We start from the raw sequence: 55,848 nt of genomic DNA on the forward strand, positions 1-55,848 counted from the left end.
CCACCGCTTGACCCACCCCCGCGCCGCGGGACACTATATCCACCCGGGTCACTTCTCGATGAAAATCCCGGGTCAACTCTCAGCGGAAATCAACATTACGTCGTCAATCAGTTGCTCGAGCAGGGACTGATCTTCGACATTTGCTGCCAGTCTGTTGGTCGAGATACGATGCTGCGCCTCAACGAGGCGCCACACTTTTGCAGCATAGGGTCGTAAGTCGGCCGGGGTCGGGTCCATCTCAGACCTGAGCGCGGAAATCATCGACATAGTTCGCAACCGCGCCAAGCCCGCGGATCGAGCGGATCAGATCGAGTGGGCGACCATCGAGATCGAGGTTGCTGGTGCGGAGCCAGGACATAGATGCTTCGTCGTCGCTGCCCATCAGCGCATCAAGGCCACGAAACAGGCGCACCAGATGCTGCCCGAGCTCGAACGCCTTGCTCGATCGGTCGAGTTCGAATCCGCCCGTGCGCAATCGAGAGGCCGTGGCAGGGGAAAGGCCTAGCACCGCGCCAAGCTGCTCGTTTGTCAGCTTCCAACAGGTCGCGACTCTCACGACGGCGGTCGTTAGCACTCGGCTTTCATCCGCCTTCGGCCGTATCAGCGTCGTTGCCATGACCGTTCCCTAGAATGAAATCGCTATGAAGCAATTATAAGAACGAATTGCTTGAGCGGCAATAGCCTGCGATTCCTATCTGAACCAGTGTAGCTAGCGGACCCTAGCGCTTTATCACCCAACAGGACCCTTCGATTCCAAGGGCCTCTGCGCGAGTCTCCCTTAGCCGGCGCAAGCGACGCGTCCGGCGGGGAAACCGCAACATGACGCCTACCAAATTGCTGATCGGTCAGATCCTTATCGTCTTCGCGATCGTGTTCACGGGCGTGTGGGGTGGGACGCAGTGGGCGGCGGCGATGCTCGCCTATCAACCCGAACTAGGCCGCCCTTGGGCAATTGCAGGCGGCGTGCCGCTCTATCGGCCGTGGGCGCTGTTCGCATGGTGGTATCATTTCGGAGCCTATGCCGAGCCGGTCTTTGACAAAGCAGGCATGCTGGCCGGTGCCAGTGGGTTTGTCGGATGTGGTGCCGCGATCTTCGGATCGTTGTGGCGTGCGCGGCAGGCGAACAATGTAACGACTTATGGATCAGCCCGATGGGCGACGCATCGTGAAATCGACCAGGCGGGGCTTCACGGCGACGCCGGTGTCCTGCTCGGTCGCATCGGCGATCGCTATCTCCGGCATTCAGGGCCTGAACACGTCATGGCGTTCGCGCCGACCCGGTCGGGTAAAGGTGTCGGGCTCGTCGTACCGACGCTGCTATCTTGGACCGGCTCGACCGTTGTTCACGACATCAAGGGTGAGAACTGGACGCTGACAGCGGGATGGCGCGCGCGCTTCTCGCATTGCCTGCTGTTCAATCCGACCGACCCGCGCTCGGCGAAATATAATCCGCTGCTCGAAGTGCGGCGCGGTGCGAACGAAGTACGCGACGTCCAGAACATCGCCGACATTTTGGTCGACCCGGAAGGCGCGCTCGAGCGGCGCAATCATTGGGAAAAGACCAGTCATTCGTTGCTCGTCGGCGCGATCCTTCACGTTCTTTACGCGGAGGAGGAGAAGACGCTCTCACGCGTCGCCACCTTCCTGTCCGACCCGCAACGCAGCTTCGTTTCGACGCTCGGTAACATGATGTCGACCAACCATCTCGGCGACACCGAACATCCTCGTGTTCATCCCGTTGTCGCGTCCGCTGCGCGCGAGCTGCTCAACAAAAGCGAGAACGAGCGCTCCGGCGTGTTGTCGACCGCGATGTCATTCTTGGGACTATACCGCGATCCGACTGTGGCTGAGGTAACGTCGCGCTGCGACTGGCGCATCGCCGACCTGATCGAGGGCGATCGCCCGCTATCGCTCTACCTCGTCATTCCGCCATCGGACATCAGCCGTACCAAGCCGCTGATTCGCCTCGTGCTCAACCAGATTGGCCGCCGCCTGACCGAGCGTCTCGATCAGCCCAGCGATGGTCCACGTCGCCACCAACTGCTGATGATGCTCGACGAGTTCCCGGCGCTCGGACGGCTCGATTTCTTCGAGACTAGTCTCGCCTTCATGGCCGGGTACGGGATTCGCGCCTTTCTGATCGCGCAAAGCCTCAACCAGATCGAGAAGGCGTACGGCGACCACAATTCGATCCTCGACAATTGCCACGTCCGCGTCGCGTTTGCGACGAACGACGAGCGGACTGCCAAGCGCATTTCCGATGCGCTCGGCACCGCGACCGAGCAGCGTGCGATGCGCAACTATGCCGGACATCGGCTCGCACCGTGGCTCGCCCATGTCATGGTCAGCCGCCAGGAGACTGCCCGCGCGTTGCTCACGCCAGGCGAGGTGATGCAGCTGCCGGCGACCGACGAGCTGGTGTTGATCTCGGGCCTCGCACCGATCCGCGCGACCAAGCTACGCTATTTCCAGGACCGGAATTTTGCGAGCCGCGTCGCACCAGCGCCGACGCTTGGCGAGGGACGCTACGTCGATCGGCCCAAGCAACGTTCGAACGACTGGGGCTGCCTTGCCCGCCTTACAGACGAGCGCCTCCGTCGCCGTAAGGATGCGGCTGCTGCCGGCGAGGATGGCGGCATGCAGCAGGAGCGGCGTCCGGGATTGTCGGAGGAGCGGCCCACCAAGCAGGTCGAGGTGGAACACGCCCCGCTGACTACCGCCGGTGACGACGATGGCGATTTCGCCGCCGAACAGCGCGCGATGGACCAGGCGCGCGGCATCAATCCGATCACGCGCGGCTACGGCCTCAATCAAAGCAGTGGGCGCGACCTGCTGCCGGGGATTTGACGCGATGAAGGTCCGGCAGAGCCTCTATATCGATCGGGCGATCAGCGATGTGCTGGAAGCGCTCGCGTCGCGTCCCGGTGGCAATAAGAGCCACCTCGTCAACGATGCGCTGGCCGACTGGCTCGAACGGCGCGGCTCGAAGAAGCTTGACGATCTGTTCAAGGTCCGGCTCGACCGGATGTCGCGCGAGCAGGAGCGAATCCGCCGCGACATCGAGGTCGTGCTCGAAAGCCTGTCGCTATTCGTCCGCTACCAACTGACCGTCACCGCACCGCTGCCCGATGCCGACACCGCCGCGCGCGCCATCGGACGCGAACGTTTCGAAGCTTTCGTATCGCAGGTCGGGCGGCAGCTCGCCTCTGGCGATCGCACCCTCGGGCCGCCGCGCGACACCGGAGAAAAATCATGACCGCAACCGATCAGATCTCGGTCGATCGCAAGCGTGCAATGCTGCGCACCGCAATGGGGCCGACGATTGCTGCCGCGCTCGCCGATCCGCTCGTCGTCGAAGTGATGGTCAATCCTGATGGTGCGCTCCGGCTCGATCGTTTGGGTGAAGGGCGCACTGATACGCTGGTGCGGTTCGATCCGGCGCAGGTCGAACGTATCATTCGACTGGTCGCGAGCCACGCCCGCACAGAGGTCCATGCTGGCTCACCGATCGTCTCGGCCGAATTGCCGCCGCACGGCGAGGGGGCAGGGGAGCGCTTCGAAGGCGTCCTGCCACCAGTATCGCTCGCGCCCTGCTTCTCGATCCGCAAGCCCGCGACGCGGATCTACACGCTGATGGATTACGTCGGGGACGGCATCATGACCGCCGACATGGCGCGACTCCTGTCGCTCGCCGTCGTCGAACGGCGCAACATCCTCGTCGCTGGCGGGACCAGTTCGGGCAAGACGACGCTCGCCAATGCGCTGCTTGCCGAGATGGCGCATCTCGACGAGCGCGTGATCCTGATCGAGGATACGCGCGAGTTGCAATCGCCCGCTGCCGACACGGTCGCGCTGCGCACGCGCACCGACGCCGTCACCATGGCTGACCTCGTGCGCTCGACCCTGCGGCTGCGACCCGACCGGATCATCGTCGGCGAGGTTCGCGGCGGCGAAGCGCTCGATATGCTGAAAGCCTGGAACACCGGCCATCCCGGCGGGATTGCGACGGTCCATGCCAATGGCGCCGTCGCAGCGCTCCACCGCATCGAGCAGCTTGTCCAGGAGGCGGTCGTCACCGTGCCGCGTCGGCTGATCGCGGATGCGATCGACATGATCGTGTTCATCTCCGGTCGCGGCATTGCTCGCCGTGTCGACACTTTGGCGCGGGTCGCCGGTCTCGATCCGGACGGCGTTTACGCGGTCATCGACCTCACCCCCGACCAACACTTCCCCCCCCAAGGAGACTGACCCCATGCGCCTGCATCACATTTCTCGTTCCACTTCGCCCGCCTTCGTTGCGCTCGTGCTGGGACTTTCTGCAACCATCTCGGCGCAGGCTTGGGCTGCCGGGTCGGGAATGCCGTGGGAGCAGCCGCTCCAGCAAGTGCTCGAATCCGTTCAGGGCCCTGTCGCCAAGATCGTAGCGGTGATCATCATCATCACCACCGGCCTCACGCTGGCGTTCGGGGAGACCGCCGGCGGTTTTCGCAAGCTCATCCAGATCATCTTCGGCTTGTCGATCGCGTTCGCCGCTTCCTCCTTTTTCCTCTCCTTCTTCAGCTTTGGCGGCGGGGCACTGATCGCATGACGCCGGCCCATTCCGGTTCCGGCCAGCACATCGACGGATTCGAGGCGACGATCCATGGCAGCCTCGGATCCCCGATCCTGCTCGGCGGCGCTCCGCGCATCATCGCAATCGTCAACGGGACGATCGCGGCAGCGATCGGTGTCGGGCTCCAACAGTGGCTGATCGGGCTCATTGTCTGGGCCGTCGGTCACAGCATCGCGGTGTTCGCCGCGCGCTGCGATCCAGACTTCGCCAGCGTCCTCGTCCGACACCTGCGGCAAAAAGGATATCTGGCATGCTGAACCTCGCGGAATACCGACACCGCGCGGACCGCCTCGCCGATCATCTGCCGTGGGCGGCACTCGTCGCGCCCGGGGTCGTGCTCAACAAGGATGGCAGCTTCCAGCGGACGCTGCGGTTTCGCGGTCCCGATCTCGAGAGCGCGACGGAAGCCGAGCTCGTTTCCACCTGCGCGCGCGCCAATAACGTGCTGCGCCGCTTCGGTAGCGGCTGGGCTCTATTCTTCGACGCCGAGCGCCGCGAGGCGCTTGGCTATCCCGTCAGCGCGTTTCCCGACGCAGCGTCCTGGCTGGTCGACGAGGAACGTCGCGCAGGCTTCGAAGCCGAAGGCCAGCATTTCGAGAGCCGTTTCCATCTCACGCTGACATGGTTGCCGCCGGCCGACAGTAGCGATGCGGCCGGACGTTCATTGGTCGATCGGCCTGACGACGCCAAGGGGCGCGACTGGCGCACAGCGTTGGCGGGCTTCATTGCAGAAACCAACCGGGTGCTCGATCTCTTCGCCGGGTTCATGCCCGAGGTCCGTGCGCTCGACGATGCCGAGACGCTTACCTATTTGCACGGCACCGTTTCGAGCCGCCGTCATCCGGTCACCGTGCCCGAAACGCCGATGTACCTCGATGGCGTACTCGCCGACACGCCGCTGATCGGCGGGCTCGAGCCCCGGCTCGGCGAGCAGCATCTTCGGACGCTGACCGTGCTCGGCTTCCCCAACATGAGCCGCCCGGGGCTGCTCGACGCGCTCAACCATCAGGATTTCGGGTATCGCTGGGTGACGCGTTTCATCGCGCTCGACAAGACCGACGCGACCAAAGTGTTGACTAGCTTACGGCGGCAATGGTTTAACAAGCGCAAGTCGGTCGCAGCCCTTCTTCGCGAGGTGATCTACAACCAGCCCACGCAACTGCTCGATAGCGATGCTGACAATAAGGTCGTGGACGCCGATCTCGCGCTGCAAGCGCTCGGCGGCGATCATGTCGCATTCGGCTATCTGACGACGACGATCACGGTAGCGGACGCGGATCGCAACCGCGCCGAAGTAAAAGTTCGAGCCATCGAGCGGATCGTCAACGGCCTCGGGTTCACGGTGAAGCGCGAAGGCGTGAATGCGGTTGAGGCCTGGCTTTCGTCGCTGCCTGGCCAAGCCTATGCCAATGTGCGCCAGCCTCTAGTCCACACGCTGAACCTTGCACATCTGATGCCGCTGCCATCGGTGTGGGCAGGGCCGATCGCCAACCAGCATCTCGGCGGTCCGCCTTTATTCTATGCTCAGACCGCCGGATCGACGCCGTTCCGATTGTCGACCCATGTTGGCGATGTCGGCCACATGTTGGTGGTCGGCCCAACCGGCGCCGGTAAATCGGTGCTGCTCGCGCTGATCGCGTTGCAATTCCGACGCTACCCGAACTCTCAACTCTATATCTTCGACAAGGGTTTTTCCGCGCGCGCGGCAGTGCTCGCAATGGGCGGCGCACATAACGCACTGGGTATCGCCGTCGATACAGTCTCGAGCGGGAGCCAAGCGCTGGCCTTCCAGCCGCTGCGCGACATCGACATTCCCGCCGAACGCGCCTGGGCGCTCGACTGGATCGCCGCTTTGCTCGTGCATGAAAAGGTCGTCGTCACGCCGGAGATCAAGGAATCGGTGTGGTCGGCACTTGGCAGCCTCGCATCGGCGCCAACCGAAGAACGCACGCTCACCGGTTTGGCGCTGTTGCTTCAGTCAAACGCACTGCGCACTGCGCTCACCGCTTATACGCTCGAAGGCCCGTATGGCCGGCTGCTCGATGCAGCCGAACAAAGCTTCGCACTCGCCGACGTCCAATGCTTCGAAACTGAGGCGTTGATGGGGCAGGCGGGGGTGGTTGCGCCAGTGCTCACCTATCTCTTTCACCGATTGGATGATCGGTTCGACGGTCGACCGACGCTGCTCATTCTCGACGAAGCCTGGATCTTCCTCGATCATCCGCTGTTCGCGGCGCGCATCCGCGAGTGGCTCAAGACGCTCCGGAAGAAGAACGTTGCGGTGCTGTTCGCGACGCAGAGTCTGGCGGACATCGCTGATAGCAGCATTGCACCCGCCATCATCGAGAGCTGCCCGCAGCGTATTTTGTTACCCAACGATCGCGCGATCGAGCCGCAATCTCGCGCCGCCTATGAACGCTTCGGCCTCAACGACCGACAGGTCGAACTGATCAGCCGCGCCACGCCGAAACGCCATTACTACCTCCAGTCGACCCGAGGAAATCGGCTGTTCGAACTCGGGCTGGGACCGATCGCACTCGCGCTGTGCGGCACGTCCGATCCGGCGTCGCAGGCGGCGATCGACCGGTTGTTGCACGAGCACGGCGAACCCGAGTTCGCCAAGCGCTTCCTTGACTACGCCGGCCTCGACTGGGCTGCGGCGCTGCTCGCCGATTTCATACCACCCGAAACGCCATCCCCCGAACAAGGAGTACTGCCATGATTGCACCATCCCGCGCCGCCCGGTCCGCGATCGGACGCAAATTTACGTCAATGGCGCTCGCAGTTGCGGCCACCGGTGCGCTCGGATCTGTGCTGGCAACCTCACCGGCACAGGCCCAATTCACGGTCTTCGATCCGACGAATTATTCGCAGAATCTGCTGACTGCAGCGCGGTCGCTGCAGCAGATCAACAATCAGATTCAGTCGCTTCAGCACGAAGCCTCGATGCTGCTCAACCAGGCCAAGAACCTTACGACGATCAATTTTCCTGAAGTCCAGGCGATCACACAGCGCCTGCAGCAGATTGATCAATTGATGAGCCAGGCACGCGGCATTCAGTTCCACGTGACCACGACCGCCCAGCAATACAGCCAAATGTTCCCGTCAACCTTCAATCCGGCATTGACCGGGAACGCGCTGGTCGCGGCGGCGCGTGCGCGACTGGATGCGTCGCTCGCCGCATTCGGCCAGACCATGTCAGTCCAGTCGCAAATCGCCGAGAATGTCTCGACCGACGCGGCCACGCTCAACGACATCGTGTCGCGCAGTCAGAGTTCCGAGGGAGCGCTGGCGGTTGGGCAGGCGACCAACCAGCTACTCGCGCTGGCCGCAAAACAGCAATTTCAAACGCAGAGCATGATGGCGGCGCAATACCGCGCCGAAGCGATCGAGCAGGCGCGGCGGGTTCAAATGGAATCCGATGCGCGCGCCGCAACGCAAAAGTTTCTTGGTTCCGGTTCGGCTTACACGCCAGCGCCCCCTGGCAAATAGGCACGAACCGGTGCGCGGGCGGCGGTGACTTCCCCCAAGCTCACCGCTGCCGTCGCGGGGTCCGGTCCCGCTCCCCAGACCGGGCCCCGCGACATTCTCATATTTTGGACATCTGACGCATCATGAACGATCTCAATGTCATCGACCGGTTTCTTGCCGATTTCATTCGGTACATCGATAGCGGCTTTGGCTTGCTTGGCGGCGATGTCGGCTTTTTGACCGCGACGTTGATTGGCATCGACATCACGCTGGCCGGCCTGTTCTGGGCACTCGGCGGCGAACAGGATGTCATCGGTCGCTTCATCAAGAAGATCCTCTACGTCGGCGCATTCGCGTTCATCATCAATCGATTCTCGACACTCGCCGACATCGTATTCCGCTCGTTCGCCAGTGCCGGGATCACGGCGGGAGGCGGGGGGATCTCCGCCGACGATCTTCTAAAGCCCGGCCGGCTTGCCGGCACCGGCTTTACGGCCGCATGGCCGTTGCTTCAGCAGATTTCCGATCTCAGCGGCCCGGTCGGATTCTTCACCAACTTCGTGACGATTGCTGTGCTGCTGATCGCATGGGCGCTGACCATCATTACCTTCTTCATTCTCGCGGTGCAGGTGTTCGTCACCATCCTCGAATTCAAATTGACCGCGCTCGCGGGCTTCGTGCTCGTGCCGTTCGCGCTGTGGAACCGGACCAGCTTCCTCGCCGAGCGCGTGCTCGGGAACGTCGTCAGCTCCGGGATCAAGGTCATGGTGCTCGCCGTCATCATCGGCATCAGCTCCAATTTCTTCACCGAATTCGCAACCGCTGCCCAAGGTGAACCGGACATCGCGCGGGCGCTCAGTCTGGTGCTCGCGTCGCTCACCTTGTTTGGCCTCGGCATCTTCGGCCCGAGCATCGCATCGGGGCTTTTGTCCGGCGCGCCCCAACTCGGCGCAGGCGCGGCGCTGGGGACGACCGTCGGTGCCGCAGGTATTGCAGCCTTGGCTGGCGGCGGAGCGGTCGCCGGTGCGCGCGCTCTCGGCGGCGCTGCGCTCGGCGCGGTTCGTGCCGGCACTGCGATGGGATCAGCAGCGCAGGCCTCCTATCAGCTTGGCCAGGAAGCATCGGGCTCGAAGAGCGTTGGCGCAGGCCTCGGCGGTGTCGCGCAGGCAGCCGGGGGCGCGATGCGCCAAAAAGCGTCGAGTGCGCTCGGCCTATCGCAAGCGGCGCAATCCGGCCGTGATGCGGCTTGGGCTGGCATGAACGGCGGGCAGCAGGGCAGCGGCTCTGCCTCCGCCGGCGAGAATGCCGGCGCGCCGGGTTGGGCGCAGTCGCTGCAACGTCGCCAGGATTCTCGTCACCACCGCCAGGTCGCGATGCACGCCATCCGCGAAGGCGATCGCGGCGGTGCGTCCGCCACTCCCGACATCAAAGAAAAGGATGATTGAGCCATGATCTTCAAACGCGGCGTCCAGCGCTACGGACGCACTCCAGAGCCAGAAACGCCGTATCAGCGCGCTGGGCAATTGTGGGACGACCGCATCGGCTCTGCACGGGTGCAAGCCCGCAATTGGCGGATGATCGCGTTCGGCATGCTCGTCGTATCGGGCGGCATGTCCGGGGCGCTGATCTGGCAGTCACTCCAGAGCCGCGTCGTCCCGTATATCGTCGCGGTCGATCGGCTCGGTGAGGCCCGCGCGGTGAGCGAGGCGGAGGCGACCTATCGCCCAACCGATCCGCAGATCGCATGGCATCTCGCGAAGTTCGTCGAGAACGTCCGCTCGGTCTCGCTCGATCCCGTACTGATGCGCAAAGACTGGTTGTCCGCCTATAATTTCGCGACCCAGCGCGGCGCGGCGTTTCTGGGAGATTATGCCCGCAGCGCGCACCCGTTCGCCGGCATCGGCGAGCGATCGGTCGCTGTGCAGGTCACGAGTGTCGTGCGGGCGTCGGACAAGTCCTTCCAGGTCAAGTGGACCGAGACCGCGTACGAACGCGGCAACCAGGTCGGGCTGGCGCATTGGACCGGTATCCTCACGGTCGTCACGAAGTCCCCGACTTCTGCCGACACGCTGCGTAGGAACCCGCTCGGTGTGTACGTCGATGCCATCGACTGGAGCCGCGAGCTTGAGCCCGCGCTCCCGCCCGCACCGACGACCGCGATGGTCGCGGCGCCCTTAATTCCAACGAACGTGCCGGTCGGCTCGCCGCTCGATCCGTCGCTCGGCGCGCCGATCCCGGCAAAACCTCAAACGGAGATCCAGCCATGAACCACGTCGTTATTCCTCTCATTGCCGCGCTCGCGGTGATTGCAATGCCCGCCGATGCCGCCCCGCGAAAGCGAGCGGTGCCACTGACGGCGACCCGGAACGAGGCTGCGCGACAAGTTGCTGCTGCCAATTCCGGTGCGACGATCGAGCCATCAGCTGCGGCGTTCGTCAATGCTACGCAATTCTATCCGTTCAACGACGGGACGATCTACCGGGTCTATACAGCACCCGGGCGAGTGACCGACATCGCCCTCCAGCCCGGTGAGCAACTCGGTGCCGTCGCCAGCGGTGATACCGTCCGCTGGGTGATCGGCGATACGACCAGTGGCTCCGGCACGGACAAACGCACGCACGTTCTGGTGAAGCCGTTCACGGCTGGCCTCACGACCAACCTCATCATCACCACCGATCGCCGGACGTACCATTTAACACTATCGAGCGCGACCGGTCCCGCGATGTCGGCGATTTCGTGGACGTACCCGCAGGACGCGTTGATCGCGCTGCAACGACAGCAACAACAGGCTGCCGCAGCGGCACCGGTTGCCAGCGGCATCGAGGTCGACAATCTCCGCTTTGATTACGCCATCACAGGCGACCGTCCGGCGTGGCGTCCGGTGCGGGCATTCGACGATGGACGGCAGACCTTCATCGAATTCTCGGCGACTCTTGCCACCGGGGAGGCGCCGCCGCTTTTCCTCGTCGATGCAAAGCGCGAAGCGCAGTTGGTCAATTACCGCGTACGCGGCCGCTTCTACATCGTCGATCGGCTGTTCGATGCTGCCGAGTTGCGGCTCGGCACGAAACGGCAGGACATCGTTCGCATCAGCCGTGTCGTCGCCCGTGGCAACTCCAACCGCAAAGGGAGGTGAGCGCCGTGGATCTCGAAGACAATGCGCAAAATGGACCGCCAGCAGCGGCGAAGGTCGATCCCGAGACGCTGACGTTGCGAGCGCGGCCCGCAAAGGCCATTCGCTTCAAGCGCGGCGCGATCGTCGGCCTCGTGGCTACCGCGTCCGTCGCCTTGGCGGCCACAGCCTGGGTCGCTCTCAAGCCAACGACATTTCACATCGTGAGCCAAACGGACGATCAGCCGACCGCGACGAAAGTGCCGGGAGACGCATTGAGTGCGCTCCCCACGAGTTACGGTGACGCACCGAAACTCGGGGCACCGCTTCCCGGCGATCTTGGTCGACCGATCCTAGATCGCCAGCGTGTGATGGCTACCGAAGCCGGACCGCCGCGTGTCGCTCCGCAATCCACAATCAATTCCGAGCGTGAACAGGCGGCAGCGCAGGCGAAGGCCGCTCGAGAGTCGGGGCTGCTGGCCACATCCGCTGGCCGGACCACAGTGGCCGGGGAACCAGCGGGCCCGCCGGCTGCTAACCCCATTGCGACGAACGACCCAGCTCGGACCTCCCTCGATCCCGAGCGCGACCCAAACAGTCAGTTGCGCAAGACCGACTTCGCGTCGGGTGTGGACAAAAATGGACCGGTCGATTCGCACGTTCTTACGCCGTTGCGTTCGCCTTACACGCTGTCCGCCGGCAGCGTGATTTCGGCGAGCCTCATCACGGGGCTGCGCTCGGATTTGCCGGGATTGGTGACTGCACAAGTCACCGAACGAGTTTTCGACTCCGCGACCGGGCAGATTGAGCTGATTCCGCAAGGTGCGCGGCTTATCGGGACGTACGATAGTGTCGTCGCTTTCGGGCAGAGCCGCGCACTCGTCGTCTGGCAGCGGATCATCCTGCCGAACGGCAGTTCCCTGCAGATCGACAATGTCCCCGCGACCGATCCTGCCGGATATGCTGGTCTTGCCGACAAGGTCGATTTCCATACGTGGGCGCTGCTCAAGGGCGTAGCCCTATCGACGCTGCTCGGCGTTGGATCGAGCCTGACTTTCACGGGGGAGAGCGATCTCGTCCAGGCGATCAGAGAATCCACACAGCAGAACGTCTCCCGCGCTGGCGATCAGCTGACGTCGAAAAACCTCCAGGTTCAGCCGACCATTACGATCCGGCCCGGTGCATCGGTGCGGCTGGTCGTTCACCGCGATCTTATCCTCGCACCCTGGCACTCGTAGGAAATCTTTATGCCCGACCTCAAACTAGCAAAACTTCTCGACCGGACTCCCGTCAAGCTGACAATCGCGGTCTTTCCCGACCTGTATGCCCGCCTCGATGCCTATAGTCGGGCCTATGCCACTGCCTATGGCAGCGCCGAACCGATCGCGGAACTGATTCCCGCGATGCTCGGCGCATTCCTAGACAGCGACCGTGGGTTTGCAAAATCGCTTCGATCGCCTTCAACCGACCGAAGTTGACCAAGCTGTGGCACTGCTCACGCTCGCCGAAGCCGCCGCAGTTCTGAAAGTGCATCCCAACACATTGCGCAAGCTGGTGAAAGAAGGCCGAATCCCCGGAGCACGAATCGGACGCGGTTGGCGTTTTATCGAGACCGATCTTGTCGCCGCGACCCGCGATGGCTATGCTGCGGCCGCACGAATGCAGCCGAGTGCCTTTCAAGAGGAGGCAATATGGCACTCTGGAAACGTGCAAGTACATACTACATCAAGCTCACAGCACCTGACGGAACGCTCATTAGACGCTCTACTGGGACCACCGACAGGACAAAGGCCGAAGAATATCACGACAAGCTAAAGGCCGAGCTGTGGGATCTTGCCAGGTTGAAGCGCAAGCCGAAGCGGACATGGGACGAAGCGGCTTTGCGGTGGCTTCAGGAGAAGCGTCACAAGAAGTCCTACAGGGACGATGTGTCGCGGATCCGGTGGTTCACCACGTATCTTCGTGGCAAGACATTGGACCAGGTGAGCAGGGATATGATCGACGGGATTATCTCTCGACATCATTCCCGTTCGAGTAGTCGTACGAAGGATCTCTATGTGGCGCTGATCCGCGCCATTTTCCGGATGGCGCAACGCGAATGGGAATGGATCGAGCACATTCCGGCGTTCAGGACCTACACAAGGAACGCGACACCGCGGGTGCGTTGGCTAACCCACGCGCAGGCCGATCGCCTTTTGGAGGAACTACCCCCTCACCAGCAGGACCTGATGCTGTTCGCGCTCGCTACGGGGCTGCGGCAGGGGAACATAAAAAGGCTGACTTGGGAGCAGGTCGATCTTCCCCGCCGTATCATCACGATCGAGCACGGCGACACCAAGAATAACGAGGCGCTGGGCGTTCCGCTTAACGATCTCGCTATCTCGGTTCTGAAACGGCAGATGGGCAAGCAGTGCGAGTATGTGTTCACTTATGCCGGTCGTCCGATTGGTCAGGTGAACACGAAACATTGGCGAGATGCGCTCAAGCGAGCGGGAATTGCCGATTTTCGCTGGCACGACTTGCGGCATACCTGGGCGAGTTGGCTCCGGCAGAATGACGTGCCCACTTGGGTGCTGCAGGAGCTCGGTGGCTGGAAATCAGAGACGATGGTGCGTCGGTATGCGCACATGTCGGTGAAGCATTTGCAGCCTTTCGCAGACCAGCTGATTTTTGAGGCTAAAACTGGTCACACCTCGCCCGAGGGAGAAAAACCCTGTCAAGGTCACAATATTGGTCACAGTGGGTCGCCGTTTCGGCTCAAACTCGTCGCCGGAACGGACACAAGTAACTGATATAACAGAAGAAGTATGGTGGACGCACTTGGGCTCGAACCAAGGACCCGCTGATTAAGAGTCAGCTGCTCTACCAACTGAGCTATGCGTCCATATCGCGGCGATCTGCGAGGCGCTTGGTGGCGCGACCGCTGCGGGAGGCGGTCGATTAGCAGCGTCGCCGCGCGATGCAAACCCTTTTTGTGCAGAGCGGCAAAAAAACTACCAGCGCACCGGCGAACGGCGATTGGTCCGGTCGATCGACATCAGAATCCCGAGGCACAGCATGAAGGTCATCTGGCTCGATCCGCCGTTGCTGATCAGCGGCAGCGGCACGCCGACCACCGGCGCCATCCCCATCACCATCGCCATGTTGATCGAAACATAATAGAAGATCGTCGCGGCAAGCCCGGCCGCGGTCAGCTTGGCGAAGCGCGATTGCGCCTGCATCGCAGTCGACAGCCCCCATTGCACGATCACGAGGAACGCGATGATCAGCAGCACGCCGCCGACCAGCCCCCATTCCTCCATCATCGTCGCGAGCGCGAAATCGGTATGCCCCTCGGGCAGGTAATCGAGATGGCTTTGCGTACCGTTGAGAAAGCCCTTGCCGAAGATCCCGCCCGATCCGATCGCGATCTTCGACTGGCTGATATGGTAGCCGATCCCGAGCGGATCGCTTTCGGGGTCGAGAAACACCAGGATGCGGTTGCGCTGATAGCCGTGCAGCACGAAATTGACCGCGAGCGGAACCGCCGCGCCGAGCGCAAGCGCGCCGCCGATGAACAAGCGGAGCGGCACGCCGGCGAGGAACATCACGGTGATGCCGCCGATCATGATCATCAATGCGGTGCCGAGGTCGGGTTGCTTCATCACCAGCGCCGCAGGAACCAGGATCAGCAGCGCCGCCGGCCAGATCGCGCCGAAGCGCCGCGTCTCGTTGGGCGGCAGCAGATCGTAGAATTTGGCGCAGGTCAGCACGATGCACGGCTTCATCAGCTCGGACGGCTGGAGCCGGAAGCCGATCCCGAGATCGAGCCAGCGCTGTCCGCCGCCGCGGATCGCACCGACGAGTTCGACGAGCACGAGCATCACGCACAGCGCGCCATAAGCAGGGAGCGCGGCATTGCTCCACACCCGCTCAGGGATCCGCGACAGCACGATCGCGCCGCTGAGGAAGACGAAGAAGCGGATGCCTTGCGACAGCGCCCAGGGGCGAATGCTGCCGCCCGCCGCCGAATAGAGCACGAGCGAATCGAAACAGCCGATCGCGAGGACGAGCAGCAGAATCTTCCACGGCAATTGCGCGAGCGGGGCAGGGACGAAACTCAGACCGCTCATGGGACATCCCGCTCGGTGGTGCCGTCCTCGGCGACGGTGTTGCCGTGCGCGGCGGTGTTGGCGAGCTCTTCTGCGGTCGCGACGTCGGCCGCCGCGGCGGCTTGCACCGCGGGCGCGTCGGTCGGGGCGCTCGCACCGAATTCGGTCTGCGCGCCGACCGCGAGCGGCGGCGCGTTGGCGGCGGCGCGGTAGGCCGCGGTCTCGGCCGCCATGCGCGTGCGGATGTCGCCACCCCAGGTCGCCTCGCCCTCGATCAGCGACGCCATCGCACGGTCGCGATCGAACAGATAGGTCATGATGTCGCGTGCGATCGCAGGCGTATCGAGATTGCGCACGGTATGGCCGCCATGTTCGAGCACGACGGCGATCGCGTAGCGCGGCTTGTCGTGCGGCGCGAAGCCCTGGAACAGCGCGTGATCGCGCATCTTGAAGGGAAGTTGGCCATTCTTGAGCACGCCGCCCGCGCGCTCGGCCATGGTGATCCGGCGGACCTGCGCGGTCCCTGTCTTACCCGCGAGCGCGACGCCCGGGATGAGCATCCGCGCCGCGCCGCCGGTCCCGCCGCCATTGACCACGCCCCACATCGCCTGGTGGATCGTATCGAGATGCTCGGGCGCGAACGGCAGGGCAGGGGCGCCGTGGCGGACATCCGCCGCGAGGATGCTCGGCTGGAGCGCGCGACCCGAGGCGAGCCGCGACGCCATCACCGCGAGCTGAAGCGGGTTGGAGAGCACATAGCCCTGGCCGATCGACGCATTGAGCGAATCGGCGACGGTCCATTGCTGCTTGTAGCGGCGCAGCTTCCACGCCGTATCGGGGACGGTGCCATAGCGCTGGCTGTTGAACGGCAGCTCGAACTTCTGCCCGAGCCCGAGCGACCGCGCGACCGGGGCGACATGATCGTAGCCGAGCCGGCGGATCATCTCGTAGAAATAGATGTCGCAGCTCTGCATGATCGCATTCTTGAGATCGAGCGCGCCGTGCCCGCTCTTCTTGTGGCAATGGAACACGCCCGTGCCGACGCGCAGCGCGCCCGAGCAGACGACGCGGTCCGACGCCGGCACGCCCGCACCGAGCAGCGCGAGCCCGTTCATCGGCTTGACGGTCGAGCCCGGCGGGTAGAGCCCCTGCAACACCTTGTTCATCAAGGGCACGTGGTCGTTTTCCGACAGCATCTTCCATTCGAGATGGCTGATCCCGTCGGAGAAATTGTTGGGATCATAGGCTGGCATCGACACCATCGCGAGCATCTCGCCCGTGAGGCAGTCGATCACCACCACCGAGCCCGACTGCGTGCCGAGCCGGCGTGCGGCATAGTCCTGCAGCCCGGCATCGATCGTCAGGCGCGCGTTGGCGCCAGGCTGATCGGGCCTGGTGGCGAGCTCTGCAACGAGCTTGCCGCGCGCGGTGACCTCGACACGCTTCTGCCCGGCGACGCCGCGCAGCTGCTTCTCGAGCGTCTTTTCGAGGCCGTCCTTGCCCAGCTTGAAGCCCGGCGTGACCATCAGTTGGTCGTGCGTCTGCTTATATTGTTCGGCCGAAGCCGCGCCGACATAGCCCGTCAGATGCGCGACCGCCGCGCCTGCGGGATAGCTGCGCGAGAAGCCGCGCGTCGGGGCGACGCCGGGCAGCTCGGGCAACCGCACGCTGACCGCGGCAAAGCGCTCCCAATCGAGATTTTCCGCGACCTGAACGGGCTGGAACCCGGCGGCATGTTCGAGATCGGCGACGAGCCGGTCCATTTCCTCGGGCGGCAGCTTGAGCAGGTCGCGCAGCAGCGCGAGGACATGGTCCTTGTTCTCGAGCCGGTCGGGGATGATGTCGACGCGGAAATCGGTGCGGTTGTTGGCGATCGGCGCGCCGTGGCGATCGACGATCCAGCCGCGGCGCGGCGGCACCAGCGTCATGTTGACGCGGTTGCTCTCCGACTTGAGCGTATATTGCTCGTTCTCGACCACCGCGAGCCACGTCATCCGCCCGGCGAGCGCAAGGCCGAACACGCCCTGCGCCGCGCCGAGCATCACGGTGCGCCGCGAGAAGCTGTAGCTTTGCGCCGCCTCGGTCGCGACGCGGCCGCTCGGGCGAAAGGCGCCGCCGCTCACATCTCCTCCTCGTCGTCGCCGAGCAGCGTGCACAGCCGGACCACCAGCGGGAACAACAGGATCGACACCGCGATCTGCAGCATCAGCCCGGTATCGACATGCGCGCCGATCGGCGATGCGACCAGACGCCCGAGGAGTAGGCAGAAGGCGATCGCGCCCGCCGCGATCAGCCAGTCCTGCCAAAAATCGCGATAGACGATGCGCTGGTCGATCAGGTCGATCATGAACAGGCACAACGTCCAGAACAGCATCGCGTTGCCGAGCGGTTGCCCGCTGAGCAGATCATCGAAGAAACCGAGCGGCAGCGGCGCCCAGATGCGCAGGCTCTCGGGTTTCGTGAGCCGCCAACCGAGCAGCATCAACAAGCCGAACGGCGGCAGCACCGGGAAACTTGCGACCATCGGCCACAGGGTCATGGCCGATCCGATCGCGACGGTGATCGCGGGCACGAACCGGCGGAAGCTCTGGTCGGGGACCTCGTCGAATGGGCCGCGGGCTTGCCTCATCGCGCGCTCACGGCTTCTTCTTGGGCGGACGCGGCGTGGCCGTCGCCTTGGGCTGCGGCGCGGGGACTGGGATCGGCGGCGCGGGCGGCATGAAAGCACGTTGAACCAGCGCATAATCGACCGTATCGGCCTGCGTGAACGCGCGCGCAATCGAGGCATCGCGTCCACGTCGCAGGACGCGGGCGACGGGGACGTCGGGCGGATAGATGCCGCCCGTCCCCGACGTCACGAACACATCGCCTGGGGCGAAATCGGTCGTCGCCGAGGCGACCGACTTGACGTCGATCAGCCCGTCGCCGCGTCCGGTCGCGAGCGCGGGGACGCCGTCGCGCGTGCGGCGCACCGGCACGACGCTTTCCGGGTCGCTCAGCAACAGCACGCGCGCGCTGTTTGGCCCCGCCTCGAGCACACGGCCGATCAGCCCCTCGGGCCCGCGCACCGGCTGGCCGCTTGCGACGCCCTGCCATGATCCAGCGTTGAGCACGGCGACGCGGCGCGTGCTCGACGCCGACGAGCTGACGAGCCGCGCGGTAACGACGGGCTCCGATATCCGTTCGCGGACCTGGAGCAAGGCGAGCAGGCGGCGGTTCTCATAGGAGAGCGAGCGCGCGCGCAGGAACAGCGCATGCTGCGCGGCAAGCTGCTTGCGCAGCGCGGCGTTCTGGTCGTGCACCGCGAAATAGCTGCCGATCCCGCCGGGAATCGCGCCGATCCCGCGGCCGACGCCCGCCAGCCCCGAGGACAGCGGGGTGCTCACTTCGGCAACGCTCGCGCGCAGTGCTGCAAAGGCGACGGGGTCCAAAGTCGACAAGGCAAGCAGCACCGCCCCGACGAGCGACCCCGCTACGGCGACGACATATCCTGCAAAAAGGCTGTATTGCGCCCGCCGCGAAAACCCCGGACGCCGATTGCGAGGCGGCGCCATCATACCCCCATCAAAAAGCCCGAGGGCCAGTAAAAACCTTGTTTCGCCTTACGCGATGTGCCGCGCCCTGAGTAGGGTCAATCCCTCGGCCCAGACCGCGCAACAGCTCACTTCACCGCGTCACGCGCTGTGGAGGACACCGCGATAGACCGGATCCTCAAGCGCCCGCCCGGTGCCGAGCGCGACGCAGGTGAGGGGGTCGTCGGCGATCGTGACGGGCAGGCCGGTCTCGTCGCGCAGCACTTCGTCGATGCCCTTGAGCAGCGCGCCGCCGCCGGTGAGCACGATGCCCTGGTCGACGATGTCGGCGGCGAGTTCGGGCGCAGTGTTCTCGAGTGCGATGCGGACGCCCTCGACGATCTGGCCGACGGGCTCGGAGAGCGCTTCGGCGATCTGGCCCTGGTTGATCTGGATTTCCTTGGGGACGCCGTTGACGAGATCGCGGCCCTTGACGTGGATCGTCAGACCGATGCCGTCCGCCGGCGGCTTGGCGACGCCGACTTCCTGCTTGATCCGCTCGGCGGTCGCATCGCCGATCAGGAGGTTGTGGTTGCGGCGGACGTAGGAGACGATCGCCTCGTCCATCTTGTCGCCGCCGACGCGCACCGACGTCGTGTAGGCGAGGCCGCGCAGCGAGAGCACGGCAACTTCGGTCGTGCCACCACCGATGTCGACCACCATCGAGCCGATCGGCTCGGTGACGGGCATGTCGGCGCCGATCGCGGCGGCCATCGGCTCCTCGATCAGCCAGACCTGGCTGGCACCGGCGTTCGACGCGGCATCGCGGATCGCGCGGCGCTCGACCGAGGTCGACCCCGACGGCACGCAGATCACGATCTGCGGCCAGCGCATGAAGCGGCGTTGCCCGCCATGCACCTTGTGGATGAAGTGCTTGATCATCTGCTCGGCGACGTCGATGTCGGCGATGACGCCGTCGCGTAAGGGGCGGATCGCCTGGATGCTGTCGGGGGTCTTGCCCATCATCAGCTTGGCGTCGTCGCCAACCGCCTTGACGCGCTTGACGCCGTTCAAGGTCTCGACCGCGACGACCGACGGTTCGTTGAGCACGATGCCCTTGCCGCGCAGATAGACCACCGTGTTGGCGGTCCCCAGATCGATCGCCATGTCATGGGAGGAAAAGCGGAAGAGATTCGAGAAAAAGCCCATGGATCGTTCCGTTTCACGCCGGACTTAGTGAACTGCCGACAGGTCGCACAATATCGTGACGTCGCTTACAACCAAGGCGTTCAGCGCGGCGGTGAAACCGCTCTGATACGTGGTGGAATGCGGGTCGCGGGAGGCCTGCGATTGGGCTAGAGCCTGCACCATGTCAATACGCCGCCTGCCCGAACATCTCGTCAATCGTATCGCTGCCGGTGAAGTGGTCGAAAGGCCCGCCAGCGCGTTGAAGGAGCTGGTCGAAAATGCGGTCGACGCCGGTGCGACGCGCATCGCTGTGCGCCTGGCGGGCGGGGGAACCGACCTTGTCGAGGTAACCGACGACGGCTGCGGCATGACGCCCGAAGACATGGCGCTCGCGCTCGAGCGGCACGCCACTTCGAAGCTTCCCGACGAGGCAATCGAAAACGTCAGCACGCTCGGTTTTCGCGGCGAGGCGTTGCCCTCGATCGCGAGCGTCGCGCGGATGACGCTTGAGAGCCGCGTGCGCGCGAACGAGGGCTGGGCGCGGGTGGTCGACAATGGCGTGGTCGTATCGGAAGGACCGGCGGCGATTCCTCCCGGAACGCGCGTGCGGGTCGAGGGCCTCTTCGAGCGCGTACCCGCGCGGCGCAAGTTCCTGCGCTCGCCGCGCAGCGAATTCGCCGCGTGCCTCGACGTGGTCAAGCGGCTGGCGATGGCGCGGCCCGATATCGGCTTCTCGGTCGAGCATGACGGGCGGCGCTCGCTCGGGGTGACCGGCGGCGAGACGCTCCCCGACCGCGTCGCCGCGCTGACCGATCGCGGGCTGGTCGACAATGGCGTCGGGATCGATTTCGTCCGCGAGGGGATCGGGCTGGGCGGGATCGCCGGCCTGCCGACCTTCAACCGCGGCGTGGCGGACCATCAATATCTGTTCGTCAACGGGCGGCCGGTGAAGGATCGGCTGCTGATCGGCGCGATTCGCGGGGCGTATGCCGAGATGATGCCGCGCGACCGGCATGCCGTGGTGGCGCTGTTTCTCGACGTTCCGCCCGACGCGGTCGATGTCAACGTCCATCCCGCGAAGACAGAGGTGCGGTTTCGTGATCCGGCGATGGTGCGCGGACTGATCGTCAGTGGCTTGCGGCGGGCCTTGGACGAGGCGGGACATCGCAGCCAGTCGGCCCCCGAAAGCGCGCTAGCTGCCTGGACGCAAGAGCAAAGCCCCTCTCCTTCAGGGGAGGGGTTGGGGTGGGGCCGTGTGCCACAAGACGAGGCGCCTGCTTTTTGGTCAGCCGTCCCCACCCCCAACCCCTCCCCTGAAGGGGAGGGGCTTTCACTGGATCAGCGTTCGTACGCGCTCAACGAGCGCCGCAGCGTCTTCACCCCGCCGCCGCAGGCCCGCGCCGAACCCGCTTATGCCCGCCCGCCCGAAACGATCGACTTCCCGCTCGGCGTCGCCCGCGGCCAAGTCGCGAAAACCTATATCGTCGCCGAGAGCCCCGATGGGCTTATCCTCGTCGATCAGCACGCCGCGCACGAACGGCTCGTGCTCGAACGCATGCGCAAGGCGATGGCGAGCGGCGGCGTCGCCAGCCAAGCGCTGCTCCTCCCCGAAGTGATCGAACTCGACGAACCCGCGTGCGATCGGCTCGAAGCGCGCGCGGCCGAGCTCAGCGAATTCGGCCTCGATCTCGACCGCTTCGGCCCGCATGCGATGCTGGTGCGCGGCGTGCCCGCGATGCTCGGGCAGAGCGACGTGACCGGGCTCGTCACCGATCTCGCCGACGAACTCGCCGCGTTCGACGAGGCGCTCAGCTTGAAGGAACGGCTCGACCATGTCGCGGCGACGATGGCGTGCCACGGCTCGGTCCGCGCCGGGCGGATCCTGTCGGTTGCCGAGATGAACGCGCTCCTCCGCGAAATGGAAGTCACCCCCCATTCTGGGCAGTGCAACCACGGCCGGCCGACGTGGGTGAAGCTCGCGCATGGCGATATCGAAAAGCTGTTCGGCCGCAAATAGCGGCTCGGCCCGCCGCGCATCAACCGCTTCTCAACGCTTGGTCTGCTACCGCTCGCCCCGGAGGCGAGGATGTACAAGATCACGGTCGATCGCGGTCATGCGCTGGTCAAGATCGAGATGCGCGCGATGCTCGATGTTGCCGATAGTGCGCGGCTCGTGTCCGAGCTGATCGCGCAGATCACGGAGGCGCGCCTCGCAAGCTATGCGCTGATCCTCGATATCGCGCAGTGTCCGATCCAGTCGAAGGAGATGATCGCCGCGATGGGCGAACATCTGACGAAGATGCAGCGCGTCCGCGCGATCGCGATCGTCACCGGCGCGACGCTCGCGCGGCTGCAGGTCCGCCGGATCTTCTCGCAGCCCTTCACCCGCTTCACTTCGACCTATGACGAGGCGTTGCGCTGGGTGCTGTCGGGTGTCGAGCCCGGCGGCGCCTCGACACCAGGGTGAAAGCAAGAAAGCTTTCCAAAAGCTGAACCTTTGCCGGGGTCGCGCATTCTAGAGGCAACCCCTGCAAAACAGTTCAGCAAAGCGATTCGCCCAATGGCCAAAGTTCTCCCGGTTGTCCTCGCCCTAATCCCGTTCGCAGCGCTCGTCGGCGCGTGCGCGGTGACAGGCTAAACCCCGCTCCGCTCCAGCCCCCTCTCCCCGGGGCGGAGACCAAGAAAAGGGCCGCCCGGATTGCTCCGGACGGCCCTTTTTTTGTCGACAGACGCTGCAAAGGCTTAGGCCTCTGCGGTCGCCTCGTCCGAAGTGTTCGACACTTCGGCGGTCGCGCCAGGCTCGGCGTTGGGATCGTAATCCTCGACGAAACCGGCCTCGTCCTTTTCGAACATGGCTTCCATGACGTTGACGCCATCGGCCTGCATCTTCGCCTCTTCGGGCGAACGGGCGATATTGACCTTGATCGTCACGGCCACTTCCGGGTGGAGCGAAACCTTGACCTCATAGAGGCCGATCGCCTTGATCGGCTTGTTGAGCACGATCGCCGACTTCGGCACCTTGTGGCCTTCGGCCTCGAGCCCGTCGATCAAATCGCGAACCGCGACCGAACCGTAGAGCTGACCGGTGTTCGACGACTGACGGATCAGCGTCAGCGTGATGCCGTCGATCGTCTTGGCTTCGACCTCGGCCTCGGTGCGCTTCACAGCGTTGTCGGCCACGATCTTCTCGCGGTTCTTCTCGAAGACCTTGCGGTTGGCTTCGTTCGAACGCAGCGCCTTCTTGTTCGGCAGGAGGAAGTTGCGGGCGAACCCGTCCTTCACCTTGACGACGTCGCCGATGTTGCCGAGCTTCTCGACGCGTTCCAGCAGGATGATATCCATCTGTTGGGCCCCTTACTTAACGATGTAGGGCAGCAGGCCCAGATGGCGCGAACGCTTGATCGCCTGGGCGAGCTCACGCTGCTTCTTGCCGCTCACCGAGGTGATGCGGCTAGGAACGATCTTGCCACGCTCGGAGACGAAGCCCTGAAGCAACCGGACGTCCTTATAGTCGATCCGGGGGGCATCCTTGGCCGAGAACGGGCAGGACTTGCGGCGGCGGAAAAATGGGCGTGCCATTGTCTATAACTCCCTTATTCGCCGTCGAAGCTGCGGCGGGGGCGATCTTCACGATCACCACGGTCGGGACGATCGCCACGGCCTTCACGGCCGCCCTCGCGGTCGCCACGACGCTCACGGTCGCGGTCCGACTTGCGCATCATGACGCTCGGGCCTTCTTCCGAGGCATCGATCTTGACGGTCATGTAGCGGATGATGTCTTCGTTGATCTGCGTCTGGCGCTCCAGCTCGGCGATCACGTTGCCCGGGGCATCGATCTCGAGCATGACGTAATGCGCTTTGCGGTTCTTCGCGATCTTGTACGCGAGGCTACGCAGACCCCAATTCTCGGTCTTGACGACCCGACCTTCGTTGTCGTTGACAATCTTGGTGGCGATTTCCGCCAGAGCGTCCACCTGCGCCTGTGCCAGATCCTGGCGCGCAAGGAACACGTGCTCGTATAGAGCCATGTGTCTCGTCTTTCATTCTTGGCCGATCGCTGACGCCCGCACCATGCGAGACGCCCCTCCGGCTATCTTCAGTAAATTGGCGTCTTCAATAGCAACCGGGGCGGAAAGCGTGCGCTCTCCACCCCGATCGATGTGCCATAGCGAAATCGGCGCGGAAGGCAAGCCTCCCGCGCCGGTTCGCGGGTCTTAGTTGAACGCGCCGCCAAGCACAGCGCCGATCAGGCCGCCGCTCAGCGCGACGAGGACGGCGTCGTTCCCCGAGCGCACCCAGTGATAGCCGCGCGGCGGGGCGTAAAGGCGACGGCCGCGATACTGGCGCCAATCGCGGATCTCCTGATAGTTGTTGGCATAGCGGCGATCGAAGCGCTGGCCGCGCGCCCAGCGACGAGCTTGCTGCGGCCGGACGACGCGACGCTCTGTAACGACCGTGCGGCCATTGGGCTGCTGACGGATCACCGTGGTGCGGCGCTCGTCGCGCTGCTGGGCCGATACGCCGGTTGCGGCAAGCGGGCTCAGAATCGACGATGCAGCGAGGGCTGCGAGAATGAACTTGTTCATGATGAACTCCTTGTTTCGGACGGCGCCTTAACTCCCGGCGTCGAACCCAATCTAGGAAGCGTTTGTCGCGCATCCGTGACGACCAGAACCCGAAATGGTCGCAAAGTGTCCCGGCCGGAACGGTCCCGTTCAGCTTGGTCGCTGCCGTGGATGTTGCCCGCCCGGTTCTTGACGCGGGTTTGGCCGAGCGCCTAACCGCCGGGGCAAAGGAGTATCATGATGCGTGCGTTTATCTTCCCGGGGCAAGGCAGTCAGTCGGTCGGCATGGGCAAGGCTCTCGCCGAAGCCAGTGCGGTTGCGCGTGCGGTGTTCCAGGAAGTCGACGATGCGCTCGGGCAGCATCTCTTCCGGTTGATGTGCGATGGTCCCGAGGACCAGCTGCAGCTGACCGAGAATGCCCAGCCCGCGATCATGGCCAACGCCATCGCGACGCTGCGCGTGCTGGAAGAGGAGGGCGGCGTGCGGCTTGCCGACAAGGCCGATTATGTCGCAGGCCATTCGCTCGGCGAATATAGCGCATTGTGCGCAGCGGGCGCGATCGACCTCGCGACGACTGCCAAGCTGCTCAAGCTGCGCGGCCAGGCGATGCAGGCAGCGGTGCCCGTTGGCGTCGGCGCGATGGCGGCGCTGCTCGGCGCCGACGTCGACAAGGCGCGCGCCATTGCCGAGGCGGCAGCCGAAGGCGAGGTGTGCACCGTAGCCAATGACAATGATCCGTCGCAGGTGGTGATCTCAGGGCATCGCGGCGCGATCGAGCGTGCGATCGCGCTTGCCAAGGAAATGGGCGCAAAGCGCGCGGTGTTGCTGCCGGTGTCGGCGCCGTTCCACTGCCCGCTGATGCAGCCTGCCGCCGATGCGATGGAGAAGGCGCTCGTCGAAGCGCGGATCGATGCGCCGCTGGTGCCGCTGTTCGCCAATGTCACGGCGGCGGCGGTCGGCGACCCCGACACCATCCGCCGGCTGTTGGTCGAGCAGGTGACCGGCATGGTGCGCTGGCGCGAATCGGTGCTGGCGCTGCAGGCGGCAGGCGTCGAGCGCTTCGTCGAATTCGGCGGCAAGGTGCTGACGCCGATGGTCAAGCGGATCGCGGGCGATGTCGAGGCGGTCAGCGTGGTGACGATGGACGATGTCGAGGCTTTGGTTAAGGTGCTTTAAGAAGGGGTTGTTCACGCGGAGACGCGGAGACGCGGAGAAGAAGTGAGGGATATAGACGAGATCAGCGGAAATGTGCTCGACGTAGCGTTGCGCTTGCACCGCGATCTGGGGCCCGGCTTGCTGGAGAGCGTCTATGAGATGGTGTTGGCCGGGAAGCTATCCGCGCTCGGCTATGAGGTGGCGCGTCAGCGCTCGGTTGATATCGAATTTGAGGGCATGCGGTTCGACGCTGCGTTTCGGATCGACCTGCTCGTCGATCACCGTCTCCTCGTCGAAATAAAATCGGTCCAGCGGCTCAATGTCGCACATGCCAAACAACTTTTAACCTACCTGCGACTGACACGGCAGCCCGTCGGGCTGTTGATCAATTTCGGAGGCGCGACGCTCAAGGAAGGAGTGCGACGGATCGTGAATAATCACCACTCCTCCGCGTCTCCGCGTCTCCGCGTGAATCAAATCTGATGGAGAGTAGAATGTTCGACCTAACAGGCATGACCGCGCTCGTGACCGGGGCCTCCGGCGGGATCGGCTCGGCGATCGCTCAGGCGCTTGCCGCGCAGGGCGCGCGGCTGGCGGTTTCGGGCTCCAACGTCGCCAAGCTCGAGGCGTTTCGTGACAGCCTCGGCGGCGAGCATGTCGCGCTGCCGTGCGATCTGTCCGACGGCGCGGCGGTCGATGCGCTCGTGCCTGCGGCGGTCGAGGCGCTTGGCGGCAAGCTCGACATCCTCGTCAACAATGGCGGCATCACGCGCGACAATCTCGTGATGCGGATGAAGGACGACGAGTGGGATCAAGTGATCCGCGTCAATCTCGAAGCCGCCTTCCGCCTCGCGCGCGCGGCGGCGCGGCCGATGATGAAGGCGCGCTTCGGGCGAATCGTGTCGATCACTTCGGTCGTCGGGACGACCGGAAATCCGGGCCAGGCGAACTATGCCGCGTCGAAGGGCGCGCTCACCGCAATGTCGAAGGCGCTCGCGCAGGAGCTCGCCAGCCGCGGCATCACCGTCAACTGCGTCGCGCCCGGTTTCATCGCCTCGCCGATGACCGAAACGCTGCCCGATGCTCAGAAACAAGCGCTCAACGCCCGCATTCCCATGGGAAAAATGGGCGCGGGGGCAGACATCGGCGCGGCAGTGGTCTATCTCTCGAGCCGCGAGGCGGGCTATGTCACCGGACAGACGCTGCACGTCAACGGCGGCATGGCCATGATCTAAAGGGGATCTGAGTGTCCCTACTTGCAAGCCTCGGACGCGCGTTCTACGTGCGTTCAGGAATTCCAACACCCCCATCGATAGAGGGACGATACACATGAGCGAGACCGCAGACCGCGTTAAGAAAATCGTCGTCGAGCATCTCGGCGTTGAAGCCGACAAAGTGACCGAAGACGCGAGCTTCATCGACGATCTGGGCGCGGACAGCCTCGACATCGTCGAGCTCGTCATGGCCTTCGAAGAAGAATTCGAAGTCGAGATCCCCGACGATGCCGCCGAGAAGATCACGACCGTCAAGGACGCGATCACCTTCATCGACGAGCACAAGAGCTGAGCCTAGCGCTTTTAGCGCGGCCGCACGGCTGATGTACAGGAACGGCTCCCCGTCCCAGGGCAATGACCGGGGGTGGGGGGCCGTTCCCATTTACGAAGATCAAGAATTTACACGGAGATGGCCATGCGGCGTGTTGTCGTAACCGGACTGGGGCTCGTGACGCCGCTCGGCGCCGATGTCGAAACCGCCTGGGCGAATATTCTCGCGGCGAAATCGGGCGCGGGGACGATCACGCGCTTCGACGCGACCGATTATGCCTGCACGATCGCGTGCGAGGTCAAGCCCGCCGACCATCCCTATGGCTTCGACCCCAACAAGCGCGTCGACCACAAGGTCCAGCGCCAGGTCGATCCGTTCATCATCTACGGCATCGATGCCGCCGGCCAGGCGCTCGAGGATGCCGGACTACTCGACATGACGCTCGAGCAGAAATATCGCGCCGGCTGCTCGATCGGCGCCGGCATCGGCGGCCTGCCGGGAATCGCCAGCGAATCGATCGTGTTGCACGAAAAGGGCCCGCGCCGCGTCAGCCCGCACTTCGTCCATGGTCGCCTCATCAACCTCATCACCGGCCAGGTGCAGATCAAATACGGCCTGATGGGCCCCAACCACGCCGTCGTCACCGCTTGCTCGACCGGCGCGCATTCGATCGGCGACGCCGCGCGGATGATCGCGATGGACGATGCCGACGTGATGCTCGCGGGCGGCGCCGAGGGTGCGATCTGCCCCTTGGGCATCGCCGGCTTCTCGCAGGCGCGCGCGCTCTCGACCAATTTCAACGCGACGCCCGAAAAGGGCAGCCGCCCGTACGACAAGGACCGCGACGGCTTCGTGATGGGCGAGGGCGCAGGCGTCGTCTGCCTCGAGGAATATGAGCATGCCAAGGCACGCGGCGCGAAGATCTATGCCGAGGTGATCGGCTATGGCCTGTCGGGCGACGCCTATCACGTCACCGCGCCGCATCCCGAGGGCTCGGGCGCGTTCCGGTCGATGGAAATGGCGATGCGCAAGTCGGGTCTCGAGCTCTCGGACATCGATTACATCAACGCGCACGGCACCTCGACCCCGCTCGGCGACGAGCTCGAGCTGAACGCGGTGCGCCGGCTGTTCGGCGACAATATCAAGACGATGTCGATGAGCTCGACCAAGTCGGCGATCGGGCATCTGCTCGGCGGCGCGGGCGCAGTCGAGAGCATCTTCTGCATCCTCGCGATGCGCGACCAGATCGTGCCGCCGACGCTCAACCTCGACAATCCGAGCGACAATTGCGTGGGCGTCGACCTTGTCCCGCACGTCGCCAAGAAGCGGTCGGTCAAGGCGGTGCTCAACAATTCGTTCGGCTTCGGCGGGACGAATGCGAGCCTCGTCCTGCGCGCGATGTGAGGGCGCGCCGTGCGTCCGCCCAAACGCGGCGCGCGGCGGCCAGCGCGCGGTTCAACCCGAAGCAAGGATAGCGCCATGCGCAAGGTCGGGTGCCTGGGACTGCTGATTGGCCTCGCGGTGATCGCCGCGTTGCTGATCGTCGTGCAGATGTGGGGCGGCCGCGGGCCGCTCGCGCGTCCGATCAGCGTACAGATCGCGCCGGGCAGCAGTCTGGCAGCGGCCTCGGTCGAGCTTGAGAAATCGGGCGCGATCGCGTCGGCGAGCCGTTTCCGCATGTTCGCCAAGGTGTTCGGGGCGGACTCGCCGATCAAGGCGGGCGAATATCGCATTCCGGCGCATCTCAGCCAGGCCGATATCCTCAAGGTGTTGCAGGGCACCAAGACGATCCAGCGTTTCGTGACGATCCCGGAGGGGTGGCCCGCGGTGATGGTCAAGGACGCCCTCGACCGCGCGACCGAGCTAAAAGGCAGCGTCGAGGTGCCGCCCGAGGGCAGCGTGCTGCCCGACAGCTATGCCTTCCAGCGCGGCGACGAGCGCAGCTTCATCCTCAAGCGGATGCAGAACGTGCGCAAACGCTACCTCGCCGCCGCCTGGGCGAAGCGCGCGCCGGGGCTCGCCGTGACGACGCCCGAGCAAGCGTTGATCCTCGCCTCGATCGTCGAGAAGGAAACCGGCAAGCCAAGCGAGCGTGCGATGGTTGCGGCGGTTTATTCGAACCGGTTGAAGCGCGGGATGATGCTGCAGGCCGACCCGACGATCATCTATCCGATCACCAAGGGGCGTCCGCTCGGGCGCAAGATCCTGCTGTCCGAAGTGCATGCGGTCAACGCGTACAACACCTATGCGATGGTCGGGCTGCCGGTCGGGCCGATCTGCAACCCCGGGCGCGCGTCGATCGACGCCGTGCTCAACCCCGCCAAGTCGAACGCGCTGTATTTCGTGGCGGACGGGTCAGGCGGGCATGTGTTTGCCGACACGCTCGAACAGCATAACGCCAATGTCGTGAAGTGGCGCGCGTATCGCGCGGCGCACGGGATCTAGCGGGGGGCGGCGCGAGCCTGTCGACGATCGCCCTGTGACCACTCAAGACGTCACCCCGGCCTTGTGCCGAGGTCTACCGGGCCGCACATCCTGCACGTGTAGATCGCGCATCGCGGTGGACCCCGGCACGAGGCCGGGGTGACGGGGAGGTCTTACCCGCGCAACCCGCTCGCAGCCCGCGCGATCGCCTCGACTTCTTCCATCGTCGCGCCCTTGGGCGTGACCCAACTCCCGCCGACGCACAGCACAGGCTTGAAGCTCAGCCACTCGGGCGCGCTTGCTTCGGTGATGCCGCCGGTCGGGCAGAAGCTGCACTGGTAGAAGGGCGCCGCCAACGCCTTGAGCGCCTTCAACCCGCCATTCGCCTCAGCCGGGAAGAACTTGAAGTTGGTGAGGCCGAGGTCGAGCCCGGTCATGATGTCGGCGGCATTGGCGATTCCCGGCAGGAACGGCACGCCGCTCGCGATGATCGGCTTGGCGAGGCGCTCGGTCAGGCCGGGCGAGACGATGAACTCGGCGCCGGCATCGACCGCCTGCTTGAACTGATCGGGATTGACGACGGTGCCCGCACCGACGATCGCGCCCGGCACCTTCTTCATCTCGGCGATCGCCTCGAGCGCGGCGGGGGTGCGCAGCGTGACTTCGAGCACCTTCAGACCGCCAGCGACGAGCGCTTCGGCAAGCGGGCGCGCGGTCGCGGCATCGTCGATCACCAGCACGGGGATGACGGCGCTGGTGCGCATGATGTCGGTGATGGTCGTCATAGCGTATGCTCCTGGGCAAAGGCGGCAGCCGCGCCGAACAGGCCGGGCTGCGGATAGGTGATGAGCTTGACCGGGATTGCCGCCATCCGGCCCTGGAAGCGGCCCTTGGCGGTGAAGCGCTCGGCAAAGCCCGATTTGCGGATATGGTCCTTCAGCCGCAGTCCGAGCCCGCCCGCGATGACGACGGCGTTCGAGCCATGTGCTAGCGCGAGATCGCCCGCGACTGCGCCGAGCGCCATGCAGAAGCGATCGAGCGCGGCGACCGCGAGGCTGTCGCCTTCGTCGAGCGCCGAACTCCAGATCGCCTTGTCGTCGAGCCGCGTGATCGAGCGATGTTCGATATGCGCGAGCGTCTCGTAGATCGCGACGATGCCGGGGCCCGAGACGACGCGCTCAGCCGACACACGCGTATAGGCGGTGCGCAGCCGCTTCACCATCGCATCCTCGATCGCATCGAGCGGAGCGAAGTCGATATGCCCGCCTTCGGTTTCGAGCACGTGATAGCGCTCGGACGTGCGCAGCACTTGTGCGACGCCGAGCCCGGTGCCGGGTCCGCAGACGGTGATCACGCCGTGCTCGGGGAAGGGTATGTCGGGACCGCACAGATGCAGGAAATCGCCGTGATCGACCTGCGCGACAGCCTGGCCGACCGCGCCGAAATCGTTGATCAGCACGAAGTCGTCGACGTGGAGCCGTTCCTTGATCAGCGGCGGGCGGATCACCCAGGGGTTGTTGGTCAGCTTGATCACGTCGCCGCTGATCGGCGAGGCGACCGCGATCGCGGCGGCACGCGGCAGCGGGCGGCCGATCTGCTGGCCGAACGCCTCCCAGGCGGTCTGGAAACCGGCATATTCGGCGGTCTTGAGCGTGACCGGCTCGCCGAGCGTGACGACGCGGCCCGTATCGACCTCCGCAATCGCGAAGCGCGCATGCGTGCCGCCGATATCGACCGAAACGACTTCCATTCTAATCCCCTCCAATATCTCGCATCGTGCGCGCTGCTGCGTTGGCAGCAGCGCGGCGTGGGGCAATTACCAGCCCATACCCGTTAGCAGCGGCGATGCCCCGCGCTCGGCCTCGTTCGCATTGGCGCGGAACAGGCCGAACAACTCGCGGCCCATGCCGTCGGCCTCGGGCGGCGCGGTCGCGGGCACGCGCGCGGCCCACTCCACCGGATCGACCAAAGCCTCGAGCACACCCGCTTCGGCATCGAGCCGGATGATGTCGCCGTCGCGCACGCGCGAAAGCGGACCGTCGCCGAGTGCCTCGGGCGAGCAATGGATCGCGGCCGGAACCTTGCCGCTCGCGCCCGACATGCGGCCGTCGGTGACGAGCGCGACGCGGTAACCCCGGTTCTGCAGCACGCCGAGCGCGGGCGTGAGCTTGTGCAGCTCGGGCATCCCGTTGGCGCGCGGCCCCTGGAAGCGCATCACGACGACGACGTCGCGCGTCAGCTCGCCGGCCTGGAAGGCGGCGAGCACCGCCGCCTGATCATGGAACACCGCTGCCGGCGCCTCGATCGTCCAGCGATCGCGCTCGACCGCCGAGACCTTGATGCACGCGCGACCGAGATTGCCGGTGAGGATGCGGAAGCCACCTTCGGGGGCGAACGGCGCGGCGGGGGTGCGCACGATCGTCTCGTCGCCGCTCGGGCCGGGATCGACCCAACTGAGCGCGCCAGCGTCGTCGAGCCGCGGCTTGCGACCGTAATCGGTCATGTCCGCGCCCGCGACGGTCATCAGGTCGCGGTGGAGCAGCCCGGCATCGGCGAGTTCGCGGATAACGTACGGCATGCCGCCGGCATCCTCGAAGCCGTTCACGTCGGCCGCGCCATTGGGATAGACGCGCGCGACGAGCGGGACGGCCTTCGACAGGCGATCGAAATCCTCCCAGTCGATCACGATCCCGGCGCACGCCGCGATCGCGGGCAGATGCAGCAGATGGTTGGTCGAGCCGCCGGTCGCGAGCAGGCCGATCGCCGCGTTGACGATCGCCTTTTCGTCGACGCACAGGCCGATCGGACGATAGCTGTCGCCGTGCCAGCCGATCTCGGTCACGCGGTGGACTGCGGCGCGCGTCAGTTCCTGGCGGAGCTTGGTGCCGGGGTTGATGAAGGCGGCGCCGGGCATGTGCAGGCCCATCATCTCCATCATCATCTGGTTCGAATTGGCGGTGCCGAAGAAGGTGCAGGTGCCCTTCGAATGGTAAGCGCCGATCTCGGCCTCGAGCAACGCCTCGCGGCCGACCTTGCCCTCGGCATAGGCTTCGCGCACCTCGACCTTGGCCTTGTTGGGAAGGCCCGACGGCATCGGCCCGGCGGGGATCAGCACCATCGGCAGATGCCCGAAGCGCAAAGCCCCCATCAGCAGGCCCGGCACGATCTTGTCGCAGATGCCGAGCAACGCCGCGCCCTCGAACATGCCGTGGCTGAGCGCGATCGCGGTCGACAGCGCGATCGTGTCGCGGCTGAACAGCGACAGCTCCATACCCGCATAGCCCTGCGTCACGCCATCACACATCGCGGGCACGCCGCCGGCGACCTGCGCGGTCGCGCCGGCCTCGCGCGCCCAGACCTTCATCTGCTCGGGGTAGCGATAATACGGCGCGTGCGCCGAGAGCATGTCGTTGTACGAAGTGACTATGCCGATGTTCATCGCCTTGCCGGCGGTGAGCGCGGGGCGATCCTCTTCGGTGCCGGCATAGGCATGCGCGGCGTTGGCGCAGCCCATTGCGGGCCGCTCGATATGCGTGTCGCGCGCCCGGCCGATCAGCGCGAGATAGGCATCGCGCGTCGGCTTGGAGCGGGTAATGATGCGGTCTGTGACGGCCGCGATTTCGGAATGGAGGGTCACGACAATCTTCCCGGGGAGGGGTTGGAGATCATTCGGCGGCCCAGTGAATATCCACCGGCAGCTCGGCATCGGCAAGCACGCGCCCGATCGGATATTTCGACGACGGACCCTGCTTGATCGCGGCTTCGATCACCGACTTCTTGGCGTCGCCCGTTACCGCGATGATCAGCGCGCGCGCCGAGACGATCGCGGCGCGGCTGAGCGTGACGCGCGGGACGGGGGCTTCCTTGGGGAGCGGATCGGGCATCACGCCCAATGCGCGGCGCTCGTTCGGGCCCGACAGCGCTTCGTCATAATCCGGGCCGGGGAAAATCGACGCGGTATGGCCGTCGGCGCCGACGCCGAGCAGGCACAAATCGAGCGGCCAGTGCAGATCCTGCATCAGCGCATCGGCCGAGCGGCCGGCGGCTTTGTAGTCGGCGGTCGCGGTCGGGACGATCGGCATGACGCGCGCGCCCTTCGGCAGGAACGCCTTGGCGATCATAGTAACGTTCGACAGCGGATCGCCGAGCGGCACGATGCGCTCGTCGACGGGGACGATCGTCACGCGCTTCCAGTCATGCTTGGCGGCGGCGAGCTTGGCGTAGATCGGGATCGGCGTCTTGCCGCCGGATAGCGCGATTACGGCCGCGCCGCGCGCGTCGATTGCGCTGTCGATGATGAAGCCGATGTCGCCGGCGACGGCCGCGGCCATCTCCTCGGCGTCTTCATAGTCCCACCATTCGATTTCGTGTTCGTCGCTCATTGTCTCTTCTTCCTGATGGCCCTCTCCCGCGTGCGGGAGAGGCTACGTAGACTTGGTCGCGCCTCTTCGGCGCGGCCTAGTCGAAGTCGGTGAGGGTCCTCTTTTCGATCGCTGAAGAAGAAGGCCCTCACCAGAATCAGGTGAATAGCACCCCGTGCTATTCAGGTCATGCCGGGGGCATGACCGACCTGATGCTCCTCTCCCGCGAAAGCGGGAGAGGGCTCTCTTGAACCTACTCGTCGAGCCAGGTCACGCCATCGCGCTCGGTCAGCGCGATCGCGGCGCTCGGGCCCCAGCTGCCCGAAGCATAGCTCTTGGGCTTCATGGCGTTGGCGACCCAGCCGGCGCGGATCGCGTCGATCCAGGTCCATTGCGCCTCGACCTCGTCGCGGCGCACGAACAGCGTCTGGTCGCCCTCGATCAGATCGAGCAGCAACCGCTCATAGGCTATACGCCGGCGCGAACCCGCGAACTCGGCGTCGAGGCTGAGGTTCAACGGCACTTCGCGCAAACGGATCCCGTCGCGGTCGAGCCCGGGCTCCTTCGCCATCACCAGCAGCTGGACATATTCCTCGGGCTGCAGGCGGATCACCAGCACGTTGGGCTGGAGCAGCCCGCCACGGTTCGAGAACATCGAGTGCGGCACGGGCTTGAACTGGATGGCGATCTCGGAGCGGCGCGTCGGCATGCGCTTGCCGGTGCGCAGGTAGAACGGCACGCCCTGCCAGCGCCAATTGTCGACATGCGCCTTGATCGCGACGAAGGTCTCGGTGGTCGAAGGCTTTTCGAGCTCGTCGATATAGCCCTTGACGATCTCGCCGCCGCTCGCGCCGGCGCCGTACTGGCCGGTGACGGTGTCGCGCGGCGCATCCTGCGGCTCGATCGTGCGCAGCGAGCGGAAGACCTTGGCCTTCTCGTCGCGGATCGCATTGCCGTCGAAGCGGGCAGGGGGCTCCATCGCGATCAGCGCGAGCAGCTGCAGCATGTGGTTGGCGACCATGTCGCGCAACGCGCCCGCGCCGTCGTAATAGGCCGCGCGCTCCTCGAGCCCGACGGTCTCGGAGATCGTGATCTGGACGTTGTCGATGCCGCGCGCATTCCACACCGGCTCGAAGAACGAATTGCCGAAGCGCAGCGCCAGGATGTTCTGCACCGTCTCCTTGCCGAGATAGTGATCGATCCGGAAGGTCCGCTCTTCGGGGAAGGCGGTCGCGACGGTGTCGTTGATCTCGCGGCTCGACGCGAGGTCGTAGCCGAGCGGCTTTTCGAGCCCGATGCGGACGGTCTCGCCGGCGAGGCCCGCCGAGTCGAGCCCGCGGATCACCGCTTCGAACAGCGACGGCGCGGTCGACAGGAAGATCGCGAGACCGCCGGCGACGTCGCCGACCTTGGCGGCGAGTTCCTTGTAATGCGCCATGTCGGTCGCATCGAGCGCCTGGTACTGGACGCGCTCGAGGAACGACTTGATCGCCTTGGCGTCCATCCGGTCCTTGGGGACAAACTTCTCGAGCGCTTCCTTGGCGAACTTGCGATAGCTCTCGTCGCTATTCTCCGAGCGCGCGGTGCCGGTGATCGTCAGCCCTTCGGGGAGGAGGCCGTCGGCGTGCAAGCCATAGAGCGAGGGCAACAACATGCGCTGCGCAAGGTCGCCGGTCGCGCCGAACAGAAGGAGTTTGCCGACGGGCGTGCGATTGGCCATGCGAAATTCGAGCTCCTGGGGAAGGCATCACCTAGGGAACGCCGGACGTCCCGCCAAGCTGAAACCTTGCGTTACACAGTGAGGCCGGCGAGCGGATCGAGCCCGGCCATGATGTTGAGATTCTGCACGGCGGCGCCCGCCGCACCCTTGCCGAGATTGTCGAGCGTCGCGATCAGCCGTGCCTGCCCGGTCTCGGCATTGCCGCAGACGCGCAGCGTCAGCCGATCGGTGCCGGCGTCATCCTCGATCTGCACTGCGGACGCATCGCCATCGGCGATTCGGATCAGCCCACCTTCGGGATAGGCCTCGCGCAATGCGGTTTCGCACGCGAGCAAGGTCGGCCGGCGCGGGAAACGATACAGTGCGAGCGGCACCTCGACGATCATCCCGCGATAGGTGTTGGCAACCGACGGGGTGAAGATCGGCGGATGCTCGAGCCGGGCATGCTTCTGCATCTCGGGCACATGCTTGTGCGCCAGTCCAAGCGCATAGGCGCGCGTGGCCGGGGGCGGGTTCACGCCCTGATATTCGGCGATCATCGCCTTGCCGCCGCCCGAATAGCCCGACACGGCGTTGACGGTGATTCCCCAATCGACCGGCACCAGCCCGGCGCGGACGAGCGGTCGCAGCAAGGCAAGAAAACCCGTCGGATAGCAGCCAGGATTGGAAACGCGTTTTGCCTCGGCGATCGCATTTGCCTGGCCGGGCTCGACCTCGGCAAAGCCGTAGGTCCAGCCCTCGGCGACGCGGAACGCGGTCGAGGCGTCGATCACGCGGGTGCGGGTATTGGCGATGAGCGAAACCGCCTCGCGCGCGGCATCGTCGGGCAGGCACAGGATCACGAAGTCGCTGTCATTCAGCGCCTCGGCGCGCGCCACCGGGTCCTTGCGCCGCGCTTCGTCGAGCAGCACGATCGCGATGTCATCGCGTCCGGCCAGCCGTTCGCGGATCTCGAGACCGGTGGTGCCGGCGGCGCCGTCGATGAAGACCGAAACGCTCATGCGGCAGGCCAGGACAGCGTGTCGGCATCGACATAGCCGACGAGTCCCGCGCCCGGCGCAAGCCCCCAGGCGCGGCCTTTGACGAATTCGAGCACTTCGAACACATCGCCCGTCTTGAGATCGGTCAGCACGGCAGACTCCGGATCAGCGCCTTCGCGAAGGCCCGTAGCGCTGATCACGATGCGTTGCACGCACGAAGCATAATGCGGCGCGAAGACGCGATCGGCCAAGCGGATGTCGGCAAGGTCGCGGCGCACGGCGTGGGTGCGCGGATCGAGCTCGACCGACTGCCCGCTGAGCGCAAAGCTCCTACGCGGCGGCGTGCCGGACGATCCGCTGTCGTGCGGGTTGGGGCGTGGTGTCGCCGATAAATTGGCCGAAATCGTCAAGAAAACTTGCCCCCTCGGACGTACGCGCAACAAAGATGTTACGCTTGTCATTGTCGTCCCGTTGGCGGCGCAGATAGCCCAGGGTACCGAGCCTGTTCAAGGCGCGCGTGACAACGGGTTTGGAGACGTTGAGCATCGCCGCCAGCCCGCGCACCGTATGCGGCCCTGGTTTGAGATACACTACCAGCAGAAGTGCCATCTGGCGATTGGTCAGATCAGGCTCACCCGACCGGACATAATCGACCAGTGTATGCATCCAGTCGGCAAGCGCATGATCTGTCTGTATCGCCACAGCTAGTGTCCGCAAATAACTCGGTAACCCCCACCAGCGGGGATATTCCTGGTCCACTAACGTTCCGGGAAGCCACAGGTTTCAGTTCGATAGCGAAATGTGACGGACAGGTTGCGATAACGGTCGTTGCGCGCGCGGTTGATCGCGCGGCTTACCTCGCCTATGTGCCCGGCTTCGCTGTCAAAGCGCCCCCAAGGAATCAGCCCGCTTCATGTTTCTGTTCCAGTTTCTCCTCGTGGTCCATTTCGTCATCGCTCTCGGGCTGGTGACGGTCGTCCTGATGCAGCGATCCGAGGGCGGTGGGCTCGGCATGGGTGGGAGCCCGGCCGGTTTGATGTCGGCGCGCGGGGCAGCGGATTTCCTGACGCGCGCGACCTCGATCCTCGGCGGTCTGTTCATCGCGCTCAGCATCCTGCTCGCGGTGCTCGCGGCGCAGGGCAAGTCGGTCAAGGTCGATGCCAGCGCCAAGCCGGCTGCGGTCACCGCGCCGGTCCAGGCGCCAGTCGCGCCGGGCGATCCCAACGTGCCGTTCGCCTCGGGCGCGCGCAGTGCGCTGCAGGCCGCGCCGAACAGCGCCGCGCCGGTCGGCAACACGTCGGTTCCGCTCGCACAGTAACCCGACCGGGTCCCTTCGCGCGCGACTCGATCGGTCGCGCATATCCACCATTTCCCGGAGTCGCGCGCTTGCCGCGCCACCCCGTTTGACGCTAGGCCTTTTCTCCCATGGCGCGGTTCATCTTTATCACCGGCGGCGTGGTCTCCTCGCTCGGCAAGGGTCTCATGGCAGCGAGCCTCGCGGCTCTCCTGCAAGCGCGCGGCTATCGCGTGCGGATTCGCAAGTTCGACCCCTATCTCAACGTCGATCCCGGCACGATGTCGCCCTACCAGCACGGCGAAGTCTATGTCACCGACGACGGGGCCGAGACCGACCTCGATCTCGGGCATTATGAACGCTTTACCGGTGTCGCCTCACGCCAATCGGACAACATCACATCCGGGCGGATCTATCAGCAGATCATCACGCGCGAGCGGCGCGGCGATTATCTCGGCGCGACCGTCCAGGTCATTCCGCACGTCACCGACGCGATCAAGGAATTCGCGCAGAACGAGGTAGAGGATGTCGATTTCGTACTATGCGAGATCGGCGGCACCGTCGGCGACATCGAGTCGCTGCCCTTCATCGAAGCCATTCGCCAGCTCCGCAACGATCTCGGCCGCGGCAATTCGGTCAGCATCCACGTCACGCTGGTGCCGTATATCGCGGCGGCCGGCGAGCTGAAGACAAAGCCGACGCAGCATTCGGTGCGCGAACTGGCCGCACTCGGCGTCCAGCCCGACGTGCTGGTGTGCCGTTGCGAGCAGCCTTTGCCCGACAGCGACCGCGCGAAGATCGCGTTGTTCTGCAACGTGCCGAAGGAAGCCGTCATCCCGGCGCTCGACGCCAAGAGCATCTATGCGGTGCCGGTGCAGTATCACGAGCAAGGCCTTGACGACGCGGTGCTCAACGCCTTCGGCATCCTGCCAGGCAGCGCACCCGATCTGTCGCGCTGGACCGACATCATGGACCGCGTCACCAATCCCGAAGGCGAAGTCACCGTCGGCGTGGTCGGCAAATATGTCGGCCTGCAGGATGCGTACAAGTCGCTCGGCGAAGCGCTGGTGCACGGCGGCATCGCCAATAAGGTGAAGGTCAACGTCGAGTGGATCGACGCCGAGCTGTTCGAGGCCGACGACGCCGACATCACCGCCCGGCTCGAGCCGCTGCATGCGATCCTCGTCCCAGGGGCGTTCGGGTCGCGCGGCGCCGAGGGCAAGATCGCCAGCGTGCGCTTCGCGCGCGAGCGCGAGATCCCGTATTTCGGGATCTGCTTCGGGATGCAGATGGCGTGCGTCGAAGGTGCACGCGATCTCGCCGGGATCCCCGATGCGAGCTCGACCGAGTTTGGCGCGACCGACGAGCCCGTCGTCGGCATGATCACCGAATGGATGAGCGCGGCCGGCATCGAGAAGCGCGAGCATGGCGGCGATCTCGGCGGCACGATGCGGCTCGGCGCCTATCCGGCGAAGCTCGACGGCAACAGCGTGGTGTCGAGCATCTATGGCGAAACCGATATCTCGGAGCGCCATCGTCACCGCTACGAGGTCAACACCGCGTATCGCGAGCGGCTCGAAAAGGGCGGTCTGGTGTTCAGCGGCATGTCGCCCGACGGCACGCTGCCCGAGATCGTCGAGCGGCCCGACCATCCGTGGTTCGTCGGCGTGCAGTTCCACCCCGAACTCAAGAGCAAGCCGTTCGACCCGCATCCCTTGTTCAAGAGCTTCATCGCCGCGGCGGTCAAGCAGTCGCGGCTCGTCTGAGCTGGTCGTCGGGGGTGGGCGGTACGTTCACCCCTGATCGACGAACGCTTCGACCGCACCGAACAGCACGCTCAGCGCCTCGCGCTCGGGTTCGGTCAGCTCGGGCCGCCAGATCTCGAACAGCAGGACCACACGCGTCGTGTCGCCGCGGTTCCAGGCTTCGTGTTCGATCGAATCGTCGAATACCAGCGCTTCGCCCAGCGTCCAGCCGCGCGTCTCGGCGCCGACGCGCAAGCCGCAGTCGGGCGCGGTGATCAGCGGCAGATGGACGATCAGCCGCGTGTTGAGCATCCCGTGATGCGGGGTGATGTGCGTGCCGGGCTTGAGCAGCGAGAACAATGCCATCGGCGCGCGCTGGTCGATCCGCGGGATCGGCGTCGCGGCGAGCGCCGCCATCGTCGCCGGGCAGCGCTCGGCATTGCCTGCAACCGGCGTGCCCGCGCGCAGCAGATGGAACGCGCCCCAACTCGCGTCGTCGCGCAGCGGGTTGGGGGGCGGGGGGCGATCGGCCGGCGTCGCGACATAGGGTGGAAACTCCCCGTCGCGCGCCATCACCGCCTGCAGTTCGGTCTGGATATCGCCCGTCGCCGCTTCGAGGGCAGGGAGCCAGTCGAACTGGCTGCGATCGAAAAAGCCGATTTGCGGTAGGCCCGGAAAGTAGAAGCTCGACGGTCGCTGGACAAAAATCTCGGTCTTGCCCGTCAGCAGGTCGATCGCGTGCTCGACGCGGCGAGTCGCCGGGCTCAGCCGGATGCCGCTGGCCGCCAGATGATCGTGCAGGAACGCTTCATAGTCGCGCGACGTCGCGGCGATGAAGCCAGCCGCGCGCTCGAGATCAGCCTGCAGCTCCGGCGGGAGCGCGTCGCGCTGCCCCGCCGCATTGGCGATCGCGGCTTGATAATACGCAGCGGCACCGCGTTGATCGGTTTGCGCGGCAAGGTCGCCCATCATGATCAACGCTGGAATGTGATCGGGCTGCAGACCGAGCAACCGCTGCAGCGCGCGTCGGGCACCGGCTTCGTCGCGTAACGCCCCGCACGCGAAGGCGAGCGGGAAAAGCGCGCGTGGATCGCTTTCGATCGCGGAGAGCAAGGCGCGACCGCGCGTCGCGTCGCCGCGACGCAGCGCCGCGATGCCTTCGTCGAGATAGCGCTCGACCGGGAGGATCGTTGCCATCAGGCGGTTTCGCGCGGTCGAGGCGGCATGGCGGCGACTCCTGATCGGCCGGGTTCGGTCCTGTCAGGCTAGCAGGGGCGCTCCGATCCGCAACCGGCCAGAGTGCGCAATCGGCGGCGCCGGGATCGCTCCCGACACCGCCGTAAGGGCGCTCGAACGAGCGTTATGCCGCCTTGACGTCGCTCGCGGAGTCGACCGCGACCAGCGGGGCGCCGGTCTTGATCGCGATGGTCTTGGGCTTCATCGCCTCGGGCACTTCGCGGACCAGGTCGATCACCAGCAAGCCATCATTGAGCCGAGCATCCTCGACCCGCACGAAATCGGCGAGTTCGAAGCGGCGCTCGAAGTTGCGGTTGGCGATGCCGATATGGAGGAACGCGGCGGTCGCCTCGTCCTGCGCTTCCTTGCGCCCCTTCACCTGCAACAGGTTCTGCTGCGCGGTGATCTCGATGTCGTCGCGGCCGAAACCGGCGACGGCGAGCGTGATGCGATAGCGGTCGCCATCGAGTCGCTCGAGATTGAAGGGCGGGTAATTATCGGCGCTCGCCTGGCGCGCATTGGCCTCGAGCATGTCGAACAGCCGGTCGAAGCCGACGGTCGAGCGGCGATAGGGGGTCAGATCGAACGTACGCATAAAAACTCCTTCGATTAAGCGAGTGTCGTCGAAATCGAGCCGGGTCCGCTGCTGCGCAACCCGCCCGGTGCCGCCTCCCAAGGAGCGCCGCACTCGCTGAATCTGGTCGGCCGCGCACCGAGTTCAAGAGGCCCCGCCATGGTTTTTGATGCGATGCTAAAGCGCACCTATCGCGGCCCCAAGAACGAGCGCGAGTGATAGTCCCCGCATTTAGTGGGCATATGGCGCGACTCGGGAAAAGCCCGAAACCAGGGGACCGTCATGCTTGCTTCCTTTCCGGCTCTGCTGCTCGCGTCGACCGCGCTCGGAAGTCCCGCCGTGGTGACCGATCCGCCCGTTGCCGCAGACGCACCCGTGGTTGCCACCCAGGCGGACGCGCCGGCAGCGCAGGAGAATAGCGGCGACATCCTGGTCACCGCCCGGCGCCGCGCCGAAACGCAGCAGACCGTGCCGATCGCGCTCTCGGTGCTGACCGGCAAATCGCTTGCCGAAAGCGGCACGTTCAACGTCAACCGGCTGCAGCAGCAAGTCCCTTCGCTGCAATTCTATTCGAGCAACCCGCGCAACTCGGCGATCAACATCCGCGGGCTCGGCGCGCCGTTCGGCTTGACCAATGACGGGATCGAGCAGGGCGTCGGTTTCTATATCGACGGCGTCTATATCGGCCGCGTCGGCGCGGCGACCTTCGACTTCATCGATGTCGACCGGGTCGAGGTACTGCGCGGGCCGCAGGGCACGCTGTACGGCAAGAACACGACGTCGGGCGCGCTCAACATCACGACGCGCGCGCCCAGCTTCACCCCTGAGGTCCGCGCCGAAGTGAGCGTCGGCAACTACAATTTCGGTCAGCTCAAGACCTCGGTTTCGGGCCCGATCACCGACACGCTGGCGATCCGTCTGTCGACCTCGGCGACGACGCGCGACGGCACGATCTACGACGTTGCGAGCAGGACCGATCTCCATCGCCAGCGCAATCTCGGCTTCCGCGGCCAGGCGCTCTACAAGCCGACCGACACGCTGAGCCTGACGCTGTCGGGCGATTTCAATGTGCAGAACCCGCTCTGCTGCGCGCAATATTACGCGCGCGTCGGTATGACGCAGCGCGCGGCGAACCGGCAATATGGCGCGCTTGCGGCCGCGTTCGGCTATGCCCCGCCGAGCACAAACCCGTTCGACCGCGTCACCGATCTCGATGCCAGCATCAATTCGCGCCAGGAAGTCGGCGGTGCGTCGCTCGTCGCCAATTGGGACCTCGGGCCGGCAACGCTGACTTCGGTCAGCGCGTGGCGCTATTGGGACTGGCAGCCCGCCAACGACCGCGATTTCATCGGCCTGCCGATCACCACGATCTCGCAGAACCCGTCGCAGCAAAAGCAGCTCTCGCAGGAGTTCCGGCTCGCCTCGAACGGGAAGAGCCGGCTCGACTATACCGTCGGCGCCTTCCTGTTCTACCAGACGATCCGGACCCAAGGTTCGCAGGTGCAGGGATCGGCGGCGAGCCGCTTCCTCCTGTCGGGCAGCGACGCCAGCAATCCGAACGTGCTCAACGGCCTGACCTCGACCAACACGATCGCCTTCGACAACACGAGCTTTGCGGTGTTCGGCAAGCTCAACTGGGCGTTGACCGACAAGCTCCACGTCCAGCCGGGGCTTCGCGTCAATTACGACAAGAAATCGGGCACCTACGATGCGGTCGTCAGCATCGCCAACAGCCAGTACAGTTTCGTCGCGACCGGTGCGAACGTCGCGGCCCTGCTCGCCGCGACGCCAGCGGGCGCGGCGCGCACCACCTTCCAGAACCAGATCAACACACTCGCCCCGCAGCATTACAGCCCGCGGTTCAGCGCGTGGAACGTGTCGGGCGATCTCACGCTGTCTTACGACTTCGCGGCGGACGTCCACGGCTACGCCTCCTATGCGCGCAGCTTCAAGTCGGGTGGGATCAACCTGTCGGGCCTGCCGCTCAACGCGACCAGCACCGGCGTCGACCTGACGACGCAGACCGTGAAGCCCGAAAAGGTCAACGCCTATGAGATCGGGCTCAAGACGCAGTTTCTCGACCGTCGGCTGACGCTCAACCTCGCCGGTTTCTGGACCGACATCACCGATTATCAAGCGACCGTGAACAACAATGCGATCAACGTGATCCGCGGGTATCTCGCCAATGCCGGCAAGGTGCGGTCGCGCGGGTTCGAGTTCGACTCGAGCTTCCGTCCGAGCCGGCGTTTCTCGGTCTATGGCAACGGCGCTTATACCGACGCCAAATACGTCGACTTCAAGAACGCGCCATGCCCGCCCGAGCTTTCGGGCGGGAGCGCCGCCAGCGCGACCAACCCCGCGACCGCCGCCGGGGTCGCGGGGGGCGTCAGCCCGGCGGCGTGCGACATATCGGGGCAGCGGCTGCCGGGGATCTCGAAATGGTCCTTCTCGTACGGCGGCGAATACAATGTGCCGGTCGGCCGATCGGGCGGACAGGTCTATGTCGGGTATGACGGCAGCTATCGCTCGCGCTTCTCGTCCAATCCGTCGCCCTCGGCGTATACCTGGATCGGGGGCTATGCGCTTTCGAGCTTCCGGCTCGGATATCGCAAGACGGATTTCAACGTCTACGCCTGGGTGCGTAACGCGTTCGACCGGAAGTACTTCGAGCTGCTGTCGACGCAATCGGGCAGCACGGGGTTGATCGTCGGGCAACCGGGCGATCCACGGACGTTCGGGGGTACGATTTCCAAGACGTTTTGAGTTGCTCTCCCTCCCTTTCCCTCTCCCGCATGCGGGAGAGAGTGGCCGAGCGCAGCGAGGTCGGGTGAGGGCAGTGGGGCGAAGGTAGAGAAAACGCCGGTCGGCAAAGCCGCCGTCGGACGGGTTCGCCACGAGGGCGACCCGCCGGCCGATTTGGGCGATCCGCTGTGCGGACCGGCGGCCGGCACGGCCGCCTTCGCCCAAATGCAAACGTCCGGGCCGTTTCCGACCCGGACGCCTGCGTGACGATCGCTCGTCAGCCCCCATTTAGGCCTTCGCTGCCAGCCCTGCGGCGGCGCTGAAGGCCAGTCCCCGAACCCACGGCCGTTGCCTGTGTGTCAGTGACAAAAGCGTTACGAGCGCGTCGGGAGGTTGTCATGGGGAATGTGGCCGTTGCGAACCGATTGCGGCGCGGCTGTGGCGCTTGCGCAACAGCTGCGTCCTTGGGGCAAGCGGTTGCCAGCGCATCGGCCGCGTCCTAGAGCGCTCGCCATGATCCTCTCCCGCTATGAACGCATGATCGCCCGGCGCTATTTGCTGCCCGGCAAGGGCGAGGGGTTCATCTTCCTCGTCGCCGGTATCAGTCTTGTCGCCGTGATGCTCGGAGTCGCCGCGCTCGTCATCGTGATGAGCGTGATGAATGGCTTTCGCGCCGAGCTGTTCGACAAGATCGTCGGGCTCAACGGCCATGCCGTCGTCCAGGCGTACGGCGGCCAGATGCGCGACTGGCGTCAAGTCGTCGGGCTCGCCGAGACGACCAAGGGCGTGACCAGCGCAACGCCGCTGATCGAACAGCCGCTGATGGCGACCTATAACGGCCGCGTCGAAGGCGTGCTGGTGCGCGGGATGCGCGTGTCGGACATCCGCTCGAACAAGACGATCGGCAGCAAGGTCGTGATGGGCTCGCTGTCGTCGCTAATGCCGGGCAGCGGCCAGATCGCGATCGGCTCGGGGCTTGCCGACCAATTGGGCGCGGTCGTCGGCAGCCAGATCTCGCTGATCAGCCCGCAAGGGCAGACCACGCCGTTCGGCACGGTGCCGCGGATCGTCCAATATAACGTCGGCGCGGTCTTCACGATCGGCGTCTATGATTACGACAAGGCCTATATCATCATGCCGATGGAGGACGCGCAGACGCTCCTCATGCTCGGCGACTCGGTCAACATGATCGAGCTGCAAACGAGCAATGCCGATCAGGTCGGGCCGATCCTCGCCCCGCTTGCGAATAAGGTCGGCAAGATGGGGGTCATCCAGGACTGGCGGCAGATGAACGCGCAGCTGTTCGAGGCGCTTGCGGTCGAGCGCGTCGCGATGTTCACCGTGCTGTCGATCATCATCCTCGTTGCGGTGTTCAACATCCTGTCGTCGCTGATCATGCTGGTGCGCGCCAAGACCCGCGACATCGCGATCCTGCGCACGATGGGGGCGAGCAGGGGGGGGATGATCCGCATCTTCATGACGGTCGGCACGACGATCGGCGCGCTCGGCGTCGTCGCGGGGCTGATGCTCGGGTTCATCTTCCTCTATTTCCGCCAGAGCGTCGTCGATTTCGTCCAGCTCGTGACGGGTCAGAACCTGTGGGATCCCTCGATCCGCTTCCTGAGCGAACTGCCGTCGAAGACCGACCCGGTCGAAGTCACCGTCATTGCGCTGATGGCGCTGCTGTTCAGCTTCCTCGCCACGCTCTACCCCGCGCTGAAGGCGGCGAGCACCGATCCCGTCCAGGTTTTGCGTTATGAATAATCCGGTCCTCGGCGTCACCGGGCTGACGCGCAGCTTCGAACAGGGCGGGCAGACGATCGAGGTCTTGCGCGGCGTCGACCTGCAAGTCGGTGCGGGCGAGATCGTCGCGTTGCTCGGCCCCTCGGGCTCGGGCAAGTCGACGCTGTTGCAGGCGGTCGGGCTGCTCGAGGGTGGCTTTGGCGGCTCGATCCTGATCGATGGCGAGGAGACCGCGCGGCTCAATTCGGACGGTCGCACGCGCGTCCGGCGCGACAAGCTCGGCTTTGTCTACCAATTCCACCATTTGCTGCCAGACTTCAACGCGACCGAGAATGTCGTCCTGCCGCAGATGATCCGCGACAAGACGCGCGCAGAGGCCAACGAGCGCTCGACCGCCTTGCTAACCGCGCTCGGCCTCGGCCACCGCCTGACGCATCGCCCGAGCCAATTGTCGGGTGGCGAGCAACAACGCGTCGCGGTCGCGCGCGCGCTCGCCAATCAGCCGGCGCTGGTGCTGGCGGACGAGCCGACCGGCAATCTCGACGAGGCGACCGCCGACGTGGTGCTCGCCGAATTCCTGCGGCTGGTGCGCGGCGAGGGGACCGCCGCGCTCGTCGCGACGCACAACGAGCGGATGGCGCTCAAGATGGACCGTGTCGTGCGGCTGCACGAGGGGCGGCTGGCATGAGCTGGACCGACGCGCCGACGATGGTCGGGCGGCACGTCACGCTCCGCCCGACGCAGCCTGAGGATCGCGACGCGATCGTCGCGGCGGCGGCGGATGGGAAGATCAGCGAGCTGTTCTTCACCAACGTCTCGACGCTGACCGATCCCGAAGCCTTCATGGCGGCGCTCTTCAAGGAACGCGACTTCGGGCGGGCGATGCCGTTTACCGTGTGCACGCCCGACGGCCGCGTCGTTGGGCTCACGCGCTACATGCGGATGAGCGCAGGCCATAAGCGGCTCGAAATCGGCGGTACGTTCTACGCCAAGTCGGTCCAGCGCAGCGGGGTCAATACCGAGGCCAAGCTGCTGTTGCTGCGCCATGCCTTCGAGGTCCTGGGCTGCAACGCCGTCCAGATCCGCACCGACTGGTTCAACAAGCGCTCGCAGGCGGCGATCGAGCGGCTCGGCGCAAAGCGTGACGGGATCTTGCGCAACCACCAGGTGATGGATGGCCGGGTGCGCGATCTTGTGGTCTATTCGATCATCGCGAGCGAATGGGCCGGGGTCGAGCGCAATCTGTGCTTCCTGCTCGCACGCAACGAAGGGACATCCGCATGACCGAGATCACCGACCTCACCGTCAAGGCCGCCGATGGCTCGCCCATCGATCTCTCCACTTATGCCGGCAAGGTGCTGCTGATCGTCAACACCGCCTCGAAATGCGGGTTTACGCCGCAGTATGAGGGGCTCGAGGCGCTGCATCGCAAGTTCGCCGGGCAGGCCTTCGAGGTGCTTGGCTTCCCGTGCAACCAGTTCGGCGCGCAGGAGCCGGGCGATGCCGCCGAGATCGCCAATTTCTGCTCGCTGACGTATGACGTGACCTTCCCGGTGTTCGCCAAGATCGACGTCAACGGGGCGAACGCCGATCCCTTGTTCACCGAACTCAAGAAGCAGGCGCCGGGCCTGCTCGGCCTGCAGGGCATCAAGTGGAACTTCACCAAGTTCCTCGTCGGCAAGGACGGCCGCGTCGTCGAGCGCTATGCGCCGACGACCAAGCCTGCCGATATCGAGGCGGATATCGCGAAGCTGCTGTAGATTGGTTCGCGCGGAGGCGCGGAGAACGCAGAGATGGCGCGCTCCTAGCAAGCGACTGATAGACCCTCCCGTTTCAGGTAGGCGCGCGCCGCGCGTTTCAGTCTTCCGCTCTGCGTCCTCTGCGCCTCTGCGCGAACAAAACTTCTTATCCTCCCCTCGACGATATCCACCGCATTTTGCGAGTCACCGCCTTCCCTGAATCCGGCGCACCCCCCATAGTCACATCCATGTCGCATTCCGGTTTCGTCCCCCTTCGTATCTTCTCCTCCTTCACCATGCTCGACGGCGCGATCGAGCCCAAGGCCATCGCCAAGCGCGCGCAGGAACTCGGTTTCCCCGCCGCGGCGCTGACCGATCGCAACGGCCTTTATGCCGCGATGGCCTATTCCGACGCGGCGCGGGCGGCGGGCGTGCAGCCGATCATCGGCGCAATGCTTGGCGTGTGTCGCCCGGGGATGCCCGAGGGCATGACGCCGGTGCTCGACTGGATCGCGCTCTATGCGCAGGACGAGGTCGGCTATCAGAACCTGTGCGTGCTCGTCTCGCAGGCGCATCTCGATCGCCCGCTCGAACTCAACGCGCATGTCGATTTCGCGGCACTCGAGGGGCGCACCGACGGCCTTATCGCGCTGACTGCGGGCCGCGAGGGCGGGCTTGCCAAGCTGTTCGCCGAAGATCAGCCTGATCGCGCGCTGGCCTATTGCGAACGCCTCGAGACGCTGTTCCCCGACCGGCTCTATATCGAGTTGACGCGGCGCGGAGACGAGATCGAAACCAAGGCTGAGAACGCGCTGCTCGACCTCGCCTATGACCGCGATCTGCCGATCGTCGCGACCAACCCGTGCTGCTTTGCCGAGCCCGGCTTCAGCGAGGCGCACGACATCCTGCTGTGCATCGCCAGTTCGACCTACATTGCCAGCGAAGACCGCGTGCGGAGTTCTCCCAATGCGTGGATGAAGCCCGCCAAGGACATGCGCGCGCTGTTCTCCGATTTGCCCGAGGCGATCGACAACACATTGATCGTCGCGCAACGCTGCGGTGTCGCGGCGCCCAAGCGCAAGCCGATCCTGCCGAGTTTGGCGGGTGATCCGACGGCGGAAGCGGCGAAGCTGCGCGCGGATGCGCATGCGGGGTTGGAGCGACGGCTGGATCGGATTGCGGAACTCGCCGTATCTGCTCCCCTCCCGCCTGCGGGAGGAGCTGGGGGTGGGCGCCCGGCCTCCACAAGCGATACCGCAGCCGGAGAGCGCGAGCCCACCCCCAACCCCTCCCGCAAGCGGGAGGGGGGTGAAGAAGGGGGAGCCGAAGACTGGCGCGCCGTCTACCGCACCCGCCTCGATTTCGAGCTCGACGTCATCATCCAGATGGGCTTCCCCGGCTACTTCCTGATCGTCGCCGACTTCATCAAATGGGCGAAGGATCACGACATTCCGGTCGGCCCGGGCCGTGGCTCGGGCGCAGGTTCGGTCGTCGCCTGGGCGCTGACGATCACCGATCTCGATCCGATCAAGCTGGGGCTGCTGTTCGAGCGCTTCCTCAATCCGGAACGCGTGTCGATGCCCGACTTCGACATCGATTTCTGCGAAACCCGCCGCGGCGAGGTGATCCGCTACGTCCAGGAGAAATACGGCCGCGACCAGGTCGCGCAGATCATCACCTTCGGGCGCCTGAAGGCGCGCGCGGTGCTCAAGGACACCGGGCGCGTGCTGCAGATGGGCTATGGCCAGATCGACCGGCTCGCCAAGCTGATTCCGAACTTGCCCGCCGATCCGTGGACGCTGAAGCGCGCGCTCGACGGCGTGGTCGAGCTCCACGCCGAGTACAAGTCCGACAGCAACGTCCGCCATCTGCTCGACCTCGCGATGCAGCTTGAGGGCCTCCCGCGCCACAGCTCGACGCACGCCGCAGGCGTGGTGATCGGCGATCGCCCGCTCGCCGATCTCGTCCCGCTGTATCGCGATCCCCGCTCGGACATGCCCGTCACGCAGTTCGACATGAAATATGTCGAGGGCGCGGGCCTCGTGAAGTTCGACTTCTTGGGCCTCAAGACGCTCTCCGTCCTCAAGAAGGCGATCGACCTGCTCGCCGCGCGTGGCGTGGTGCTCGATCTCGACGCGCTCGAATGGGATGACGAGGGCGTCTACAAGCTGCTCCAGAAGGGCGACACGGTCGGCGTCTTCCAGCTCGAATCCGAGGGCATGCGGCGCACGCTGTCGGCGGTGCGGCCGTCGAATTTCGGCGACATCATCGCGCTCGTCTCGCTCTATCGCCCGGGCCCGATGGACAACATCCCGATGTTCGGCCGCCGCAAGAACGGGCTCGAACCGATCGAGTATCCGCATCCGCTGCTCGAGGGGATCCTGGCCGAGACCTACGGCATCTTCGTCTACCAGGAACAGGTGATGCAGGCCGCGCAGATCCTCGCGGGCTATTCGCTCGGGCAAGCCGACATGCTGCGCCGCGCGATGGGCAAGAAGAACCAGGCCGAAATGGACGCGCAAAGAGCCCATTTTGCCGAGGGGTGCCTGACGATCAACGGCATCAACGCCGCGAAGGCGAACGAGTTGTTCGACTTGATCGACAAGTTCGCCGGCTACGGCTTCAACAAGTCGCACGCCGCCGCGTACGCCTTGCTGTCGTACCAGACCGCTTGGCTCAAGGCGCATCACCCGCACGAATTCTTCGCGGCGTCGATGTGCTTCGATCTCACGCTGACCGACAAGCTCAGCATCTTCGTCGACGACATGCGACGGCTTGGCGTCAAGTTGCTGCCGCCGTGCATCCTGCGCAGCGAAGCCGATTTCACCGTCGAGGACAGCGGGGATGGGCTGGCGGTCCGCTATGCGCTCGCCGCGCTGAAATCGGTCGGCGAGGGGGCGATGGAGAGGGTTGTCGCCGAACGCGACGCGAACGGGCGGTTCGACTCGATCGACGACATCGCGCGCCGGATCGACCCGCGCGTCATGAACAAGCGCCAGCTCGAGACGCTCGCTGCGGCGGGCGCGTTCGACGGACTCAACGATAATCGCGCGGGGATCCTCGCTTGCGCCGAGACGATCCTGGCGACCGCCGCGCGGATCCACGAGCAGAAGACCAGCGGGCAGGGTGGTCTGTTCGGCACTGCGGAAGCATCCGAGCCGCCGATCAAGCTCCCGCTGTCGGCGCGCTGGACGCTTGCCGAGCGGATGGACCAGGAGCGCGACGCCTTCGGCTTCTATTTCTCGGCGCATCCGGTCGATCGCCACAGCCACCTCGCCAAGACGCACGGCGCGCGCAGCTTCGCGACGTTGGGCGAGCTCAACATCCCCGACGACGGGACGCGGACCGGCGCGACGATGGCGGCGTTGGTCGAGGATGCGCGCTGGCGGACATCGGCGCGTGGCAAGCGCTATCTGATGGCGACGCTGTCGGATCCGTCGGGGCAGTTCGTCGCGACGTGCTTTGACGATTCGGTCGCCGCCGATCTCGAGGAAGCGGCGCGCAACGGCGGATGCGGGCTGGTGACGGTCGAGCTCGATCGCCGTCCGGGCGAAGAGACTCCGCGTGTTTCGGTCAAGCGGATTCAGCCGTTCGAGGCGCTCGCCAACGATGCGCGCTTCAGCCTCGAGCTGACGATCGCCTCGCCCGCCGGCATGGCGTCGCTCGCGGCGATGATCGGCGATGCGCGCGGCGCACGTGGCGAGGTGTGGGCGACAGTCGCGGTTCCCGGGGGAAATACCGCGCGCGTTCTGCTCGGTCGCGACTTCCTGCTCGACGGCGAGCTTGTCGGGCGGATCGAAGCGCTGCAGGATGTCGGCAATGTGGTGCTGCGCACCAGCGGCGCGCAGCTGTCGCTGGTGGGTTGAGCTGACATAGCGCCCTCCCGCTTGCGGGAGGGCTGGGGAGGGGAGTGGTGAGAGCGGGCAGCGACATGCCCTCCCCCAGCCCCTCCCATAAACAGGAGTGGAGTCTGGAATGCTCGGTGGAATGCAGGATTTCGAATTGCGGGTGCCGCGGCTGCTCGATCATGCCGCGCGCGAGCATGGCGGGCGCGAGATCGTCACACGCTGGGCCGACGGTAGCGAAACGCGCAGCACCTGGGCCGGCGTCGCGCACGACGCCAAACGGCTGGCGCAAGCGCTCGAACGCCTCGGCATCGCCCCCGGCGACCGCGTCGCAACGCTCGGCATGAACCACGGATCGCATCTCGTCGCCTGGTACGGCGCGATCGGGATGGGCGGGGTGGTCCACACGATCAACCCGCGGCTGTTCGACGAACAGCTCGTCTACATCGCCAACCATGCCGAGGACCGCGTGCTGCTCTACGACAAGCAGTTCCAGCCGCTGGTCGATCGCCTCAAGCCGCTGTGGACGAGCATCGAGCACTATATCTGCTTCGACGACGGCGCGTTCGACGCGCTGCTCAACGCAGAGGACGGCGGCTATGCCTGGGTCGAGGGCGACGAGCGCGCGCCGTGCATGCTCTGCTACACCAGCGGCACGACGGGCAACCCCAAGGGCGTGCTCTACACGCACCGCTCGACGCTGCTCCACGCGATGCACGCCGCCTCGCCCGCGGTGATGACGCTGAGCGCGCGGTCGACCGTGCTGCCGATCGTGCCCCTGTTCCACGCCGCCGCCTGGGGGCTGTGCTTCGCCGCGCCGCTCGCGGGCACCAAGCTCGTCTTCTCGGCGGTCAACGATGCCGCGGTGCTGTGCGGCCTGATGAACCGCGAGCGCGTGACGCTGGCGGGCGGGGTGCCGACGGTGTGGCTCGCTTTGTTCCAGCATATCGACACGACCGGCGAGCTGCCGCGCACGCTCGAGGCGATCACCGTCGGCGGCTCGGCGGCACCGCGCGCGATGATTGCGCGCTTCCTCGATATGGGGATCAAGGTGATCCACCTCTGGGGCATGACCGAGACCTCGCCCGTCGCGACTGCCGCCGCACCGCCGGCCAATTGGGACGAATTGTCGCGCGACGACCAGCTCGACCTGCTCCAGAAGCAAGGCAGCATACCGTTCGGGATCGAGCTGCGCGTGCTCGACGACGATGACCGGGAGCAGCCGCGCGACGGCGTGTCCTCGGGGCGGCTGCAAGTCCGCGGGCCGTGGATCGTCCAGCGCTATTTCGGTGCGGAGGAGGACGCGGTCGACGCCGATAACTGGTTCGACACCGGCGATGTCGCCGTTCTCCATCGTGATGGCACAATGCAGATCACCGATCGCGCCAAGGACGTGATCAAGTCGGGCGGCGAGTGGATCTCGTCGGTCGACCTCGAGAACGCCGCGGTCGGCTGCCCCGGCGTCGCCGAAGCCGCCGCGATCGGGATCTATCATCCGAAATGGGACGAGCGCCCGCTGCTGGTGGTCGTGCGCAAGCCCGACAGCATGGTGGAAGCTGCCGCGATTCGCGCGCATTTGGGCGAGCATGTCGCGAAATGGTGGCTGCCCGACGAGATCGTGTTCGTCGACGACCTGCCGCACACCGCGACGGGCAAGATCCTCAAGACCGCGCTGCGCGCGCGCTTCAAGGATCATGTGCTGGCGGGGTGAAGCTGGGCCTGCGCCCGCGAGCTCCCCTAACTCTCGCTTCCCCGGCGCAGGCCGGGGCCCAGGAGTAGAGCGAGCGAAGGCGTGCGGTGTGTTCGAGGCGACGGCCCTAACGCGCGATCTGCACGACCTTATCCCGCGCGGCCGTTGGCCTTGCCGTCCTCGGGCGTGATCGTCGTCCGGATCGAAAGCACGCGTGCCGCCCCCTCGGCAGGGAGCGCCACCGCGTTCGCGCTCGCATTGGGCGTGGCCCGGACCGCGATCTGCCCGCGCGCGTCGACCAGCGCGAGCACCGCGGCACGGTCGGGCAGGCGATGCTTGACGCGGCTCATCCGAACAAATCCCCCTGCGGCCCCGCCGGGGGGCGGAACAGGTCGCTGCGTAGCGCAATCCGCTCGACATTCATGCCATGTTTGCGACACGCGATCTGGAAGCGCGTCCGCATCAGCTCCGCCCACGGCCCGCTGCCGCGCATCCGCGTGAAGAAACCCGGATCGTTCTCGCGCCCGTCGCGGATCGAGGCGATGATCGCCATCACCTTGCTCGCGCGGTCGGGAAAATGCGCGTCGAGCCACGCCTTGAACAGCGGCGCCACCTCCCACGGCAACCTTACCGGGATGAACGACACCGAGCGCGCACCCGCCTCGGCCGCGCGCTCGATCAGCTGTTCGATCTCGTGATCGGTGATCGCCGGGATCACCGGGGCGATCGAGACATGCGTCGGGATCCCCGCCGCGACGAGTGCGCGCACCGCCGCCAGCCGCCGCGTCGGGGCAGGCGCACGCGGCTCGAGCGTCATCGCGATCTTCGGGTCGAGCGAGGTGAGCGAGATCGCCACCGCCGCCAGCCCCTTCGCCGCCATCGGCGCGAGCACATCGATATCGCGCACGACGCGGTCGGACTTGGTCGTAATCGTCAGCGGGTGGTTGGTTTCGGCGAGTACATCGAGGCAGGCGCGCGTGATCTGCCAGTCGGTCTCGATCGGCTGATACGGATCGGTATTGGTCCCAAACGCGATCGGCTGCGCGACATAGCCGCGCTTGCCGAGTTCGGCGCGGAGCAATGCGGCGGCATCGGGCTTGGCGAACAGCTTGCTCTCGAAATCGAGCCCTGGCGAGAGATCGTGGAAGGCGTGGGTCGGCCGCGCGAAGCAGTAAATGCAGCCATGCTCGCACCCGCGATACGGATTGATCGAGCGGTCGAAGCCGATGTCGGGCGAACTGTTGCGGCTGATGATCGTCCGCGCGCGCTCGATTGTCACGGTGGTTCGCAGGCGCGGCGGCGCGCCGTCGATCGCAAAGCTATCATCGAGCCAGTCGCCATCGGCCTCGCGCGCTGGCAGGTTGAAGCGCTGGCTCTCGCGATTGAGCGTCGCACCGCGACTGGGGCGTTTGTCGGCCATTGACGCTGTCTAGCAAGTGCACCAGAACACAACAAGAACGACGTTAGGGGGACGGACATGGCACGATTGAACTATCTCGAGCTGCCGGTGCGCGACACCGCGACCGCCAAGGCTTTCTATTCGGCGGCATTCGGCTGGCAATTCAGCGATTTCGGGCCGAGCTATGCCGCGACGACGACTGGCGATACCGAGATCGGGTTCCAGGCCGACCCGGCCGAGGCTACCGCTGCGGCGCTCGCGGTGATCGCGGTCGACGATCTCGAAGCGACCGAGGCTGCAATCCGCGCGGCAGGCGGGGAGATCACGCGCGCGGCGTTCGATTTTCCCGGCGGGCGCCGCTTCCATTTCCGCGATCGTTCGGGGCACGAACTTGCCGTCGCGCGCTACGATGGCTGACGGAGTTCCGCTGAGCGTGTCGAAGCGGTGTTGGCCCTTCAATGCGCGGAAGAAGGACAGCCCTTCGAAAGGCTCACCGTTCGCGCAGGCGCGGCATCAATTCGACGAAATTGCAGGGCTTGTGCCGAGAGTCGAGCTGGCTCGCGAGGATACCGTCCCAGCCATCCTTCACCGCGCCGGTCGAGCCCGGTAGCGCGAAGATATACGTCCCACGCGTCACGCACGCACACGCGCGCGACTGGACGGTCGAGGTGCCGATCGTCTTGAAGCTCAGCCAACGGAACAGTTCGCCGAACCCGGGGATCAGCTTGTCGGCAACGCGCTCGATCGCCTCGGGCGTAACGTCGCGCCCGGTCACCCCGGTGCCGCCGGTCGAGATGATGCAGTCGACCGCCGGATCGTCGATCCAGCGGTGCAGCGTCGCCACGAGCAGATCGGCATCGTCCTTGACGATCTCGCGCGCCGCCAGAACGTGGCCCGCGTCGGTCAACCGCGCGACGAGCGTGTCGCCCGAGCGATCATCGGCCAGGCTGCGCGTGTCGGAAACGGTGAGAACGGCAATCCGGACGGGAAGAAACGTCGCGCCTTCGTCAATTGGCACTGGCGACCGCCTTGTTGGGAAGGCTCGCCGAAGCACGATAGCCGTTGCTCGAGGTCAGCCGCACCGCCGCCGCCCCGGGCAGACCGG

General features: G+C 65.4%; 55 protein-coding genes, 1 tRNA gene and 1 pseudogene (1 of these 57 only partly in view). 32 read left to right on the forward strand and 25 right to left on the reverse strand.

Features of this window, described 5'->3' with window-relative positions:
• Positions 1-238 precede the first annotated feature (238 nt).
• Positions 239-616, reverse strand: a complete 378-nt coding sequence (locus tag ABIB28_RS00005) for an antitoxin Xre-like helix-turn-helix domain-containing protein (protein ID WP_354285422.1) — start codon at positions 614-616, stop codon at positions 239-241.
• Positions 617-819: 203 nt separating this feature from the next.
• Here ABIB28_RS00005 and ABIB28_RS00010 point away from each other — a divergent pair, with 203 nt between their 5' ends.
• The 14 genes and pseudogenes from ABIB28_RS00010 to ABIB28_RS00075 all read left to right on the forward strand — a co-directional run bounded on the left by ABIB28_RS00010 (position 820) and on the right by ABIB28_RS00075 (position 13,987).
• Entirely contained in the window at positions 820-2,847 is a 2,028-nt protein-coding gene (locus ABIB28_RS00010; RefSeq protein ID WP_354285424.1) for a conjugal transfer protein TraG, read from the forward strand.
• On the forward strand, positions 2,819-3,256 hold the full coding sequence (locus ABIB28_RS00015; RefSeq protein ID WP_354285426.1) for a CopG family transcriptional regulator: 438 nt from the start codon (positions 2,819-2,821) through the stop codon (positions 3,254-3,256). Before ABIB28_RS00010 ends, ABIB28_RS00015 begins: the two co-directional genes overlap by 29 nt.
• Positions 3,253-4,248: a P-type conjugative transfer ATPase TrbB gene (gene trbB, locus ABIB28_RS00020; RefSeq protein WP_354285428.1), complete on the forward strand. Its 996-nt coding sequence runs from the start codon at positions 3,253-3,255 to the stop codon at positions 4,246-4,248. The genes ABIB28_RS00015 and trbB overlap by 4 nt, the downstream gene beginning before the upstream one ends.
• 4 nt (positions 4,249-4,252) lie before the next feature.
• Positions 4,253-4,588, forward strand: a complete 336-nt coding sequence (locus ABIB28_RS00025) for a TrbC/VirB2 family type IV secretion system protein (RefSeq protein WP_354285429.1) — start codon at positions 4,253-4,255, stop codon at positions 4,586-4,588.
• Positions 4,585-4,869, forward strand: coding sequence for a VirB3 family type IV secretion system protein (locus tag ABIB28_RS00030; RefSeq protein ID WP_354285431.1), 285 nt, complete (start codon positions 4,585-4,587; stop codon positions 4,867-4,869). Before ABIB28_RS00025 ends, ABIB28_RS00030 begins: the two co-directional genes overlap by 4 nt.
• A complete protein-coding gene (gene trbE / locus ABIB28_RS00035; RefSeq protein WP_354285433.1) occupies positions 4,863-7,334 on the forward strand; it encodes a conjugal transfer protein TrbE in 2,472 nt (823 codons plus the stop codon). The genes ABIB28_RS00030 and trbE overlap by 7 nt, the downstream gene beginning before the upstream one ends.
• Positions 7,331-8,104: a P-type conjugative transfer protein TrbJ gene (gene trbJ, locus ABIB28_RS00040; protein ID WP_354285435.1), complete on the forward strand. Its 774-nt coding sequence runs from the start codon at positions 7,331-7,333 to the stop codon at positions 8,102-8,104. The genes trbE and trbJ overlap by 4 nt, the downstream gene beginning before the upstream one ends.
• 122 nt (positions 8,105-8,226) lie before the next feature.
• Positions 8,227-9,528 (forward strand): P-type conjugative transfer protein TrbL, encoded by a 1,302-nt coding sequence (trbL, locus tag ABIB28_RS00045; RefSeq protein ID WP_354285437.1) that lies wholly within the window; start codon positions 8,227-8,229, stop codon positions 9,526-9,528.
• Between the two features lie 3 nt (positions 9,529-9,531).
• Entirely contained in the window at positions 9,532-10,350 is an 819-nt protein-coding gene (gene trbF, locus ABIB28_RS00050; RefSeq protein WP_354285439.1) for a conjugal transfer protein TrbF, read from the forward strand.
• A complete protein-coding gene (gene trbG, locus ABIB28_RS00055; RefSeq protein WP_354285441.1) occupies positions 10,347-11,219 on the forward strand; it encodes a P-type conjugative transfer protein TrbG in 873 nt (290 codons plus the stop codon). Before trbF ends, trbG begins: the two co-directional genes overlap by 4 nt.
• A gap of 5 nt (positions 11,220-11,224) precedes the next feature.
• Positions 11,225-12,433, forward strand: coding sequence for a TraB/TrbI/VirB10 family type IV secretion system protein (locus ABIB28_RS00060; protein ID WP_354285443.1), 1,209 nt, complete (start codon positions 11,225-11,227; stop codon positions 12,431-12,433).
• A gap of 9 nt (positions 12,434-12,442) precedes the next feature.
• Positions 12,443-12,673 (forward strand): DUF2274 domain-containing protein, encoded by a 231-nt coding sequence (locus ABIB28_RS00065; protein ID WP_354285445.1) that lies wholly within the window; start codon positions 12,443-12,445, stop codon positions 12,671-12,673.
• A 7-nt stretch (positions 12,674-12,680) separates the two neighbouring features.
• Positions 12,681-12,809: pseudogene (locus tag ABIB28_RS00070) on the forward strand (helix-turn-helix domain-containing protein); the annotation flags it as partial.
• Between the two features lie 77 nt (positions 12,810-12,886).
• Positions 12,887-13,987 carry a tyrosine-type recombinase/integrase gene (locus ABIB28_RS00075; RefSeq protein WP_354285447.1) on the forward strand — a complete coding sequence of 367 codons (1,101 nt, stop codon included), beginning with the start codon at positions 12,887-12,889 and terminating at the stop codon, positions 13,985-13,987.
• 16 nt (positions 13,988-14,003) lie between these two features.
• On the opposite strand, the gene ABIB28_RS00080 is transcribed toward ABIB28_RS00075, so the two are convergent.
• The 6 genes from ABIB28_RS00080 to ABIB28_RS00105 all read right to left on the reverse strand — a co-directional run bounded on the left by ABIB28_RS00080 (position 14,004) and on the right by ABIB28_RS00105 (position 20,007).
• Positions 14,004-14,079: transfer RNA gene (locus ABIB28_RS00080), tRNA-Lys, on the reverse strand.
• Between the two features lie 109 nt (positions 14,080-14,188).
• Positions 14,189-15,307 carry a rod shape-determining protein RodA gene (gene rodA, locus ABIB28_RS00085; RefSeq protein ID WP_133188014.1) on the reverse strand — a complete coding sequence of 373 codons (1,119 nt, stop codon included), beginning with the start codon at positions 15,305-15,307 and terminating at the stop codon, positions 14,189-14,191.
• Complete coding sequence (gene mrdA / locus ABIB28_RS00090; RefSeq protein ID WP_426263913.1) at positions 15,304-17,328, reverse strand: penicillin-binding protein 2; 2,025 nt, start codon at positions 17,326-17,328, stop codon at positions 15,304-15,306. Before mrdA ends, rodA begins: the two co-directional genes overlap by 4 nt.
• A 77-nt stretch (positions 17,329-17,405) precedes the next feature.
• Positions 17,406-17,915, reverse strand: coding sequence for a rod shape-determining protein MreD (gene mreD / locus ABIB28_RS00095; protein ID WP_354285450.1), 510 nt, complete (start codon positions 17,913-17,915; stop codon positions 17,406-17,408).
• Between the two features lie 7 nt (positions 17,916-17,922).
• A complete protein-coding gene (mreC, locus tag ABIB28_RS00100) occupies positions 17,923-18,840 on the reverse strand; it encodes a rod shape-determining protein MreC (protein WP_354285452.1) in 918 nt (305 codons plus the stop codon).
• Between the two features lie 120 nt (positions 18,841-18,960).
• On the reverse strand, positions 18,961-20,007 hold the full coding sequence (locus ABIB28_RS00105) for a rod shape-determining protein (protein ID WP_010186326.1): 1,047 nt from the start codon (positions 20,005-20,007) through the stop codon (positions 18,961-18,963).
• Between the two features lie 160 nt (positions 20,008-20,167).
• On the opposite strand from ABIB28_RS00105, the gene mutL reads away from it, so the two are divergent.
• Positions 20,168-22,003 carry a DNA mismatch repair endonuclease MutL gene (gene mutL, locus ABIB28_RS00110; RefSeq protein WP_354285454.1) on the forward strand — a complete coding sequence of 612 codons (1,836 nt, stop codon included), beginning with the start codon at positions 20,168-20,170 and terminating at the stop codon, positions 22,001-22,003.
• Between the two features lie 69 nt (positions 22,004-22,072).
• Complete coding sequence (locus ABIB28_RS00115) at positions 22,073-22,453, forward strand: hypothetical protein (RefSeq protein WP_354285456.1); 381 nt, start codon at positions 22,073-22,075, stop codon at positions 22,451-22,453.
• Positions 22,454-22,728: 275 nt separating this feature from the next.
• Here ABIB28_RS00115 and rplI read toward each other — a convergent pair whose 3' ends face one another.
• The 4 genes from rplI to ABIB28_RS00135 form a co-directional block, all read right to left on the reverse strand.
• Positions 22,729-23,328 (reverse strand): 50S ribosomal protein L9, encoded by a 600-nt coding sequence (gene rplI / locus ABIB28_RS00120; RefSeq protein ID WP_133188026.1) that lies wholly within the window; start codon positions 23,326-23,328, stop codon positions 22,729-22,731.
• Positions 23,329-23,340: 12 nt separating this feature from the next.
• Positions 23,341-23,565, reverse strand: a complete 225-nt coding sequence (gene rpsR / locus ABIB28_RS00125; protein WP_010186331.1) for a 30S ribosomal protein S18 — start codon at positions 23,563-23,565, stop codon at positions 23,341-23,343.
• A 14-nt stretch (positions 23,566-23,579) separates the two neighbouring features.
• On the reverse strand, positions 23,580-24,014 hold the full coding sequence (gene rpsF, locus ABIB28_RS00130) for a 30S ribosomal protein S6 (protein ID WP_133188028.1): 435 nt from the start codon (positions 24,012-24,014) through the stop codon (positions 23,580-23,582).
• 186 nt (positions 24,015-24,200) lie between these two features.
• Complete coding sequence (locus tag ABIB28_RS00135; RefSeq protein ID WP_354285460.1) at positions 24,201-24,572, reverse strand: RcnB family protein; 372 nt, start codon at positions 24,570-24,572, stop codon at positions 24,201-24,203.
• 219 nt (positions 24,573-24,791) lie between these two features.
• Here ABIB28_RS00135 and fabD point away from each other — a divergent pair, with 219 nt between their 5' ends.
• The 6 genes from fabD (at position 24,792) to mltG (ending at position 29,696) form a co-directional block, all read left to right on the forward strand.
• Positions 24,792-25,727, forward strand: coding sequence for an ACP S-malonyltransferase (gene fabD, locus ABIB28_RS00140; protein WP_354285462.1), 936 nt, complete (start codon positions 24,792-24,794; stop codon positions 25,725-25,727).
• 42 nt (positions 25,728-25,769) lie between these two features.
• Positions 25,770-26,189: a GxxExxY protein gene (locus ABIB28_RS00145; protein ID WP_354285464.1), complete on the forward strand. Its 420-nt coding sequence runs from the start codon at positions 25,770-25,772 to the stop codon at positions 26,187-26,189.
• An 11-nt stretch (positions 26,190-26,200) separates the two neighbouring features.
• Positions 26,201-26,941 (forward strand): 3-oxoacyl-[acyl-carrier-protein] reductase, encoded by a 741-nt coding sequence (gene fabG / locus ABIB28_RS00150; protein WP_354285466.1) that lies wholly within the window; start codon positions 26,201-26,203, stop codon positions 26,939-26,941.
• 94 nt (positions 26,942-27,035) lie between these two features.
• Positions 27,036-27,272 carry an acyl carrier protein gene (locus ABIB28_RS00155; RefSeq protein WP_010186338.1) on the forward strand — a complete coding sequence of 79 codons (237 nt, stop codon included), beginning with the start codon at positions 27,036-27,038 and terminating at the stop codon, positions 27,270-27,272.
• A 123-nt stretch (positions 27,273-27,395) separates the two neighbouring features.
• Positions 27,396-28,655, forward strand: coding sequence for a beta-ketoacyl-ACP synthase II (gene fabF / locus ABIB28_RS00160; protein WP_133188038.1), 1,260 nt, complete (start codon positions 27,396-27,398; stop codon positions 28,653-28,655).
• Between the two features lie 75 nt (positions 28,656-28,730).
• Positions 28,731-29,696 carry an endolytic transglycosylase MltG gene (gene mltG / locus ABIB28_RS00165; protein ID WP_354285469.1) on the forward strand — a complete coding sequence of 322 codons (966 nt, stop codon included), beginning with the start codon at positions 28,731-28,733 and terminating at the stop codon, positions 29,694-29,696.
• Positions 29,697-29,848: 152 nt separating this feature from the next.
• On the opposite strand, the gene eda is transcribed toward mltG, so the two are convergent.
• The 8 genes from eda to ABIB28_RS00205 form a co-directional block, all read right to left on the reverse strand.
• Positions 29,849-30,460 (reverse strand): bifunctional 4-hydroxy-2-oxoglutarate aldolase/2-dehydro-3-deoxy-phosphogluconate aldolase, encoded by a 612-nt coding sequence (gene eda / locus ABIB28_RS00170; protein WP_133188042.1) that lies wholly within the window; start codon positions 30,458-30,460, stop codon positions 29,849-29,851.
• Entirely contained in the window at positions 30,457-31,425 is a 969-nt protein-coding gene (gene glk / locus ABIB28_RS00175) for a glucokinase (protein ID WP_354285471.1), read from the reverse strand. The genes eda and glk overlap by 4 nt, the downstream gene beginning before the upstream one ends.
• Positions 31,426-31,491: 66 nt before the next feature.
• Entirely contained in the window at positions 31,492-33,312 is a 1,821-nt protein-coding gene (edd, locus tag ABIB28_RS00180; protein WP_354285473.1) for a phosphogluconate dehydratase, read from the reverse strand.
• Positions 33,313-33,340: 28 nt separating this feature from the next.
• The gene (gene pgl, locus ABIB28_RS00185) at positions 33,341-34,057 is read right to left on the reverse strand and encodes a 6-phosphogluconolactonase (protein ID WP_189674640.1); all 717 of its coding nucleotides are present in this window, start codon (positions 34,055-34,057) and stop codon (positions 33,341-33,343) included.
• Positions 34,058-34,289: 232 nt separating this feature from the next.
• Positions 34,290-35,756 (reverse strand): glucose-6-phosphate dehydrogenase, encoded by a 1,467-nt coding sequence (gene zwf, locus ABIB28_RS00190; RefSeq protein WP_354285476.1) that lies wholly within the window; start codon positions 35,754-35,756, stop codon positions 34,290-34,292.
• A gap of 71 nt (positions 35,757-35,827) precedes the next feature.
• Positions 35,828-36,757, reverse strand: a complete 930-nt coding sequence (gene argC, locus ABIB28_RS00195) for an N-acetyl-gamma-glutamyl-phosphate reductase (RefSeq protein WP_354285478.1) — start codon at positions 36,755-36,757, stop codon at positions 35,828-35,830.
• Positions 36,754-37,146: an SH3 domain-containing protein gene (locus tag ABIB28_RS00200; RefSeq protein ID WP_322163892.1), complete on the reverse strand. Its 393-nt coding sequence runs from the start codon at positions 37,144-37,146 to the stop codon at positions 36,754-36,756. Before ABIB28_RS00200 ends, argC begins: the two co-directional genes overlap by 4 nt.
• Positions 37,067-37,402, reverse strand: a complete 336-nt coding sequence (locus tag ABIB28_RS00205) for a MarR family transcriptional regulator (protein WP_029625324.1) — start codon at positions 37,400-37,402, stop codon at positions 37,067-37,069. Before ABIB28_RS00205 ends, ABIB28_RS00200 begins: the two co-directional genes overlap by 80 nt.
• Positions 37,403-37,649: 247 nt before the next feature.
• Between ABIB28_RS00205 and secG the strand changes: the two genes are divergently transcribed.
• Together secG and pyrG are read left to right on the forward strand one after the other, a co-directional pair.
• Positions 37,650-38,054, forward strand: a complete 405-nt coding sequence (secG, locus tag ABIB28_RS00210; protein WP_133188054.1) for a preprotein translocase subunit SecG — start codon at positions 37,650-37,652, stop codon at positions 38,052-38,054.
• Between the two features lie 107 nt (positions 38,055-38,161).
• On the forward strand, positions 38,162-39,796 hold the full coding sequence (gene pyrG / locus ABIB28_RS00215; protein WP_354285481.1) for a CTP synthase: 1,635 nt from the start codon (positions 38,162-38,164) through the stop codon (positions 39,794-39,796).
• A 27-nt stretch (positions 39,797-39,823) separates the two neighbouring features.
• Here pyrG and ABIB28_RS00220 read toward each other — a convergent pair whose 3' ends face one another.
• Positions 39,824-40,972 (reverse strand): aspartyl/asparaginyl beta-hydroxylase domain-containing protein, encoded by a 1,149-nt coding sequence (locus ABIB28_RS00220; RefSeq protein WP_354285483.1) that lies wholly within the window; start codon positions 40,970-40,972, stop codon positions 39,824-39,826.
• Between the two features lie 163 nt (positions 40,973-41,135).
• Complete coding sequence (locus tag ABIB28_RS00225; RefSeq protein ID WP_189674645.1) at positions 41,136-41,606, reverse strand: Hsp20 family protein; 471 nt, start codon at positions 41,604-41,606, stop codon at positions 41,136-41,138.
• 261 nt (positions 41,607-41,867) lie between these two features.
• Here ABIB28_RS00225 and ABIB28_RS00230 point away from each other — a divergent pair, with 261 nt between their 5' ends.
• From ABIB28_RS00230 to ABIB28_RS00260, 7 genes are all read left to right on the forward strand, one after another.
• Positions 41,868-44,348, forward strand: a complete 2,481-nt coding sequence (locus ABIB28_RS00230) for a TonB-dependent receptor (protein WP_354285486.1) — start codon at positions 41,868-41,870, stop codon at positions 44,346-44,348.
• A 492-nt stretch (positions 44,349-44,840) separates the two neighbouring features.
• Complete coding sequence (locus ABIB28_RS00235; RefSeq protein ID WP_354285488.1) at positions 44,841-46,091, forward strand: lipoprotein-releasing ABC transporter permease subunit; 1,251 nt, start codon at positions 44,841-44,843, stop codon at positions 46,089-46,091.
• Positions 46,084-46,758, forward strand: a complete 675-nt coding sequence (locus ABIB28_RS00240) for an ABC transporter ATP-binding protein (RefSeq protein WP_133188066.1) — start codon at positions 46,084-46,086, stop codon at positions 46,756-46,758. Before ABIB28_RS00235 ends, ABIB28_RS00240 begins: the two co-directional genes overlap by 8 nt.
• Positions 46,755-47,354: a GNAT family N-acetyltransferase gene (locus tag ABIB28_RS00245; protein WP_133188068.1), complete on the forward strand. Its 600-nt coding sequence runs from the start codon at positions 46,755-46,757 to the stop codon at positions 47,352-47,354. The genes ABIB28_RS00240 and ABIB28_RS00245 overlap by 4 nt, the downstream gene beginning before the upstream one ends.
• On the forward strand, positions 47,351-47,830 hold the full coding sequence (locus ABIB28_RS00250; RefSeq protein ID WP_354285491.1) for a glutathione peroxidase: 480 nt from the start codon (positions 47,351-47,353) through the stop codon (positions 47,828-47,830). Before ABIB28_RS00245 ends, ABIB28_RS00250 begins: the two co-directional genes overlap by 4 nt.
• A 227-nt stretch (positions 47,831-48,057) precedes the next feature.
• Entirely contained in the window at positions 48,058-51,675 is a 3,618-nt protein-coding gene (dnaE, locus tag ABIB28_RS00255; RefSeq protein WP_354285493.1) for a DNA polymerase III subunit alpha, read from the forward strand.
• 109 nt (positions 51,676-51,784) lie between these two features.
• Positions 51,785-53,365: a long-chain fatty acid--CoA ligase gene (locus tag ABIB28_RS00260; protein WP_354285495.1), complete on the forward strand. Its 1,581-nt coding sequence runs from the start codon at positions 51,785-51,787 to the stop codon at positions 53,363-53,365.
• Between the two features lie 128 nt (positions 53,366-53,493).
• On the opposite strand, the gene ABIB28_RS00265 is transcribed toward ABIB28_RS00260, so the two are convergent.
• A complete protein-coding gene (locus tag ABIB28_RS00265; RefSeq protein ID WP_354285497.1) occupies positions 53,494-53,694 on the reverse strand; it encodes a DUF167 domain-containing protein in 201 nt (66 codons plus the stop codon).
• Positions 53,691-54,764: a PA0069 family radical SAM protein gene (locus ABIB28_RS00270; RefSeq protein ID WP_354285499.1), complete on the reverse strand. Its 1,074-nt coding sequence runs from the start codon at positions 54,762-54,764 to the stop codon at positions 53,691-53,693. The genes ABIB28_RS00265 and ABIB28_RS00270 overlap by 4 nt, the downstream gene beginning before the upstream one ends.
• 57 nt (positions 54,765-54,821) lie before the next feature.
• On the opposite strand from ABIB28_RS00270, the gene ABIB28_RS00275 reads away from it, so the two are divergent.
• Positions 54,822-55,160 (forward strand): VOC family protein, encoded by a 339-nt coding sequence (locus ABIB28_RS00275; protein WP_189674655.1) that lies wholly within the window; start codon positions 54,822-54,824, stop codon positions 55,158-55,160.
• 73 nt (positions 55,161-55,233) lie between these two features.
• Here ABIB28_RS00275 and moaB read toward each other — a convergent pair whose 3' ends face one another.
• Entirely contained in the window at positions 55,234-55,761 is a 528-nt protein-coding gene (gene moaB, locus ABIB28_RS00280; protein WP_354285501.1) for a molybdenum cofactor biosynthesis protein B, read from the reverse strand.
• On the reverse strand, positions 55,751-55,848 hold the end of the coding sequence (locus tag ABIB28_RS00285) for a lytic transglycosylase domain-containing protein (protein ID WP_189674657.1). Its footprint extends 1,705 nt past the window's final position; the window shows 98 of its 1,803 coding nt (coding positions 1,706-1,803); its start codon lies off the right edge, out of view; the stop codon is at positions 55,751-55,753. The genes moaB and ABIB28_RS00285 overlap by 11 nt, the downstream gene beginning before the upstream one ends.

Origin of the sequence: Sphingomonas sp. UYEF23, assembly GCF_040546165.1 — a bacterium.
GTDB classification, from domain to species: Bacteria; Pseudomonadota; Alphaproteobacteria; order Sphingomonadales; family Sphingomonadaceae; genus Sphingomonas; species Sphingomonas glacialis.

What these genes read in the sequence shown, in the direction of transcription:
- ABIB28_RS00005 (WP_354285422.1), bottom strand. Translation starts at nt 616, where the DNA reads ATGGCAACGACGCTGATACGGCCGAAGGCGGATGAAAGCCGAGTGCTA.
- ABIB28_RS00010 (WP_354285424.1), top strand. Translation starts at nt 820, where the DNA reads ATGACGCCTACCAAATTGCTGATCGGTCAGATCCTTATCGTCTTCGCG.
- trbB (WP_354285428.1), top strand. Translation starts at nt 3,253, where the DNA reads ATGACCGCAACCGATCAGATCTCGGTCGATCGCAAGCGTGCAATGCTG.
- ABIB28_RS00025 (WP_354285429.1), top strand. Translation starts at nt 4,253, where the DNA reads ATGCGCCTGCATCACATTTCTCGTTCCACTTCGCCCGCCTTCGTTGCG.
- ABIB28_RS00030 (WP_354285431.1), top strand. Translation starts at nt 4,585, where the DNA reads ATGACGCCGGCCCATTCCGGTTCCGGCCAGCACATCGACGGATTCGAG.
- trbE (WP_354285433.1), top strand. Translation starts at nt 4,863, where the DNA reads ATGCTGAACCTCGCGGAATACCGACACCGCGCGGACCGCCTCGCCGAT.
- trbJ (WP_354285435.1), top strand. Translation starts at nt 7,331, where the DNA reads ATGATTGCACCATCCCGCGCCGCCCGGTCCGCGATCGGACGCAAATTT.
- trbL (WP_354285437.1), top strand. Translation starts at nt 8,227, where the DNA reads ATGAACGATCTCAATGTCATCGACCGGTTTCTTGCCGATTTCATTCGG.
- trbF (WP_354285439.1), top strand. Translation starts at nt 9,532, where the DNA reads ATGATCTTCAAACGCGGCGTCCAGCGCTACGGACGCACTCCAGAGCCA.
- trbG (WP_354285441.1), top strand. Translation starts at nt 10,347, where the DNA reads ATGAACCACGTCGTTATTCCTCTCATTGCCGCGCTCGCGGTGATTGCA.
- ABIB28_RS00065 (WP_354285445.1), top strand. Translation starts at nt 12,443, where the DNA reads ATGCCCGACCTCAAACTAGCAAAACTTCTCGACCGGACTCCCGTCAAG.
- ABIB28_RS00075 (WP_354285447.1), top strand. Translation starts at nt 12,887, where the DNA reads ATGGCACTCTGGAAACGTGCAAGTACATACTACATCAAGCTCACAGCA.
- rodA (WP_133188014.1), bottom strand. Translation starts at nt 15,307, where the DNA reads ATGAGCGGTCTGAGTTTCGTCCCTGCCCCGCTCGCGCAATTGCCGTGG.
- mrdA (WP_426263913.1), bottom strand. Translation starts at nt 17,328, where the DNA reads ATGCTCGGCGCGGCGCAGGGCGTGTTCGGCCTTGCGCTCGCCGGGCGG.
- mreD (WP_354285450.1), bottom strand. Translation starts at nt 17,915, where the DNA reads ATGAGGCAAGCCCGCGGCCCATTCGACGAGGTCCCCGACCAGAGCTTC.
- mreC (WP_354285452.1), bottom strand. Translation starts at nt 18,840, where the DNA reads ATGGCGCCGCCTCGCAATCGGCGTCCGGGGTTTTCGCGGCGGGCGCAA.
- ABIB28_RS00105 (WP_010186326.1), bottom strand. Translation starts at nt 20,007, where the DNA reads ATGGGCTTTTTCTCGAATCTCTTCCGCTTTTCCTCCCATGACATGGCG.
- mutL (WP_354285454.1), top strand. Translation starts at nt 20,168, where the DNA reads ATGTCAATACGCCGCCTGCCCGAACATCTCGTCAATCGTATCGCTGCC.
- ABIB28_RS00115 (WP_354285456.1), top strand. Translation starts at nt 22,073, where the DNA reads ATGTACAAGATCACGGTCGATCGCGGTCATGCGCTGGTCAAGATCGAG.
- rplI (WP_133188026.1), bottom strand. Translation starts at nt 23,328, where the DNA reads ATGGATATCATCCTGCTGGAACGCGTCGAGAAGCTCGGCAACATCGGC.
- rpsR (WP_010186331.1), bottom strand. Translation starts at nt 23,565, where the DNA reads ATGGCACGCCCATTTTTCCGCCGCCGCAAGTCCTGCCCGTTCTCGGCC.
- rpsF (WP_133188028.1), bottom strand. Translation starts at nt 24,014, where the DNA reads ATGGCTCTATACGAGCACGTGTTCCTTGCGCGCCAGGATCTGGCACAG.
- ABIB28_RS00135 (WP_354285460.1), bottom strand. Translation starts at nt 24,572, where the DNA reads ATGAACAAGTTCATTCTCGCAGCCCTCGCTGCATCGTCGATTCTGAGC.
- fabD (WP_354285462.1), top strand. Translation starts at nt 24,792, where the DNA reads ATGCGTGCGTTTATCTTCCCGGGGCAAGGCAGTCAGTCGGTCGGCATG.
- fabG (WP_354285466.1), top strand. Translation starts at nt 26,201, where the DNA reads ATGTTCGACCTAACAGGCATGACCGCGCTCGTGACCGGGGCCTCCGGC.
- ABIB28_RS00155 (WP_010186338.1), top strand. Translation starts at nt 27,036, where the DNA reads ATGAGCGAGACCGCAGACCGCGTTAAGAAAATCGTCGTCGAGCATCTC.
- fabF (WP_133188038.1), top strand. Translation starts at nt 27,396, where the DNA reads ATGCGGCGTGTTGTCGTAACCGGACTGGGGCTCGTGACGCCGCTCGGC.
- mltG (WP_354285469.1), top strand. Translation starts at nt 28,731, where the DNA reads ATGCGCAAGGTCGGGTGCCTGGGACTGCTGATTGGCCTCGCGGTGATC.
- eda (WP_133188042.1), bottom strand. Translation starts at nt 30,460, where the DNA reads ATGACGACCATCACCGACATCATGCGCACCAGCGCCGTCATCCCCGTG.
- glk (WP_354285471.1), bottom strand. Translation starts at nt 31,425, where the DNA reads ATGGAAGTCGTTTCGGTCGATATCGGCGGCACGCATGCGCGCTTCGCG.
- pgl (WP_189674640.1), bottom strand. Translation starts at nt 34,057, where the DNA reads ATGAGCGACGAACACGAAATCGAATGGTGGGACTATGAAGACGCCGAG.
- zwf (WP_354285476.1), bottom strand. Translation starts at nt 35,756, where the DNA reads ATGGCCAATCGCACGCCCGTCGGCAAACTCCTTCTGTTCGGCGCGACC.
- argC (WP_354285478.1), bottom strand. Translation starts at nt 36,757, where the DNA reads ATGAGCGTTTCGGTCTTCATCGACGGCGCCGCCGGCACCACCGGTCTC.
- ABIB28_RS00205 (WP_029625324.1), bottom strand. Translation starts at nt 37,402, where the DNA reads ATGCATACACTGGTCGATTATGTCCGGTCGGGTGAGCCTGATCTGACC.
- secG (WP_133188054.1), top strand. Translation starts at nt 37,650, where the DNA reads ATGTTTCTGTTCCAGTTTCTCCTCGTGGTCCATTTCGTCATCGCTCTC.
- pyrG (WP_354285481.1), top strand. Translation starts at nt 38,162, where the DNA reads ATGGCGCGGTTCATCTTTATCACCGGCGGCGTGGTCTCCTCGCTCGGC.
- ABIB28_RS00220 (WP_354285483.1), bottom strand. Translation starts at nt 40,972, where the DNA reads ATGGCAACGATCCTCCCGGTCGAGCGCTATCTCGACGAAGGCATCGCG.
- ABIB28_RS00225 (WP_189674645.1), bottom strand. Translation starts at nt 41,606, where the DNA reads ATGCGTACGTTCGATCTGACCCCCTATCGCCGCTCGACCGTCGGCTTC.
- ABIB28_RS00230 (WP_354285486.1), top strand. Translation starts at nt 41,868, where the DNA reads ATGCTTGCTTCCTTTCCGGCTCTGCTGCTCGCGTCGACCGCGCTCGGA.
- ABIB28_RS00235 (WP_354285488.1), top strand. Translation starts at nt 44,841, where the DNA reads ATGATCCTCTCCCGCTATGAACGCATGATCGCCCGGCGCTATTTGCTG.
- ABIB28_RS00240 (WP_133188066.1), top strand. Translation starts at nt 46,084, where the DNA reads ATGAATAATCCGGTCCTCGGCGTCACCGGGCTGACGCGCAGCTTCGAA.
- ABIB28_RS00245 (WP_133188068.1), top strand. Translation starts at nt 46,755, where the DNA reads ATGAGCTGGACCGACGCGCCGACGATGGTCGGGCGGCACGTCACGCTC.
- ABIB28_RS00250 (WP_354285491.1), top strand. Translation starts at nt 47,351, where the DNA reads ATGACCGAGATCACCGACCTCACCGTCAAGGCCGCCGATGGCTCGCCC.
- dnaE (WP_354285493.1), top strand. Translation starts at nt 48,058, where the DNA reads ATGTCGCATTCCGGTTTCGTCCCCCTTCGTATCTTCTCCTCCTTCACC.
- ABIB28_RS00260 (WP_354285495.1), top strand. Translation starts at nt 51,785, where the DNA reads ATGCTCGGTGGAATGCAGGATTTCGAATTGCGGGTGCCGCGGCTGCTC.
- ABIB28_RS00265 (WP_354285497.1), bottom strand. Translation starts at nt 53,694, where the DNA reads ATGAGCCGCGTCAAGCATCGCCTGCCCGACCGTGCCGCGGTGCTCGCG.
- ABIB28_RS00270 (WP_354285499.1), bottom strand. Translation starts at nt 54,764, where the DNA reads ATGGCCGACAAACGCCCCAGTCGCGGTGCGACGCTCAATCGCGAGAGC.
- ABIB28_RS00275 (WP_189674655.1), top strand. Translation starts at nt 54,822, where the DNA reads ATGGCACGATTGAACTATCTCGAGCTGCCGGTGCGCGACACCGCGACC.